Raw genomic sequence first — 54,819 nt, forward strand, 5'->3', positions numbered from 1 at the left:
CGAGTCCTGCAGTGTCAGCAATGGGGCCGGCTCGGTGGACCCGAACGGCGACCCGGTCTCCGACATCTCGGTCACCTGCGTACCGACCGCCACCGTCGGCGGGAACGTGGTCGGCCTGGCCTCGGGCTCCACGGTGAGCGTGACCGACGGAACGACCACACTCAGCATCGCCGCCAATGGCAGCTTCGCATTCGCCGATCCCTTTGCAGCCGGCGCCAGCTACAACGTGTCGATCGCGGCACAGCCCAGCGGCCAGTCCTGCAGCGTGGCCAACGCCGGCGGCACCGTCGATGCGCTGGCCACACCGGTGACGACGCTCACGGTTGTGTGCTCCGCCAACGGCACCGTGGGCGGCACGGTCAGCGGCTTGGCCGCGGGCGGCACGCTGACACTCAGCGACGGCATCACCGTGCTCCCGGTGCAGGCCAACGGCCAGTTCAGCTTTGCCGACACCTACTCGACCGGGGCGGCCTATCAGGTCACGGTGCTCAACCCTCCCGCGGGCCAGAACTGCAGCGTCAGCAACGGCAGCGGCAACGTGGACAGCCTCGGAGACGCAGTCAACAACGTGGTCGTCACCTGCGGGTGAGCCCGGCCACCGCGCGGCCCGGCCTGTTGCAGGCCCGTTTGTCGCGCCGGTTGCGGCGTTGGCGCCGGCACCTCCCGGCCCTCAGCGAACTGCCGCATGCTGGCGCCGCTGCCAGGCATCGACGACATTCACGACCGCATCCCACGCACCGCGGTCGTAGGCCACGGCAGCGAAGAGGTTGTCCTTGCCGGGCAGCTGCCTCACGGCCGTGCTGGCCAGTTGTTCGAGCGGACCGCGCGCGGCCTCGACGCAGCCGTTCAGGTCGGCGAATCCCGCGCTCACGCGGTGGAACAGGATGGCTTGACGGAGTTCCGTGGCCTTGAGTGACGCCGATTCCAGCGCGCGCAGGAAGATGCGCGCCTGGCCTTCTCCCAACAGCTCGACGCAGAACTCGCGGTGCCAGCCTGTCAGGGCCTGTTCGGACGTCAGTGTGGGCGGGTTGTCATGGATCTGAAGTGTCATCACGCGAGTCTGCACCAAGTGCACCGGCTCGATGCTGCCGGTTGTATCCGGGCGCACCGGTTCATCGCTGCGCCGATGGGTGGGCGGCCTGCAGCAAGGCCTTGGCGGCATCGATCCTCAAGGCCAGCGCGACCGTCTCGTCGTTCAGCACCTGCTGCAGAAACCGCCGGGGGTCCACGTCCGGCCCGGCGCCCGCGGCCATCGGCGGCGCGTCGGCCGGCGATGGGCCGGCCGACGCAGGCTGCAGGCCGTGCATCGCCGCCTCGAAAGCCGCCGGCTTGATGCTGGCCAGCCGCGCGAGCAGGTCGGCCTGCCCCTCGACGCCAGGCTCGACGTCCAGCCAGGGCGTGTCGGCAAAGATCGGCGCGAGGTCGGGTGCCACGAACGCCGACCAGTTGCCGGTGGACGCCGATTGCGCGGGCACGCGCGGCACGCCGGGAGAACCATCGGTTGCCGACGGTCGCAACCGGATGCGTGCCGGCGCGATGCACGGCAGATAGTGCACGCGCAGGCGCGCCAGAAAATCCGCCGCGCGCGCCGCCGTCACGGGCATCTGCAGCGAGAACCACAGCTGCAGCCCGTCGCTGCCCGACACGGCGATGGCCGGTGCGGGCAGCTGCAGGTCCACCTGCACGCCGCGCCACATCGGCCCCAGCGCGCCCCAGTCGGCGGGACCGGTCAGCTCGATGACCATCGCGCGCACGCCGTCCGGGTCACCGCCAGCCGGCAGATACAGGCGCTGAAACGCCGATTGCAGTCGATTCACGTCGGTCATGCCACGGGCGCCGCTACGGCAGCGGCCGGCCTTCGGTGTCGCGCAGCTCGGGTTTGCGGCCGATGGCCTCCAGCTGCGGCACGATGCTGGCCTTGTCGCCCACGGCGACGACGATCAACTGCGCCGGGTCGAGGTGCTGCTGCGCCGCCTTCAGCGCGGCGGCCGACGTAACAGCGCCGTACTGCCTGGGCAGGTCGGTGATGGCCGTCAGCGGCAGGCCCCAGGACCAGTTGCCCGCATAGCCGGCCACGACGGCCAGGTTGGTGTCGAACAGGCCCGGCAGCGACAGCAGCTGCGCGTTGCGCACGCGGCCGAGTTCGGCCGCGCCCATGGGCTTGGCGCGCATGCCGGCGATCTCCTGCCACATGTCGGCCAGCGCCGCGCCGGTCACATCGGTGCGCACGCTGCCGCGGATGCCGAACTGGCCGCGCTCGCGGCCCATCGTGAAGCCGGAGTAGATGCCGTAGGTGTAGCCCTTGACCTCGCGCAGCTGGGTGTTGATGCGCGACGTGAACAGGCCGCCCAGCGCGGCGTTCATCAGCTGGGTGGCAGCCGCATCGGGCACCGACGCGAACGGGCCGGGCGCCACGACGGCCAGCGCCGTCTGCGGCGCGCCGGGCTTGTCGACGACCACGGTGCGCGCCGCGATGGGCCGGGCCGCGGGCAGCGGCGGCGCGACCGGTGCTGCGCCGGCGCCCTTCCAGCCGCCGAACAACGGCTCGACGAGCGCGCGCAGCTCGGCCTCGGTCAGGTCACCGGAAACGACCAGCGCCGCGCGCTCGGGGCGGTACCGCGCCTGCCAAAAGGCATGCAGCGCGGCCGCGTCGACGGCCTTGATGCTGGCCTCGGTACCCAGCGGGTTGAGCGCGAGCGGATGGCCTTCGCCGTAGGTCACGCGGTTGCCGACGGCATTGGCCAGCAGCGCGGGCTGCTCACGCGTCTGCGCCAGCGCGGCCAGTCGCTGCGCCTTGACGCGTTCGATCTCGGGCGCCGCGAACGCAGGGTTCAGCGCCAGGTCGGCCAGCAGGCCGAAGCCGTCGCGGGCGCTGGCCTTCAGGCCGGAGAAATCGATGGACGCCTCTTCGCCACCGGCCTGGGCCGTCAGCGTGGCGCCCAACGCCGCGGTGGCTCCGGCGATCTGCTGGGCGCTGCGCGTCGCCGTGCCCTCCGGCAGCATGGCGGCGACAAAGCCCGCCAGGCCGGGCTGGCCGGCCGGGTTGGCGCCATGGCCGGCGCGCACCACGAGGCTGGCGCTGACCAGCGGCAGGCCGGCCTTTTGGGAGTGGATGACCGTGAGGCCGTTGGCGAGCTTGAAGCTCTGCGCGGCCGGCAGCGTCAACGGCTTGGCGCGGGCCGCGCCGGGGGCCTTGTTGCGCCAGGTCTCGGCGGCGTTCAGCGACTCGCGCTCGCCCTTGCCGGCCTGCTTGGGCATCTCGGGCGTGGGCACCTCGGGCGGCAGGATCTGCTGGCCCGGCTGCGCCTGCACGACGACGCGGCGGTCCTTCTTGAGCCACTGCGCCACCACGGCGCTGACCGCCGCCGGCGTGGCCTCGCGGTAGCGCGCCAGGTCCTTGCCGACATAGCCGGGGTCGCCGGCCATCTGGTTGTAGCTGTTCACCAGGTCCGCCAGCGTCGTGACCTTCTCCATGCGCTGCAGCAGCTGCGTCTGGATGGTCGCGCGTGCCTGCGCCATCTCGGCTTCAGAAGGCGGCGTGGTGGCAAGCCGGGCGACCTCGGCGTCCACCAGCGTCTCGATGTCGTCCAGCGACGCGCCGGGGCGGGCCACGATCTCGATGTTGAACAGCGAGCTCAGCGACATCGACTCCTGCGACACCTGCACGCTCTGCGCGAGCTGCTTGTCGCGCACCAGCAGGCCGTAGAGCCGGCTGGCCTTGCCGCCGCCCAGCACGTGCGAGGCGATGTCCAGCTCCGCGTCGCCGGCCGCGAACATCGGCGGCGTGTGCCACGCCAGGTCCAGGCGGCTCAGCTCGATGCGGTCCGTGACGACGAGGCGGCGCTCCGACTTGATCTCGGGCATGGCCACGCGCACCTCGGGCGGCTTGGGGCCGGCTTTGAGCGTGCCGAAGTACTTCTGCACCAGCGCGCGGGCCTGGCGGGGGTCGAAGTCGCCAGCCAGCACCAGCGTCGCGTTGTTGGGGCGGTAGTAGGTGCGGGCGAAGGCCTTCACGTCGGCCAGCTGGATGCTCTGGATGTCGGCGTGCGAGCCGATGACGGCGCCGCGATACGGGTGGCCCTCGGGGTAAAGCGCCTGGTACATCGCCTCCTCGACGATGCCGTAGGGCCGGTTCTCGAAGCTCTGGCGGCGCTCGTTGCGCACCACGTCCTGCTGGTTGGCCAGCGCCACCGAATCGACCTCGTCGATCATCCAGCCCAGCATGTCGGCCTTCAGCCACAGGCCTTTTTCCAGCTGGTTGGACGGCAGCGTGAAGAAGTAGTTGGTGCGGTCGAAGTTGGTCGTGCCGTTGGCATCGGTGCCGCCGGCGGCATCGATGTATTTGTCGAACTCGCCGCGCGGCACGTGGCGGCTGCCGGCGAACATCAGGTGCTCGAACAGGTGGGCAAAACCCGTCTGGCCCTTGACCTCGTTGCGCGGCCCGGCATGCACCCACAGGTTGAAGGCCACCAGCGGCAGGCGGTGGTCTTCCACCAGGATGACCTCGAAGCCGTTGGCCAGCGTGAACTTGTCGTGGCGCACGGCCAGCTGACCGGCCTCGGTGCTGACGGCGGCCACGGGTGCCGACACACCGGGCAGCGCCGCCGACAGGGCGCCGGCCACGGCCAGCAGGGCCACCAGGCGGCGGGGAGCGGGAGCTTTCATGCGGGTCGGTCCTCGAAGAGCGATGCAGGGATTGGGCGGCAGGCGGGCCACCCGGCAGAAGTGCCGGGAGTCACCACGGCCTCACCAGGGCGACAACCATGCCAGCAGCGCCAGCCACGCCGGCGCGGTGGCGACGTAAAGAATGGTGGAGATGACGGTCGCGGCCGTCACCTCGGCCTCCAGTGCGCGGTAGCGCTGCGCGAAGATCAGCGCGTTGGAGCCGGTGGGCAGCGCCGCGATCATGACGATGACGGCCAGTGGCATGCCGTCCAGGCCCAGTCCCCAGTGCGCGATGCCCAGCACGAGGGCCGGCATCAGCACCAGCTTGGCCGCCACCAGCCCGGCCAGGCCATGCCAGGTGCGCGGCCAGCCGTAGTAGGCCAGCGACATGCCGATCAGCGTCAGGCACAGCGGCACGACGGCCGTGCCCAGGCTCTGCAGCACCTCGTCGGCCACGGCCGGCAGCGCCAGGCCCGTGGCGCTCCACGCCAGGCCCGCCAGCACCGGCAGCACCACCGGGTGGATGACGGTGTTGCGCACGGTCTGCAGCAGCGTCGCGGCGAGGTTGCCGGTGCGGCGTTCGCGTGCCAGGTCCAGCTCGACGAGGGCCGTCAGCAGCGTCAGGATGGACAGCGCATGCAGGCTGACGACCGCGATGTGGATGGCCAGGCCCTGCTCGCCGAACACGCCGGCCGCGACCGGCAGGCCGATCTGCAGCGTGTTGCCGAAGCCCGCCGTGATGGCCTTGATGCTGGGCAGCACGACGTTGTCGCCGGGCTGGCGCCGCCAGCGGTACAGCGCGTACATCAGCGCGATCAGCACCAGCACCGGCACGAAGAACGCGCCCAGGAAGGCCCAGGGCAGCGTGGCGGTGTCCAGCCGCGCCGTGGTGCGGAACAGCAGCGCCGGCACGAAGATGTAGAAGGCGGCGTTGGCCAGCACACGGGCGGGGTCACTGTCGCTGCCGGCCGCGCCGCCGCCCAGCCAGCGCATGCGGCCCACCGCCCAGCCGATGGCCACGGCCACCAGGATCGCCAGCAGCTTGAACGCGATCGCCCAGGTCATCGTGCCCCTCGCCCAGCCCCGCCGCGCTGAACGCCGGCAGGGCTGGTCGGTCCCCCGGGGGGACGGCGATGCTTGCCGGATTGACCGGCAAGCACATCGCCAGCGCGGGCCGGCTTGGGAGCGGCCCGGCGCGCGGCCCGCAACGCAGCGGAGCGCGTCATGCCAGGGGTAGTCTCAACTCGAACGCGAAGGTGCTGCCTTGGCCGGCCGTGCTCTGCACGACGATCTGGCTGCCCATCAGCCGCACGAGCTGCTGGCTGATGGACAGGCCCAGGCCCGTGCCGCCGAGGTGGCGGGAGGCATCTGAGACCTGCTCGAACGCCTGGAACAGGCGCGCCTGCTGGGCCGGCGTCATGCCGATGCCGGTGTCGATGATCTCCAGGCTCAGCCGCACCTGCGTGGCGTCCTGCGCCACGACGCGGGCGGCGAGCTGCACGCTGCCCGTGTCGGTGAACTTGACCGCATTGGCCAGCAGGTTGAGCAGCACCTGGCGCAGGCGCTGGCCATCCACGACCACGCGCGCCGGCAGCGTCGCATCCACGGCCAGCGAGAAATCGAGCTCCTTCTGCTCGGCACGCAGGCGCACGCTGTCGCAGGCCATGTCCAGCAGCGCGCGCAGGTCCACCAGCGCGGGCTTCAGGCTGACCTTGCCAGCCTCGATGCTGGCCATGTCCAGCACGTCGTTGATCAGCTCCAGCAGGTGCAGGCCCGAGTCGCGCATCAGCTGCAGCTTGGCCTGCTGGCCGGCGGGAATGGTGGCGTCCATCTGCATCAGCTGCGTGAAGCCGAGGATGGCGTTCAGCGGCGTGCGGAACTCGTGGCTCATGGTCGCGAGGAAGCGGCCCTTGGCGAAGTTGGCGGCCTCGGCGCGCGCCTTGGCCTCCTGCAGCTCGGCCGTGCGCTCGGCGACGAGGTCTTCGAGATGGTCGCGGTGGCGCGTCAGTTCGGCCTCGGCCTGGCGACGCAGCGAGATGTCGCTGACCATGCCCTCGATGCGGCGCTGGCCGCGCCCGCCGTCGGCCCCCTCGGCCTCCACCCAGTGCGCGTTCAGCTCCACCCACAGCGGCCGGCCCCCGGCGCCGCGCAGCTGCAGCTGGGCCTGCTGGATCTTCCCCTGCTCATTCAGGACGGCCGCCACGCGCAGCATCTCGCGCCGGCCGATGCCGGTCAGCTCGCGCAGGCGCCGGCCCACGGGGCTCTGCACACCCGACCCCAGGCCCAGCATCTGCGTGAAGGCGCGGTTCATGCCCAGCATGCGGCCCTGGGCGTCGGCCTGGAAGATGCCCTCGGTCGCGTTCTCGAACAGGCTGCGGTAGCGGGCCTCGCTGGCACGCAGCCCGTCGGAGCTGAGCTGCACCTGGTCGGCCGCGCTGCGCAGCTTCAGGCTCATGGCGTTGAAGCGCTTCGTCAGCTCGCCGATCTCGTCGCCGCGTTCCACCGGTTCCTGCGCGCCCAGGTCGCCCTTGGCCACCCGCTGGGCGAGCGCGCCGAGCCGCGCGACCGGCCGTCGCACCAGGAAGTGCACCAGCAGCGAGCTGGCGATGACGATGCCCGCCATCACGACGGCCAGCAGCTCCACGACGAACAGCCGCGTGCGGCTGATCTGCTCGTCGATGAGCTCGCGCGTGTAGACCAGCACGGCGGTGGCGACCTGCGTGCCGGGCGCATCTGCCGCGGGCTGGTAGGTGATGCCGAACTCGCGCCTGAGCTGTGCGCTGTCCGGCCCGCTGGCCGGTGTGCTGCGCACGCGCTGCGTCTTGCCGCCGTGCAGGCCCAGCCCCTGGAGCTCGATGGCCTGCACCTCGGGGTCGGCCATGACGGCGTCGAGCAGGTTCTCGATGGCGACGTGGTCCAGGTTCCAGATCGGGCCGGCGAAGCTGCGTTCGATGAGGCCGGCCATGCGCGACTCGCGCTGGCGCAGCGACGCCATCAGCTCGTCCTCCTCGTGGCTGGTCCAGTACCAGCCGACCGCCAGCACCAGCAGGCTGGCGACCAGCGCGATGCCGGCGGTCATGCGCGTCTGTATTCCGATGTTGATCGGCGTCAACGCCATCCCCTGCCCTCCCTCAGCGGCCTGCCCAGGCCCGGCGCGGCGAGCATAAGTCCTGCAGCCCGTGCGCCAGGAACGCCGGTCAAGCCTTGGCCGACGTCTTTTTCGCGGCGGCCTTCTTCGCCGGCGGCGCCTTGGCCGCGCGCGGCTCGAACTCGAAGATGACCTTGCCTTCCTTCTTGTCGTAGGCCAGGAAGGCCTTGAACTTGCGGCGGGTCTTGTTGGAGACGAAGTTCTCCAGCAGGTCGGTCTTGCCCGTGCTCAGCAGCTTGTGCACCTGCGCCGGCTCGATGGGCTGGGTCAGGATGACCTTGCCGGTCTTGAAGTCGCAGGTCACCTTGTCGCCCACGGCGTGCTCGCAGACGTAGTTGCTGCCGTGCTCGTAGACATGGCCGGCGCACTTGGGGCAGGCGCCCAGCGAGTTCTGGCCGCTGAAGTCCACCGGCTCGCCGTCGCCTTCGGCCTTCTTGGCGTCCTCGCCGAAGTCGAACTCCAGCTTCCAGTTGTCGATCTCGGGGTCGAACACCAGCGCCAGCTCGGCCGTGAACGGCCAGCCCGCCTTGGAGCGGAAGCCCTCCAGCGGACCGATCTTCTTATTCGCCAGGAAGGTCTCGACCTCGTTCAACTCGAAGCTGCGCCCGCCCGGGATCTTGCCGATGGAGAAGCCGCAGGCGTCGCTGCCGTCGCCATGCTGGCCGGTGCAGGTGAAGCGGCGGTAGTTCTCCTTGACGACGCCGCTGCACTTGGGGCACGGCGTCTTCAGCGTCGCGTAGTCGCCCGGGATGGTGTCGCGGTCATAGCCCTTGGCCTTGGCGACCATCTTCTCGGTCATGGCCGCGATCTCGGCCATGAAGACCTCGCGCTTGAGCTTGCCCTTTTCCATCTGGGCCAGCTTGCTTTCCCAGTCGCCGGTCAGCTCAGGTCTCGTCAGGTCTTCCACCTCCAGGCCGCGCAGCAGCGTCATCAGCTGGAAGGCCTTGGCCGTGGGAATCAGCTCGCGGCCTTCGCGCAGCATGTACTTCTCGCTGATCAGGCCTTCGATGGTCGCCGCGCGCGTGGCCGGCGTGCCCAGGCCCTTCTCGGCCATGGCCTCGCGCAGCTCGTCGTCGTCGATGAGCTTGCCGGCGCCTTCCATTGCGCTCAGCAGCGTCGCCTCGGTGTAGCGCGCCGGCGGCTTGGTCTGCAGCGCCTTCACGTCCACGCTCTCGGTGCGCACGACCTCGCCGGTCTGCACCGGCACGAGGTTGGCGTCCTCGTCGTCCACGTCCTTGCCGTAGACGGCCAGCCAGCCCGGCTTGACGAGCACCTTGCCGTTGGTCTGGAAATGGTGCTTGTCCAGCACTTTGGAGATGCGCGTCGTGACCAGGAACTCGGCCGGCGGAAAGAACACGCCGAGGAAGCGCTTGACCACCATGTCGTACAGCTTGGCCTCGATCTCGGTCAGCGCCTTGGGCGCCTGCAGCGTCGGGATGATGGCGAAGTGGTCCGACACCTTGGCGTTGTCGAACACCTTCTTGGTCGGCTTGATGTAGCCCTCCTTCAGCGCCTTGGCCGCATGCTGCGACAGCGCGCTCAAGGGGCCAGGCAGGTCTTCCGTCGCCAGCATCTTGGCCGTGTCCTTGGCGACGGCCAGGTAGTCCTCGGGCAGGAAGCGCGAGTCCGTCCGCGGGTAGGTCAGCACCTTGTGCTTCTCGTACAGCGCCTGCGCGATGGACAGCGTCGTCTTGGCCGAGAAACCGAAGCGCGAGTTGGCCTCGCGCTGCAGCGTCGTCAGGTCGTACAGCCCGCCGCAGCTGGTCGTGCTGGGCTTGCTCTCCTCAGTCACCGTGGCCGGCTTGCCGAGCACCGCCTTGGCGATGGCCTCGGCGTCGGCCGCGTTCCACATCCGGTCGGCGCGGCGCTCCAGGTCGTCGTTCTTCTTCCAGGCGGGGTCGAACCACTTGCCTTCGTACTGGCCGGCCTGGGCGTCGAAGTTGGCGCGCAGCTCCCAGTAGTCGCGGGCGACGTGCTTGCGGATCTTCTCTTCCCGCTCGACCACGACCGACAGCGTCGGCGTCTGCACGCGGCCCACGGTGGTCAGGAAGAAGCCACCGTCGCGCGAGTTGAACGCGGTCATCGCCCGCGTGCCGTTGATGCCCACCAGCCAGTCGGCCTCGGAGCGGCAGCGCGCGGCGTCGGCCAGCGGCAGCATCTGCTCGTCGCTGCGCAGCTTCTCGAAGCCGTCGCGGATGGCCGCGGGCGTCATGGACTGCAGCCACAGCCGCTGGATGGGCTTGTTCAGCGGCCCCTTGGCCGGCGTCGCGTACTGCTCGATCAAACGGAAGATCAGCTCGCCCTCGCGGCCCGCGTCGCAGGCATTGATCAGTGCTGTCACGTCCTTGCGGCGGATCAGCTTGGTCAGCGCGTTCAGCCGCCCCTTGTTCTTGTCGATGGGGTTGAGGTCGAAGTGCGGCGGGATGACAGGGAGGTTGTTGAAGCTCCACTTGCCGCGCTTGACGTCGAACTCTTCCGGCGCCGCGATCTCGACCAGGTGCCCCACCGCGGAGCTGACGACGTAGGTCTCGTTCTCGAAGTGGTCGTCGTGCTTGTCGAACTTGCCCGCCACGGGGGTCAGCGCGCGGACGATGTCCTGTGCGACGGAAGGCTTCTCGGCAATGATCAGGGTCTTGCTCATCAGGTCGTGTCTCTCGGTCTTCCCTAGGGCGGGGGACTCAAAATCCCCTGCCTACAATCCGGGCCTCGCGCACGCACACACGCACGCGCACCCATGAATTCACCGTACCACAGCGCCGATGACCGCCAAATCCCCGCGCCCTGCCCCACGCCGCAAGATCGAGGTCCGTGACTCCGGCGTGCACGGCCGCGGGGTCTACGCGGTGGCGCCCATCGCCGCCGGCGCGCGCATCATCGAGTACACCGGCGAGCGCATCTCATGGGCGGTGGCCGAGGCGCGCCACCCGCACGACCCCGCGCAGCCCCACCACACCTTCTATTTCCACCTGGACACCGGCGAGGTCATCGACGCGCTGCATGGCGGCAACAACGCGCGCTGGATCAACCACGCCTGCGAGCCCAACTGCGAGGCCGAGGAAGTCGACGGCCGCGTCTTCATCAAGGCGCTGCGCGACCTGGCGCCGGGCGAGGAACTGTTCTACGACTACGGCCTGGTGCTGGACGAGCGCCACACGGCCAAGGTCAAGAAGCAGTTCGCCTGCTGGTGTGGCGCGCTGACCTGCCGCGGCACCATGCTCGCGCCGAAACGCTGAAGACGCTGTGGAACGCCGCCACCTCGCCGAATGCGGCTCGACCAACACCGAGGCGCTGCAACACCTGCGTGACGGCGGCGGCCCGCTGGTGCTGTCGGCCAGCCGCCAGACCGCCGGCCGCGGCCGCCTGGGCCGGGCCTGGCAGTCGGACGATGCAGCGCTGACGTTCTCTGTCGCCTTCGCGCTGCCCGCCGAACTGGACCTGTCCGGCCTTTCGCTGGCCGTGGGCTGCACGGTGGCCGATGTGCTGGACCCGTCGGGCGAGCGCATCCGCCTGAAGTGGCCCAACGACCTGTTCCTGGACGGCGCCAAGCTGGGCGGCATCCTCATCGAGACCGTGCCCTTGCCGGCCGAGCGCCGCGGCGTGGTCATCGGCATCGGCATCAACCTGCTGCCGCTGCCGGCCGACGTGGACCGCAGCGCCTTCGCCAGCGGCCACGCGGCGCTGCAGGCCCTGCACCCGGCCGCCACGGCCGCCGCAACGCTGGACCGCCTCGCGCCCGCGCTGCAGGCGATGCTGGCGGACTTCGGCACGCTGGGCTTTGCACCCTGGCAGCCGGCCTTTGCGCGCCGCGACCTCGCCGCGGATCAGCGCGTGCGCGTGGGCGAGCAGCCGGGCGTCGCGCGCGGCGTGTCGGCGCGTGGTGAGCTGCTGCTGGAGACCGCGGCCGGCCTCGTGCCCGTCAGCGGCGGCGAGTTGAGCCTGCGACTGGAGACCCCCCCGTGATGCGCGTGCTGGTGATCGTGCTGCTGGCCGTCAACGGCCTGTTCTTCGCCTGGTCGCGCGGCTGGCTGGACACGGCGACCGGCCTGCCCGTCGACGGGGGCCGCGAGCCGCAGCGACTGGCGGCCCAGCAGCATCCCGAGCGCATCCAGCCGCTGGCGGCCAGTGCCGTGGCTGCGTTGAGCCAGCGCAGCTGCCTGGAGCTGGGTCCGCTGGACGGCGACGCCGCACTGGCCGCCGCGCTGGCGGCGCTGCGCGCCACGGGCGCCGAGCCGCAGGTGCGCAGCAGCGAGCTGCCGGGCGTGTGGGGGGTGGCGACCATCAAGCTCGCCGACCCGGACTTCCGCGCCCGCAAGGAAGCCACCTATCGGCAGCTCAAGCTCGCCTTCGAGCCACTGGAGGGCCTGCCCGCCGAGCAGCCCGCCTTCGTGCTCAGCCGCCACCCCAGCCAAGCCGAGGCCGCAGCCGCCCTGGCGGCACTGGACAGGCGCGGCCTCAAGGGCCTGCGCGTGCTGGCGCTGAAGGCGCCGCAGTCCCGCCACAGCCTCGTGCTGGCGCAGGCCGACGGCCTGCTGGCGGCCAAGCTCAAGGGCTCCCGGGACCCGGCGCTGGCTGTGGGCTTCAAGACCTGCAGCGCCGCCCCGGCCGCGTCAGCGGCCTCGCACTGAACGAACGGCAACAGGCTCAGGCTTGCGGCGCGGCCGCAGCGCCAGCGCCGCAGTGGCCAGCAGCGCCAGCCACACGGCGCTCATGGCACCACCGCCACCACCGCTGCTGTCGGTGGGCGTCGTCGTGCTGCCGCCGCTCGTCGCGGCCGCCGCGGCTGTGACGATGGCCGTCTGCGTGTAGACCGTACCGAAGTTGTCCGTCGAATCCGCTCGGACTGTGAACGTGCCAGCACCGGAGGGCACGACAGTTGCCGTAGTCGTGTTCGTGGACGCGAAGCTGCTCACGACACCTCCGCCGGACACTACGGTCCATGCAGTCGATGCAATCGTCCGATTGCTAGGCAGTCCGATGGCATTAGCTGTCAACGTCAGCGTCTGTCCAGCCGTCAGGCCTCTGGCGGGAGATTCCGTGATCGTTACGGCCCCGCCACTCAATGCCAGCGCGGCCGCGACTGCAGCGCTCGCGTCCACCATGCCCGCGCCGCAAGTGCTGGTCGTGCAATAGCACTCGTCCTGCACCGTCGAACGCGGCGCCGCGCATTGCAAGGGGTTGGGGTTACTGCCACTGCCCGTGGTTGGAAATGCCCGCGCAGTGCTTCTCAAAATGGATATCGCTTCAGCCGACGTGAGGCCAGGTCGCACCGAGGCCATGAGCCCAACGATGCCGCTGACGATGGGGGCAGAAAAACTCGTGCCAACCGACGACTGGCTACCCGTGTAAGCGTCATCGGCGACCACCGGCGTCGTCGTACCACTATTGGTTACGCTGATCATCGGGTACAGGCAGGGCTGGTTGGTGCCGGTGTTGATGCAGTTACCCCCAGGCGCCGAGATGGTCACCTCCGGGCCCAGGCTGGAGAAGCCGACCTTGGTGCCGACGTGGCGCAGCGCCGCCACCGTGACGACGTTGGGGCAGTTGCCCGGCAGGCCCACGGCCAACCCTTCGGAGTTACCAGCCGCGACGACGATGGTGGCGCCCGTCGCGTTGACCTCTGCAATGACGTCGCGGTACAACTTACCTGTGCCGGTAGTGCCGCAGGTGCCGCTGCCACCGAGGCTCATGTTCAGCACCTTGGCCTTGTTGGCGTTGATCGGCATGCCCGGGATAGAGATGCCCACTGCCCATCTCATGCCCACAATGATGTCGCTGTCGTAGCCGCCGCACTTGCCAAGCACGCGCACCGGCAGGATCTTGAACCGCCCGACACCCGCCATACCCAGCGTGTTATTGGTACTTGCGGCGATCAGGCCCGACACGCGCGTGCCGTGCCAGGAGCTGTTGCTGATGTCGGCGGTCGTGCAGCCGCTGCCCAGCGTGCCGGCCGCGATGTCGGCCTGCGATACCCAGTCACCGGGATCGGACGGGTCGGCGTCCGGGCCGTCGCCGTCGTTGGCGATGGCGACCGCCGTCGCCGACGAAGACGTGCCGTAGCCGATCATGTCGTAGCCGCTGACGAACTGCCCCGCTAGGTCTGGATGGTCCATGCGAACGCCGGTGTCGATTACCGCAATGACAACGCCGGAAGAGCCTGGGGTGATATCCCACGCAGCTGGCGCGTTGATGCTGGACACGACTGCAGTGTTCGTTGCGGTGGCTGGCGCCTTCAGGTACCACTGGTCGATGGTGCGGCTCTGAGCACCGCTGACCGTCGTCTCGGCGTTCACCGTGGCGCCGCCGAACAGCGGGTCGTTGGGCAGCAGCGTGTGCTTGCGGCGCTCGTCCACGGCCACCAGCTCGACCTCGGGGTCGGCCGCCAGGCGCCTGGCGAGCTGCGCGCCGGTCAGGCCGTGGGCGAAGAGCACGTGCGTGCGGTCATCCAGGCTCAGGCCGGCCGCCAGGCGCTGCCCGGTGCGCAGGCCCAGCGCGGTGGCGCGCGTCTGCGCCACGTCGTGCGCCTCGGCGCGGCTGGCCCGCACGCTGAGCGCCTTGGCGCGCACGCTGTCCGCCTGGGGCTTGAAGCGCACGATGACGCGGGCTTCGGTGTCGGCCACGCTCTGGGCCGACACGGGCGCAGACGGCAGCAGGCAGGGCATCGCGACGGCGGCGGCGATCAGCAACGGTCGCAGGGACTTCATGGCGGCGGGCTCGTGCGGTGCAGGGCTGGCCAGTTTAGGGCGGCGTGTGGGCACGGCCATGTCAAACGATGTTGCCCGCAAGTGAAGCGCAAGCCAGCCTTAAAACAAGTTCACACAGCGGCGCCTTGCATGAGTTCGACGCGGGCCTGCTCGCGGGCCTCGGCCAGCCGCGCCGTCACCCAGCCGACCGCGAACCAGGCGGCCGGGTCGCGGGCCACCAGGGCCTGGTAGCCATCGCGGGCGGTGTGCAGATCGTTGACTTCGCCCAGCACCCGCTGGGCCGTGGCCCATGTCTTCATCTGGCGGGCGGTGCGCTTCTTCGGCAGCAGCGGCGCGAAGAACTCGAGGGCGTAGCGCTGGCGTTTCACGTCCTTGCGCAGTTCGTGCAGCGCCGGCAGGTCCAGCTCGTCGAAGGCCTGGCAGCGCTGCACGATGCGCCGGTGCCAGCGGCGCAGGCGGTGGCGCGCGAGGTGCTTCAGCGAGCCTGGCGGCGTTTCGCCCGGTGCCAGGCCGGCGCGCCAGGCGATGCAGGCCAGCAGCAGCCGCTGCGTGGCGTCACCGCGGATCAGCGCCGGCAGGTCGGGCAGGTCAGGCAGATGGGGCACTTCGCTGGTCAGCGGCGGCGCACCGGCCCGCGCCAGCTCGGCCGCCACGCCGCTGTCCAGCACGTCGCGGTCGCGCGCGCGGCCCAGTTCGGCGGACAGCGTGCGCAGCCCCTGCACCAGTTCGGCGGGCGGCTCCGCCACCCAGCCCCGGAAGGCGCGCAGCGCGCTGCGCAGCCGGCGCAGGCCCACGCGCATCTGGTGCACGTGGCCGGGGCGCCGTCCGGCATCGCCCTCGGCCAGCCCGATGGCATTGCGGCTGACGTGGGCCAGGCATTCGTCGAACACCGCGCCGAAGGCGTCCAGCGGCGTGGCGGCGGTGTCGTAGCGCGGCGGCATCGCCTTGCGCAGCGGCGGATGCGGCTCGCCCGCCGCGAGCCGGTGGCCGCGCTCGGCCTTGTTGTGCGGGTCGTAGACCAGGCCGAAACGCTGGCGCCAGCGCGCCACCAGCGCCAGCATCGCGGCGGGCGAGCCGGACACCAGCTCGAACTCGACCTCGCGGATCGGCCGGGCCACGCTGCCCGCCGTGACCCGGCCCTCATCCAGCGCGATGTCGACGACGGCGCCGCGCGTGCGCACGCGCCGCACGAGCCGCCGCACCTCGGTCTGGAAGCGCACGCCCACCGCCTGGCCGTCCTCGTGCGCCTGGCCCAGCAGCTTGAGCAGCTTCTGGCCCGGCGCCGTGGCGGCATGCGCGGCCGGGTCGGGGCTGGCGTCGGGTCGCTCCGCTTCGTGCTCGAAGCGTTCCAGGGCGCCGCCGCCGGCCCCCTTCAGCGCCTGCACCCAGCGCCCGCCTTCGCGGCGCATGCGCCAGGCCAGGCCGGCGCGGGCCAGGCGCTGGTCCGGCGTGTCCAGATAGCTGGCGGTCAGCGCTGCGCGCTGCGCGGTGCCTCGCGCCACCAGCTCGGCTGCGAGCGCCTGCCGCGCCACCGCCGGGACGAGGAACTTCAGCTCGATCTCGGCGTTGTCAGCCATCACGTCCAAGCCAGTTGACCCATGACCCCAGCGGGCCGAGCGCCGGGCCGCTCCCAAGCCGGCCCAGGATAGCGCTGGTGCCCCACCCGTTCAGCGCGTCGCGACGGGGCGAGGGCTTCAATCCCCGAACTGCACCTTCGCCCGCCGGACCGCCCATGCATCGAACTTGGCGCCATAGGCCTCCTCGATGCGGTTGCGCTTGACCTTGAAGGTGGGCGTGATGAAGCCGTTGTCCACCGTCCACGGCGTCTTGATGAGCACCAGCGTGGCCAGCTGCTCGTGCGGGTCCAGCCGCGCGTTGACGGCGTCCAGGTGCTGCGCGAGTTCGGCCTGCAGGCCGGCGGCGTCGCTCGTCGCGCGCTGCAGGCCCTGCGGCGACAGCATCGCGATGCCCAGCGGCTGGCCCATGTTGGCGCCGGCCACGCAGCAGGCCTCGATGGCGGGGTTCATGCCCAGCTTGTCCTCGATGGGTGCGGGCGCGACGTACTTGCCCTTGCTGGTCTTGAACAAGTCCTTCACGCGGCCGGTGATGCGCACGCAGCCATCGGCGTCCTGGCTGGCCTTGTCGCCGGTGCGCAGCCAGCCGTCGGCCGTCAGCGCGTCGGCAGTCAGCGCGGGCTCCTTGTAGTAGCCCAGCATCAGCGCCGGGCTGCGCATCTGCAGCTCACCGCTGGCCGGGTCGATGCGCGTCTGCACGCCGGGGTAGGCCGGGCCCACCGTGCCGAACTGGCGCTTGCCCGGCTCGGTCATGTGCGACAGCGCCAGGTTCTCGGTCATGCCGTAGCCCTCGTTGACGCGCAGGCCCAGCGTCTCGTACCACTCCAGCAGCGCCACCGGCATGGGGGCGGCGCCGCCCACGGCCAGGCGGCACTGGTCCAGCCCCAGCGTCTTCATGATCTTGCGGCGCACCAGGCCGCCGATGAGGGGCAGGCGCAGCAGCCGGTTCAGCTTGGCCGGCGGCATCTTGGCCTGCACGCCCTGCTGGAACTTGACCCACAGCCGCGGCACCGAGAAGAACACCGTCGGGCGCGCGCGCTGCAGATCGGCCGTGAAGGTGTCCAGCGACTCGGCGAAGAAGAGCTGGCAGCCGGTCAGCAGCCAGCCGTGCTCCACCAGCGCGCGCTCGGCCACGTGGGCCAGCGGCAGGTAGGACAGCATGCGGTCCGCGGCGGTCATGTGGAAGCGCTTCATGCCCTCCTCCACCGCCCAGCCGAAGCCGCCGAAGCTGTGCATCACGCCCTTGGGGTTGCCGGTGGTGCCGGAGGTGTAGATCAGCGTGCACAGCTCGTCCGCGCCGCGCAGCGGCTCGCCCTTGAGCGGCTCGGTGCGCGCGCAGATCGCGTCCCAGCCTTCGTAGGCCTGCTTCGCGTCGTCGGGCGACAGCGCGTAGCTCGCACCGGGCAGGGCGGCGGGCACGCCGGGCTTCATGCCCTCCCAGCCGTCGAGCTTGCCGATGAAGACGAAGCGCGCCTCGCTGTGGGCGAGGATCTGCGCGATGGTGCCGGCCGCCAGCGTCGGGTACAGCGGTACCGACACATAACCGGCCATCCAGATGGCCAGGTCGCTCATCAGCCACCAGGCGCAGTTCTTGGACAGGATGGCCACCTTGGCGTCGGCCGGCCAGCCTTCCGCGGCGCCTTTGGCCTTCAGGAACGCGGCCATGCGGCGCACCTGCTCGCCGACCTGGGCCCAGGTGTAGTCCTTGACCTCGGCACCTCCCATGGGCTGCGTCAGCGTGACGCGGTGGGCCGCCGTGCGCTCCCAGTGGTACAGGCGTGGCAGGGCGAGCTGGTCGGCAGCGATGGTGGCCATGGGAGTCTCCTCAACGTTTTTCTAGGGGGGAGCCGCGAAGTTAACCGCGTGTCAAGCGGACACCGCTACGGGAAAACACCTTGCGACGTGACGGGACGCGCGGTATCCGTAGAGAGACTGCTCTAGAACTGACCCGACCAGGACGCGGCGCTGCCCCCCTGGCCCAACTGGGCGCGCAGCGCATCCATCGGATGATGCGGTGCCAGCCACTCGGGCCGCAGAGCATCTGCGCGGGCGAGGGCCTGCGCGGCGTCCGGTGAACGGGCGGCGACCAGGCTGGCCGCGAGGTCCAGCTGGGCGCGCCAATGCGGCAGGCCCTGCGGCGCGGGCAGGCGGTCGAGGTAGGCCACCCGCTCGCGCAGTGCCTGGACACCGTCTTGCGGCCGGCCGCGGGCGCGCTGCAGTTCGCCGTCCAGCTGGCCGACCCGGGTGCGCCAGGCGTCGAAGTTGCGCATCCAGCCCGTGGACTGCATCTGCTGCAGCGGCACCAGGACGTCCTGCGCCAGCGCCAGGTCGTTCAGCACCAGGCCCACGCGCACGATGGCCGTCATGGCGTCCACCCAGGGCGGCCCCGCCGGGATCTTCCCCGAGCGCAGCTCGGCGGCCAGCGTGCGCGCCCGCGGCAGCAACTCCGCCCGCTTCGGCGAGTCCAGCGCTTGGGCCAGCAGGGCCTGCGCTTCGCGTGGCAGGCGCTGGTTGGGGTTGCGCGCCGCGGCCTCTGGCAGGATGGCGGCCAGCTGCGCCTGCGTGCGCACGGCGCCGCTGGCGTCGCCCAGCTCCATCTGGTGCCGGGCCAGATCGTTGTACATGCGCTGGCTGCTCGAATTGCCGCGGCCCAGCAGGGCGTCCATGTCGGCCGCGAGCGCGAGCGCCGCCTCGGTCGTGGCTTGCGGGCGCCCCAGCCTAGCCTGCACCACCCACAACCCCTGGCGCGAGCGCTGCACGAAGCGGGCGCGGTGCGGCGGGGCGTGGGCGCCCGCCTCGACGAGCGGCTGCATCACCGCCTCGGCGTCCAGCCAGCGGCCCTGGTTGGTGCGCAGCACGTAGATGTAGAGGTTGAAGAAGACGTACTCGTAGTCCGTCGGCTTGTAGATCTGCTGCTTCAGCGCCCAGGCCTTCTCGCCCACGGCCTCGGCTTCGTCGAAGCGGCCCAGGTTGGCATAGGCCACGAGCAGCTGATAGAGCAGGTTTTCGTAGTCGCCCTCGCCGGCCTTCGGCGGTAGCTTGGGCAGCACGCGCTCGCCGATCTCCACCACCTCCATCGGCGAGCCGATGGCGGTGAAGGCGCGGGCCAGGCGCAGCTGCGAGGCGATGGTGCGCGGGTCGTCGTCGCCCCACAACCGGCCGTGCACCTCGACGAGGTCACGGTACAGCGGGATGGAGATGTCCTGCCGGTTCATGTCGTCGTAGGTGGAGGCCATGACCTCCAGCACGCGGGCATAGGTCAGGTCGTCGTGCGCGAAGCGCTCCCTGAGCTCGACACGGCTCTTCTCCAGCAGGTCGAAGATGTTGGGAATGCGGCCGCCGTGCCTCTCGGGGTTGGCCGAGGCGAGCAGGTCCGTCAGGTAGTGCGTGACCTCCTCGCTCTGCCGCGCCGCGGCCTGGGCCTCGTCCCGTTGCCACAGGCTCACGCCCAGCCCCAGGCTCAGCGCTGCCAGCACGAGCGCGCCGCCGGCGGCCAGCGCGGCATTGCGCCGCACCCACAGGTGCATGCGGTGGCGCCAGTCCTCGGCGCGCACGCTGACGGGGCGCTGCCGCAACCAGCGTTCCAGGTCCTCCACGAAGCTGCCCACGCTGGCGTAGCGCTCCTCGGGGTTCTTGCGCATGGCCTTGGCGGCCACGGCCTCCAGGTCGCCTGCGGCCTTGCGCGCATCGGGCGGCCGCCCGGGGCCGGCATCGCCATCGCCCAGGTCCGGCGCCTCCAGCGCCTGCGTGATGCGCCGCGCCTCGGTGTGCAGCACGTCGTGCTCCAGCGCCGTGCGCCCGCGCCCCTGGCGGCCGAACGGCAGCTGGCCGCTGGCCAGCTCGTACAGCATGACGCCCAGCGAATAGATGTCCGCCGCGACGCCGATGCCGTCGCCGGTGATCTGCTCCGGCGCGGCATAGGCCGGCGTCAGGCGGCGGCCGGTCACCTGCGTGAGCTGGCTGTCGGCCTGCTGGCCCGAGTCGTCCAGCAGGCCCGCGATGCCGAAATCCAGCAGCTTGGTGCCGCCGCTCTCGTCCAGCATCACGTTGCTGGGCTTGAGGTCGCGGTGCACGATGAGCTGGGCGTGCGCATGCTCCACGGCACGCGCCACCTCGATGAGCAGCCTGACGCGCCCGGCCAGCGGCAGCTTGTGCTCGCGCACATGCTCCGACAGCGTCTTGCCGGCCACGTACTCCAGCACCAGGAAGGCGCGGCCGTGCTGCTCACCGGCGTCCAGCAGCCGGGCGATGTTGGGGTGCGTCAGCCGGCCGAGCAGCGCGCGCTCGCGGGCGAAGCGGGCCGCGAGGCCGGGACTGGTGAGGTCTTCGCGCAGCAGCTTGATCGCCGCCTCGCCCTGGTACAGCCCGTCGGCACGTTCGGCACGCCACACCTGGCCCATGCCGCCCTCGCCCAGCAGCTCGGCCAGGCACCACGCGCCCAGGCGGTCGCCCGGCTGCGGCAGCGGCACGGCCGAGGGCCCAGGGGTGCCCAGCGCAGCGGCCAGGCCGGCGTCGTAGCCGGGCACGTCCAGCACGACGGTGGCATCGTCGTCCGGCAGCGAGGCCAGCATGCGTGCCAGCCGCGCGGCCAGCTCGGGCGGCTGCACGGCGCCCAGGCGCCGCGCGCGTTCGGGTGCCGGCAGGTCGGCCAGCTCGTCGAACAGCGCCGAGAGACGCTGCCAGTCGGCCGCCTGCAAGCCGGCGTCCATCAATACACCGTGTCGGGGCGGTCGCCGAGCAGCTCCTGCAGCAGCGCACGCGCCTTCAGCAGCTCGCGGTTGACGGTGCGCGTGGAGAGCTGGCGCAGCGCCGCGACCTCGGCGATGGACAGGCCGGCGAAGCCGACCATCTCGATCAGCTCGTACAGCCCGGTGTCCAGCTCGCGCATGCGCGCCAGCGCCTGGTCCAGGCCGATCAGGTCCACGGCCTGGCTCTGCACGGCGGCCACGTCGCTGGCGGCGGACAGCGTGACCATCACCGAGTCGCCGCCGCGTTTGTCGCGGCCCTCGGTGCGCAGGTGGTCGATGACGACCGAGCGCAGCACGCGGCCCACGTACGAGAAGAACTGGCCGCGCGTCTCGCCCTGCAGGCCCTGCTGGTCAGCCATGCGCAGGAAGCCCTCGTGCACGAGCGCCGTCGTGTTCAGCCCGGCCGCGTGCCCGGACTGCGCCAGGCGGATGCGGGCGACACGCTTGATCTCGGGGTACAGCAGCGCGTAGAGCTGCTGCAGCGACGCGGCGTCGCCCCGCGACGTGCCGGCGAGCAGCTCGGTGATCGGGGCGCCCACCGTCACCTCAGGCGTCCTGGAAGGCGGCCAGTGCGGCAGCGATGTCGGCGTCACTGCCTTCGCGCAGCACCGGCGCTTCTGCCACCAGGCCGTCCTTCTTCAGGCGGGCCACCCACTGGCCGGCGTCGCGGCCCTGCTCGAAGGCCTCGCTCTGCAGCAGCAGCTCGCCGGCGGCGGACAGCAGCTTGAAGTAGAACTTGCCGTCGGCCTCGCGGTACTGCTTGAACACCGGCAGCGCGGCCTTGTCCGCCTTGGCCACGGCCGTCGTCGCGCCGTCCGTGTAGGGGCGCAGGCCCACGGCGGCACGCAGCGTCTTCAGGAACGGCACAGCGATGGCGCGTGCGCGGGCCGCGCCGGCCTGCAGGATGGCTTCGAGCTCCGCGGGGTTGGCCATCAGCGCCTCGTAGCGCGCGCGCATCGGGCCGATCTGGCCCTCGATGAGCGCCACGAGCTGCTGCTTGGCCTCGCCCCAGCCCAGGCCGGCGCGCAGCGCCGCGCGGAAGGCGGCGCGCTGCTCGGGCGACGCGAAGGCGTCGTAGAGGGTGACCAGCGCCTGGCCATCCGGGTCCTTGGCCTCACCAGGCAGCTTGCTGTCGGTGACGATGCGCGCCACCGCGTCCTTCAGCGCCGCGCTTCCGCCTTCGAAGAGCGGGATGACGTTGTCATAGCTTTTGCTCATCTTGCGGCCGTCCAGCCCGGGCAGCAGGTCCATCTCCGCGTCCACCTGCGCCTCGGGCAGCACGAAGAAGGCCTGCCCCTGGCCGAACAGGTGGTTGAAGCGCTGCGCGATGTCGCGCGTCATCTCGATGTGCTGCACCTGGTCCTTGCCGACCGGCACGCGGTGGGCGTTGAACATCAGGATGTCGGCCGCCATCAGCACCGGGTAGCTGAACAGGCCCATCGTCACGTGGGCGTCCGGCTCCTCACCGGCGGCCGTGGCCGCATCCACCGCGGCCTTGTAGGCGTGGGCGCGGTTCATCTGGCCCTTGGCGGTGACGCAGGTCAGCAGCCAGGTCAGCTCGGGGATCTCGGGGATGTCGCTCTGGCGGTAGAGGACGACGCGGGCCGGGTCCAGGCCGGCGGCCAGCCAGGTGGCGGCGATGGCCCGGCTGGAGCGGGCGATGCGGTCCGGCTCGTCGCACTTGATCAGCGCGTGGAAGTCGGCCATGAAATAGAAGCTCTCCACACCGGGCGCGCGGCTGGCCTCGATGGCCGGGCGGATCGCGCCGACGTAGTTGCCGAGGTGCAGGGTGCCGGTGGTGGTGATGCCGGTCAGGACGCGTTGGGACATGTCGGGGGCGCTGAGCGTGCGGGGATTCAGGAGTGGGTCGAAATTAAAACAGCCCGGATTGTGGCCTCACGGGTTGCGAGCCATACCCATCCGGCGCTTCCTTGAGTTGTTTTACTTGCGCCTGCGGGCCGGCGCCGCGACGGAGGCCCGCCAACTGACGGCGATGTCGAACTGCCGTGCCACCGGCAGCGCCAGTTCGTAGCAGCGGTTCAGCAGCCAGTGCAGCCCGGCCAGCGCGACGTCGTGGCTGGGGATGTGCACGGAGGTCAGCCGCGGCGCGGCGAACTCGGCGCTGGGCGAATCGTCGTAGCCCAGCACCGACACCTCGTGCGGCACCGACACGCCGCGCTCCTGGAAGTGCGACAGCAGCCCGATGGCCATCTCGTCGTTGGCGCAGAACACGGCCGTCGGCAGGCGCTTGCCCGCCAGCAGCACCTCGGCCGCGTCCCAGCCGGCCTGGTTGGAGAAGTCGCCCGGCACGGTCTGCACCTTGGACACGTCCAGCCCGCGCAGCGCCAGCTCGCCCATGAAGCCGGCCAGCCGCGCGACGTTGTCGGGCGACGACGTGGGGCCGGACACGACGGCGATGTCCTTGTGCTTGTGCTGCAGCAGCGCGCGCGCCGCCTGCACGCCGCCCTGCACGTGGTCGGCCGTGAAGCACTGGTCCTTGATGCGGTCGAAGTGGCGGTTCAGCACGACGACCTGGCGCTGCGCGGCGCCCAGCGCCTTGATGTCCTCGTCCTGGATGGCGTTGGACAGCACGATGAGGCCGTCGCAGTCGCGCTCCAGCAGGAAGCGCATGCCGTCGTTGGTCTCGATGCGCTCGTCCTCGATGCCCTCGCCGAACGCCACCACCATGTGCAGGCCCTGGCTGCGCAGCACCAGGTCGATGACGCGCAGGATGGGCGTGTAGTACGTGCCGCGCAGGAAGGGGATGTAGACGCCGATCAGCTTGGAGCTGCCGTTGCCCAGCGAGCGGGCCGCGTGCGAGGGGCGGAACTTCAGCTGCGCGATGACCTTGCGCACGCGCTCCGCCGTGTCCGGCGCGACGGAACCGTTGCCGCTGATGACGCGCGACGCGGTGCCCACGCCCACCCCGGCCAGCCTCGCCACGTCCTTGATCGTTGCCATGCGCCCTCTGCTTTGCTGGGGCGGATTGAATCACAGGGGACAGATGGGCTTGGGGTCGGCGGGCTCGGGCAGCGGCTTCGCGGTCGCCCGGGTTTCCTTGCCGCTCAGGCCGCCGCCGACGGGCCACCACGGCTTGGCTTCATGGCTGCTGAACTGGCAGGGGCCGGCGGGCCAGGGGAACGACAGTCGGCCGGTGAAGCCGGGCCAGGTCTTGCCAGCGGCCGGCGCGACCAGCACGTCGGCCAGGCCCTGGCCCTCGGTGCCCGGCTGCCACGCGGCGATGAACGCGTCGCTCTGGTTGGCCAGGTCGTTGACGTACAGCGGCCGGCCCGAGTACAGCAGCGTGACAACCGGCGCGCCGCGGCTGGCCACGCGCTGCAGCACGGCCGCGTCCTGCGGGTGGCGGGCGCTGTGGCGCAGCGTCTCGGTGACGCGGATGTCGCCCTCGCCCTCCGCGTACGGCGTCTCGGCCAGCACGGCGATGACGGCGTCGAAGCGCGACGGGTCGGCCTGGCTGCCGTCGGCGTCGAACATGACCTGCGCATCGCCCAGCCGCTGGCGCAGCGCGGCCAGCAGCGACGTGCCCTGCGGGTAGTCTGCGTTGCTCGTGTCGCGCCCCTGCCAGGTCACGCTCCAGCCGCCGCTCTGGTGCGCCAGGCTGTCGGCCGCGGCCCCCACGACCAGCACGCGCGCCGTAGGCTTTAGCGGCAGCAGGCCGGGCCGGTGTTTGAGCAGCACCAGCGACTCGCGCACCGCGCGCCGGCCCAGCTCGCGGGCCTGCAGCGCGTCCATCGTGGCCGGCACGGCCGGTGTCATGGCGAGGCTGAACTTGACGCGCAGGATGCGGCGCACCGCGTCGTCGATGCGCGCCATCGGAATACGGCCCTGCTCGACGTCGCGCAGCGTGTTGGCGTAGAACGCTTTCCACTTGAACGGCACCATGACGACGTCGATGCCGGCGTTGATGGCCGCCGGGCAATGCTCGTCGGTGCAGCCCGGCACCTGGCCCACGCCGTCCCAGTCGCTGACGACGAGGCCGTCGAACGCCAGGCGCTCTTTCAGCACGCCGGTCAGCAGCGTGGCGTTGCCATGCATCTTGCCGTGCTCGACGTGGCTGGCCGTGTCGGTCCAGCTGCTGAACGAGGCCATCACCGTCAGCACGCCGGCATCCAGCGCGCCGAGATAGCCGGCACCGTGCACGTTCGCAAGCTCGGCGGGCGTCGTCTGCGCCAGGCCCTGGTCGATGCCGCGGCGCGTGCCGCCGTCGGCGATGTAGTGCTTGGCCGTGGCCAGCACGCCGCGGCCGTCCTTCAGGCCCTCCTGCAGGCCTTCGACGGCCGCTTGGCCCAGTTGGCGAACGAGCGCCGGGTCGGCGCCAAAGCTCTCGTAGGTGCGCCCCCAGCGCACGTCCTGCACCACGGCCAGCGTGGGCGCGAACGCCCAGTGCAGGCCGGAGGCGCGCACGGCGCGTGCGGTGGCGCGGCCGATGTCGCGCACCAGGGCGGCGTCGCGCGTCGCGCCCAGCGCGATGTTGTGCGGGAACAGCGTCGCGCCGCGCACGTTGTTGTGGCCGTGCACGGCGTCGGTGCCCCAGAGCAGCGGAATGCCCGGCGTGGCCTGCAGCGCGGCGGCCTGGAACTGTTCGGACAGCGCGCGCCACTGCGCCGGCGTCGCCGCGCGGTCGTCGCCGGGCCAGCCGCCGCCGCCGTTGAGCACCGTGCCGATGCCGTACTCGCGCACCTCGTCCGCTGTGATGGCGCGGATCTCGGGCTGCGTCATCTGGCCGATCTTCTGGCGCAGCGTCAGCGTCTTCAGCGCCGCGTCCACCCTGGCTTCAAGCGCCGCGTCGCGTTGGGGTTGGCGCGCAGGCCAGGCCTGCACGATGGAACCGGTTTCAGTCGCGCCGGCGGTGGCCGCGCACACGAGCGCCAGCGCGGCGGCGAGGCAAGAGGTCTTGGTGGGCATCGTCATCGTTCCTTCAGGGGCGCGACGGTATGCGGTGACACAAAAAAACGTCAACCCCCGGGCGGACGAGATTGACAAGCCCAAGTGCGCCGAATTAGATTTGCGCCGCGTTTGGAACCGGTTCCATTTTGGCGGAAGAACCCGACAGGGTCGCTGCCCGGCACCCCCAGATCAGCGAACAAGACAGAACCAGGAGACAAAAATGATTCGCCAACCCTTGCGCGCCGAGGGGCGCGTTCCCACAGCCTGCTCTGCGGGGCGTGGCCTGCGTCTGAGCCCGGTCGCCGCCGTCTGCGCGGGCCTGCTGGGCGCGCCTTTGCTGGCGTTTGCACAGGCGGCACCGGCGCCGGCCGCGGCGGCATCGCAGCCCGCCGCACAGAAGCTCGACACCGTGCAGGTCACGGGCTTCCGTGCCAGCCTGGAATCGTCGATCAGCACCAAGCGCAATGCCGACGCCATCGTCGAGTCCGTCTCGGCGGAAGACATCGGCAAGCTGCCGGACGTGTCCATCGCCGATGCGATCTCGCGCCTGCCGGGCCTCACCGCGCAGCGCGTGGCGGGCCGCTCCTCGGTCATCAGCATCCGCGGCATGGCGCCGCGCTTCGGCGTCACACTGCTGAACGGCCGCGAGATCGTCTCCACCGGCGACAACCGCTCGGTGGAGTACGACCAGTTCCCGTCCGAACTCATCAACGCGGCCACCGTCTACAAGACGCCCGACGCGGGCCTGTCGGCGCAGGGCCTGTCGGGCACGATCAACATGAAGACGCTGCGGCCGCTGGACTTCGCGGCACCGCAGGCCGTCGTCAGCGCGCGTGTGGAGCGCAATTCCAACGGCTCGCTGAATCCGGAAATCTCGGCCACCGGCAACCGGCTCAGCGCGTCGTGGGTGACGCAGTCGGCCGACCGCACCTGGGGCGCGGCCATCGGCTTCGCGCACCTGGACTCGCCCAACCAGGAGAAGCATTACAAGAGCTGGTGGTGGGCCAACACCAACGACTGGGGCTCACCGCTGCCGGGCGTGCCGACGGATTCGGTGGCGCTGCAGGGGTTCGAGCTGGGCGCCGCGTCGTCGCGCCAGAAGCGCGACGGCCTGATGGGCGTGCTGGAGTACAAGCCCAATGCCGACTTCCACAGCACGCTGGACCTGTACTACTCCAAGTTCGACCAGACCGAGGCGCGCCGCACGGTGATGTCGGACATGTCGGTCTGGTCCGGTGCGAGCTGGAGCAATGCGCAGACGAGCGTCGTCAACGGCGACAAGATCGTCACGAGCGGCAACGTCAACAACCTGACGCCGGTGGCGCTGACGACGCTCAACAAGCGCCAGGACAACATCCGCGCCATCGGCTGGAACAACGAGCTGAAGCTGGCGGACTGGAAGCTGGTGGGCGACCTGAGCTGGTCCAAGGCCAAGCGCGACGAGCAGAACGCCGAAGTGCAGGCCGGCTCGCTGAGCCGCGTGTCGATGAACAACGCCACCATCGTCACGGGGGACGGCCGCTCCACGTTCTCGCCCAGCTTCGACTTCGCCAACCCGCAGACGGTCTACCTGACCGACCCGGCCAACTGGGGCCGCGACGGCCGCAGCCAGTTCCCCAAGGTGCGCGACCAGATCAAGGCGCTGAAGCTCTCCGCCGGCCGCACGTTCGACAGCTGGATGAACAGCGTCGAGGCCGGCGTGGACTACTCCGAGCGCGACAAGGACATGAACCGCACCGAGGTCTACTACAACCTAAAGAACAGCCGCGCGCCGGTGCTGATCCCGTCGGACCTGCTGCGCACGCCCACCGACCTGACCTTCGCGGGCAGCAACATCCGCATGGTCAATTTCGACGTGCCCAGCGTGCTGAAGCTCTACGACAGCGTGCCGGCCGCCACCAACGAGGCGCCGGGCCGCATCTGGGCCGTGCACGAGAAGGTCACGGCGCTGTACGGCAAGCTGGGCCTGGAGTTCGACTGGGGCGTGCCGGTGCACGGCACGCTGGGCCTGCGCGTCGTGCACGCCAAGCAGTGGAGCAACGGCCTGCTGTGGAACGACAAGACGCAGGCCACCGACCCCACGTCCGGCGGCACCCGCTACACCGACACGCTGCCCAGCCTCAACCTCGCCGCCGACCTGACGGCCAACACCATCCTGCGCTTCGGCCTGGCCAAGGTGCTGGCGCGGCCCAACATGGAAGACATGCGCGCCGGCTTCTCGGGCATCAGCGTCAGCGGCACCGACCGCACCTGGTCGGCCAGCGGCGGCAACGCCAGGCTGGAGCCCTGGCGCGCCGACGCGGTGGACCTGTCGCTGGAGCACTACTTCAGCAAACGCAGCTACGTGGCGGCGGCGGCCTTCCACAAGAACATCAAGAACTTCGTCTACTCGCAGTCCATCCCGTTCGACTTCACCGGCTTCCCCAACCCGACGACCTACACGCCCATCAGCAACATCGGCCTGCTGAGCACCAAGGCCAACGGCCAGGGCGGCATGGTGGCGGGCACGGAGCTGAGCGGTTCCATCGACGGCTCGCTGTTCATGCCGGCGCTGGACGGCATCGGTGTGAGCCTGAGCTACGCCAACACGCGCAGCTCGCTGCACGAGGACAACAACATCAACAACCCGCTGGACGGCCTGTCGGGCATCGCCACCAACTTCACCGTCTACTACGAGCGCGACGGCATCTCGGCACGCATCGGCAGCCGCCACCGCTCGGCCTTCGTGACAACGGTGCGCGGCACCTTCGGCGAGAACGTGCCCAGCATGATCTCGGCCGAGACCATCCTCGACGCGCAGCTGGGCTACGCGTTCGAGAGCGGCACGCTGAAGGGGCTGTCGCTGACACTGCAGGTCAATAACCTGCGCGACCGGCCGTACCGCACGCGCGTCGGCATCTCCACCGGCGCCAAGGACCCGAACTCCACGCTGCCCGAGCGCTACACCTCCTACGGGCGCCAGTTCCTGCTGGGCGGCAGCTACAAGTTCTGATCGTTTCTTTCCGTTCCCGAAACCGCGCCGGCTGCCATGCCGGCGCCCCCACATCCGCAGCATGAGCGCCCACACCGCCCCGAAACGCCAAGACTTCCCCGCCGACTTCCGCTGGGGCGTGTCCACCTCCTCCTTCCAGATCGAAGGCGCCGCCCGCGAGGCCGGCAAGGGCGAGTCCATCTGGGACCGCTTCTGCAGCGAACCCGGCCGCATCCGCGACGGTTCCAACGGCGACGTGGCCTGCGACCACTACCACCGGTTCCCGCAGGACCTGGACCTGGCGAAGTCGCTGGGCGTCAACGCCTACCGCTTCTCCATCGCCTGGCCGCGCATCCTGCCGAACGGGCGTGGTGCGGTGAACGACGCCGGCCTGGCCTTCTACGACCGGCTGGTGGACGCCATGCTGGCGCGCGGCCTGGACCCCTGGGCGACGCTCTACCACTGGGACCTGCCGCAGCCGCTGCAGGACCAGGGCGGCTGGACATCGCGTGACACGGTGAGCGCCTTCCTCGAATACGCCGACGTCGTCACGCGCCGCCTGGGCGACCGCGTCAAGCACTGGATCACGCACAACGAGCCGTGGTGTTCGTGCATGATGGGTTATTGGGAAGGCGTGCATGCGCCGGGCGGCAGGAATCTCGCCGACGCGATGCAGGCCTGCCACCACGTGCTGCTGTCGCATGGCCAGGCCGTGCCGCTGATCCGCACCAACTCGGCGGGTGCGAAGGTCGGCATCACGCTGAGCCTGCACCCCATCTCTGCCGCCTCCGACAGCGCGCAAGACCTCGCCGCCGCGCGCCGCCACGACGGCCTGCGCAACCGCTGGTTCCTCGACCCGCTGTTCGGCCGCGGTTACCCCGAGGACACGCTGGCCCTGCTGGGCGACGCGGCGCCGACGGTGCAGCCGGGTGACCTGAACGACATCGCCGCGCCGACCGACTTCCTCGGCGTCAACTACTACTTCCCCGAGATGGTGGCCGACGACCCCGCCGGCAGCCACGGCCCGATGCGCGCGAAGCTCGTCGAGCGCCATGGCGTGGAGCGCACCGGCTTCGGCTGGGAGGTGTCGCCGCAAGGCCTGGTGGACCTGCTGACCCGTGTGCAGCGCGACTACAGCCCGGCGGTCATCCAGCTGACCGAGAACGGCTCCACGTTCGAGGACGTGCTGACGCCAGACGGCCACGTGCACGACGCCGAGCGCCTGTCCTACCTGCAGCGCCACCTGAGCGCGTTGCGCCGGGCGATGGACGCCGGCGTGCCCGTGAAAGGCTATTTCGCGTGGAGCCTGCTGGACAACTTCGAGTGGGCCGAGGGCTACCTGCGCCGCTTCGGCATCGCCTATGTGGACTACGCCACCCAGCGCCGCATCCTGAAGGACAGCGGCATCTGGTACGGGCAGTTCCTGCGCGACTGAGACACACTGCATCTGACCTATAAAAACGGAGACAAGCCTTGACGTTCGCCCGCCTCGCCCTGGCCGCCGCGCTGACTGCCGCTGCGTGCCCTGCCTTCTCCCAGGCGCCTCAGCCCTTGAGGGCCGAAGTCATCCACTGGTGGACCTCGGGCGGCGAATCCGCCGCGGCCAAGACGCTGGCCGACGCCTACAAGGCGCAAGGCGGCGTGTGGGTGGACACCGCCATCGCGCTGGGCGAGCAGGCCCGCTCGGTCGCCATCAACCGCATCGCCGGTGGCAACCCGCCGACCGCGGCGCAGTTCAACACCACGCAGCAGTTCCGCGACATCGTCGACCAGGGCCTGCTGAACAACGTCGACGCGGTGGCGCAGCGCGACGGCTGGGACAAGTTCCTGCCCGAGGCGGTGCTGCAGGCCATCCGCGTCAAGGGCCATTACTACGCGGCGCCGGTCAACATCCACAACATGACCTGGTTCTGGTACTCCAAGGCCGCGTTCAAGAAGGCCGGCATTGCCGAGGAGCCCAAGACCTTCGACGAGCTGTTCGCCGCGCTGGACAAGCTCAAGGCCGCGGGCCTCGTGCCGCTGGCCCACGGCGGCCAGCCCTGGCAGGACGGCATCGTCTTCACCGCCACGCTGGCTCACTACGGTGGCCGCGACCTGTACCTGAAGGTGTTCCGCGACCGTGACACCAAGGCCATCATGGGCGAGGACTTCAAGAAGGTCTTGCTGGCCTTCAAGAAGCTGCAGGGCTACACCGACAAGGGCTCGCCGGGCCGCAACTGGAACGACGCGACGGCCCTGCTCATCAGCGGCCGTGGCGGCGTGCAGATCATGGGCGACTGGGCCAAGGGCGAGTTCACGCAGGCGAAGCAGGAGGCCGGCAAGGACTACGGCTGCAGCCCCGGCTTCGGCCCGCACGCGCCCTACATCGTGCAGGGCGACGTGATGGTGTTCCCCAAGACCGACAAGCCCGACCAGATCAAGGCGCAGCAATTGCTCGCCAGCGTCATCACGCAGCCGGCCACGCAGGTCGCCTTCAGCATGAAGAAGGGCTCCATCCCCATCCGCACCGACGTGGACGCCAGCAAGATGGACTACTGCGCGCAACTGGGCCTCACCGCAATGAAGGACAAGTCGCGCCAGCTCGCCAACGGCGAGATCTACATCACGCCCGACCAGAACGGCGCGCTGCAGGACGTGCTGACCGGCTACTGGAACCGCAACATCCCGGTTGAAAAGGTCCAGAAGGACATCGTCAACGCACTGAAGTCCTGACATGCGCCGCCGTTCCCTCGCGCCCTGGGGGGCGTTGCTGCCCCTGGCGCTGATCGTCCTGGTCGGCTACGTCGGCACGGTGCTGTGGACGCTGCGCATCTCGATGTCCAGCTCGCGCACCTTCCCGAACAGCGACTTCGTCGGCCTGCAGCAGTTCGAACGGCTGCTGGACAACGAGCGCTGGCAGCTCGCCGTCCACAACCTCGCCGTCTACGGCGTGCTGTACATCGCCGCGGCCATGCTGATCGGCTTCCTGCTGGCCGTCTTCATCGACCAGAAGGTGCGCGGCGAGGGCGCGTTGCGCACGGCCTTCCTCTACCCGTACGCGATGTCCTTCGTCGCGACGGGCCTGGTCTGGCAATGGGTGCTCAACCCCGACAGCGGCCTGCAGCACGCGGTGCAGCAACTGGGTTGGCAGGACTTCAGCTTCGACTGGATCGTGGACCAGGACAGGGTGATCTACACGGTCGTCATCGCCGGCACCTGGCAGGGGGCAGGGCTCGTCATGGCGCTGATGCTGGCCGGCCTGCGTGGCATCGACGAGGAGATCTGGAAGGCCGCGCGGCTGGACGGCGTGCCGACGTGGCGCGTCTACGTGTCCATCGTGCTGCCGATGATGGGACCGACGCTGGCGACCGTCTTCACGCTGCTGGCGGTCAGCGTCGTCAAGGTGTTCGACACGGTGGTGGCGATGACGCAGGGCGGCCCCGGCACGGCGAGCGACGTGCCGGCCAAGTTCATCATGGACCACCTGTTCGGCCGCGCCAATCTGGCGCTGGCGTCGGCCGGTGCGGTCATGCTGCTGATCACGGTGCTGGCCCTCGTCGCGCCGCTCGCGTATGCCCGCAGCCGCCGCCGCGCGCTGGGAGGCCACGCATGAGCCGGCTCACCCCGTCGCGCTGGGCGCGCGTGGGCGTCTACGCCTTCCTGTTGTTTGCGGCCGCATTCTTCCTGCTGCCGCTGTACGTGATGCTGACGACCTCGTTCAAGAGCATGGAGGAGATCCGTCTTGGCCAGATCTTCGCGCTGCCTTCGGCAGTCACGCTCGGCGCCTGGCGCGGCGCCTGGAGCGAGGCCTGCACGGGTGTCAGCTGCGAGGGCATCCGTGGCGGCTTCTGGAACTCGGTCGCGATCACGGTGCCGTCGGTCGTGCTGCCGCTGCTGCTGGGCGCGCTGAACGGCTATGCGCTGAGCTGGTGGAAGCCGCGCGGCGGCGAGTGGCTGTTCGGCCTGCTGATGCTGGGCGCCTTCATCCCCATCCAGGTCATGATCTACCCGCTGGTCAAGCTGGAGGCGGCGCTGGGCCTGTACAGCAGCCTGGCCGGCATCGTCGTCGTGCACATCGTGTTTGCGATGCCCATCATGACGCTGCTGTTCCGCAACTACTACGCCAGCCTGCCGCCCGAGCTGTTCAAGGCCGCGCGCGTGGACGGCGGCGGCTTCTGGCACATCTTCGGCCGGCTCGCGCTGCCCATGTCGGGCCCCATGCTCATCGTCGCGGCCATCATGCAGATCACCGGCGTGTGGAACGACTACATCCTGGGCCTGACCTTCGCCGGCCGCGACAACCTGCCGATGACGGTGCAGCTCAACAACGTCATCAACACGACCACCGGCGAGCGGCTCTACAACCTGAACATGGCCGCCACCATCCTGACGTCGGCCGTGCCGCTGCTCGTCTACCTGATCTCCGGCCGCTGGTTCGTGCGCGGCATCGCGGCCGGCGCCGTGAAGTGATCCGTCTTCCCTCGCACCACCCATGAAGCTCCTGCTCGCTACCCTGACGGCCGCACTGACCGGCCTGGCCCACGGCGCCCCCGTGCAGGCCTTCCTGACGACGGCCGACCAGCAGCGGCTGCTGGCGCCCAGTGCCGTCACGACACCCGCGAAGGCGGACGCCGTCATCCGCGTCGATCCCAAACGCCAGTACCAGCGCATGGCCGGCTTCGGCGCCGCCATCACCGAGGGCTCCGCCTGGCTGATGCGCCACGGCATGAGCGAGGCGCAGCGCGACGCGCTGATGCGCGAGCTGTTCACGCGCGACGGGAACGATGGCAAGGGCCTGGGCTTCGACCTGACGCGCCTGACCATCGGCGCGTCGGACTTCTCGCGCCGCCACTACAGCCTGGACGACATGCCGCCGGGCCAGACCGACCCCGACCTGAAAAACTTCTCGCTGGCGCCCGAGCGCGACGACGTGATCCCGGCCGTGAAGCAGGCGCTGGCGCTGAACCCGAAGCTGCAGGTCATGGCCTCACCGTGGAGCGCGCCCGGTTGGATGAAGACGACCGACAGCCTCGTGCAGGGCCAGCTCAAGCCCGAGTTCTATGGCGCCTTCGCGCAGTACATGGTGCGCTACGTGGAGGCCATGAAGGCCGAAGGCGTGCCCATCTTCGCGCTGACGCTGCAGAACGAGCCGCACTTCGAGCCACCCGACTACCCCGGCATGCGCATGCCGCCGGCCACGCGCGCGGCCGTCGTCGGCCAGCACCTCGGGCCGCTGCTCAGGGCCAAGGGCATGGCCACGCAGATCCTGGAGTGGGACCACAACTGGGACGAGCCCTGGAGCCCCATGGCCATGCTGTCGGACGCCACCGCCCGCAAGTACGTGTCGGGCGTGGCCTGGCATTGCTATGCGGGCGACGTGGCCGCGCAGTCGCAGGTGGCGCAGCACTTCCCCGAGCTGGACGTCTGGTTCACCGAATGCTCCGGCGGCGAATGGAAGCCGCAGTGGGCCGAGACGCTGCCGTGGATCACGCGCCACCTCGTCATCGGCAGCACCCGCCACGGCGCGCGCGGCGTGCTGATGTGGAACCTGGCGCTGGACCCGGTCTACGGGCCGCACCTGGGGGGCTGCAAGGACTGCCGCGGCGTCGTCACCATCGACCCCAGGGACGGCAGCGTCACGCGCAACATCGAGTACTACGCCTTCGGCCACGCCAGCCGCTTCGTGCAGCAGGGCGCGCGGCGCATCGACTCCCACGGCGGCCTCAAGGGCCTGGACCACGTGGCCTTCACCAACCCCGATGGCAGCACCGTGCTGATCGTCTGCAACTCCGCCGCCGAGGCGCGCCGCTTCACGGTGCAGGCACCGGGCCGGCGCTTCGCCTACGCGCTGCCGGCCAGCGGCGTCGTCACGCTGGTGTGGTGATGCGGGCCCTGGGGCTGGCGGCGCTGCTGGCCGCGTCGACCGCCGCGCACGCGCTGGAACTGGCCGGTGTGTTCGCCGACCACATGGTGCTGCAGCGAGATGCGCCGCTGCGCGTCTGGGGGCGGGCCGAGCCGGGCCAGCGCGTGCGCGTGCAGCTGGCCGGCCAAGAGGGCGAGGCGCAGTCCGGCGCCGATGGCCGCTGGCAGGCCACGTTGAAAGCCCTGCCCGCCGGCGGGCCGCACCGGCTGCAGGTCGGCGCCGGCGCGCAGCAGCGCGTGGTATCCGACGTGCTGATCGGCGACGTGTGGATCGCCGCCGGCCAGTCCAACATGGAATGGCTGCTGGCCGACTCGAACGACGGTGCCACCGAGATCGCCGCGGCCGGCCGCCATCCGCTGATCCGCCACGCCAAGATGCCGCACCGCGCCAGCCTGGCGCCGCAGCGCGACGCGCCGCCGCTGCGCTGGGACGTCGCCTCGCCCGCCACGGCCGGGCAGTTCAGCGCCGTGGCCTGGCACTTCGCGCGGCGCGTGCAGGCAGAAACCGGCGTGGCGGTCGGGCTGCTCAACCTGAGCTGGGGCGGCACCCACGTCGAGACCTGGACCAGCCCGCGCGCCGCGGCCACCGACCCCGACCTCGCCGCCACCGTGCGCGCGATGCCGACCGACAACGCCACGTTCGTGCAGCGCCGCCGCGACGCCGTGATGGCGCGCGTGCGCGGCTGGCAGGGCGCGCTGCCGCTGTCGGAGGGCGCCGTGCCGCCCTGGGCCGACCCGGCGCTGGACGACACGGCCTGGCCCACGCTGAATGCACCGCAGGTCTGGGAGACGCAGGGCCTGCCGGGCCTGGACGGGCAGGTCTGGCTGCGTCGCCACGTCGCGCTGACGGCGGCGCAGGCCTCGGGTGCGGCCACGCTGCGCCTGGGGCTGGTGGACGACTGCGACGAGACCTTCGTCAACGGCCAGCGCGTCGGCAAGACCTGCGGCTGGGACGCGCCGCGAGCCTACGCCGTGCCCACGGGCCTGCTGCACGAGGGCGACAACGTCATCGCCGTGCGCGTGACGGACACCGGTGGCGATGGCGGCATGCACGGCCCGGCGGCTGGCCTGCGGCTGGAGACGGCCGCAGGCAGCCAGCCGCTCGCTGGTCGCTGGCAGGCGCGCGTGGAGGCGTTGCAGCCGGTCGTCGAACCCGGCCCCAACGACCTGCCCAGCCTGCTGTTCAACGGCATGGTCCGGCCGTTCACGCCGTTCGCGGTGCGCGGTGTCATCTGGTATCAGGGCGAGACGAACGCCCCGCGCGCGGCGCGTTATGCGCAGGCCTTCCCGCGCCTCATCGGCGACTGGCGCGCGCACTGGCACGACCAGGGGCAGCCCGGGCTGCTGCCGTTCTACTTCGTGCAGATCTCGTCCTTCGGCCCGCGCACGCCGCTGCCCGAGGGCAGCGCGTTCGCCGAGCTGCGCGAGTCGCAACGCGCGGCGCTGAAGCTGCCCGGCACCGGCATGGCCGTCAGCATCGACGTGGGTGATGCCCACGACATCCACCCGCGCGACAAGCGCACCGTGGGCGAGCGCCTGGCCCGCATCGCGCTGGCGCAGAGCTATGGCCGCACGCTGCCGTTCAAGGGCCCGACGCTGCGCGGCAGCCGCGTGCACGACGAGGTCGTCGAACTGCGCTTCGCCGACGTGGCCGGCGGCCTGGCCACACGTGACGGCGGCCCGCTGCTGGGTTTCGAGATCGCCGGCGCGGACCGGCGCTTCGTGCCGGCGCAAGCCGAGATCGTCGGCCGCGACCGTGTGCGCGTGCGCAGCCCCCAGGTCGCCCGGCCGGCCGCCGTGCGCTACGCGTGGGCCGACACGCCGCTGGCGGCCAACCTCGTGGACGGCGCCGGCCTGCCCGCGTCGCCCTGGCGCAGCGACCGCTGGCCGCTGGTCACGCGTGACATTCGTCCGGAGTTCTGACGACGCCGAGCGCGCAGCGGTGGATGCCGCGAGTCTTCCCTCGCTAGGATGGGTCGATGACCGGCATCCTCCTGATCAGCAGCAGCCTGATCACCTTGCTGGGGCTGGCGCTGCTGGTGCTGGCCCGGTTGGAGCCCGGTCATCCGCACATCCGCGACTGGGGCTGGAGCCATGTGCTGCTGGCCGCCGGCCTCACGCTGGGCGTGGCGCTGGTGCCGCCTGACCACGAAACGCTGCGCTACAAGCTGCAGGCCACCGGGGCGACGGCCTGCATCATCGCGTCGCTGGCCCTGCAACTGGCCGGTGCCGCGCATTACAGCGGCCGTGCCTGGCGCTGGCGGCGCGGTGCGCCGGTGTTCGCCGCGCTGCTCGGCGTCGTCCTCGCGCTGGCGCTGGTGCAGCAGCATTTCGCCGTCGTCGCGGCGGCGCTGATCCTGGCGGGCGGCACCTGGCTCGCGGCGGCCTGGCTGTGGCGCGGCGGCGAGCGCGGCGAACGCATCGTAGCCGCCTGCTTCATGGCCTCGGGCCTGGTGCACCTGAGCGGCCCGCTGCTGGACCCCATGGCCCGCTCCATGGTCACGCACATCCTCGGCACCTTCGTGCAGGCGGTGCTCGCGATGGCATTGATCCTGCTGTCGGTGCGCCGCGCCCACCAGGAAAAGGAGCGCTCCAACACGCGGCTGCGGCAGCTCTACGAGCGCTCCATGCAAGGCCTGGCCGTGCTGCGCGACGGCCGTGCCGTCTACGCCAACCCGGCCGCGCTGGCGATGTTCGGCTTCGACCAGGTGGGCGGCGAGCTGGACGTCTACCGCGTGATCGCCCCGGCCGACGTCGAGGCGGCTCGGGCGCGCTACCAGCGCCTGATGCAGGACCGCGTCGGCCACATCGCCTGGGAGGGCGAGCGCTACCGGCGCGACGGCAGCGCCATCTACGTGCGCGGCAGCTCCAGCTACATCGAGTGGGAGGGCGGTCCGGCGTTGCTGGTGCTGATGCTGGACGACACCGAGCGCCAGCGCGCCACCGAGGCGCTGCGCCGCCAGGCCCTGCACGACGAGCTGACCGACCTGCCCAACCGCCACGCGGCACTGGCCCGCCTGGCCGAGATGACCGTGCCGGGCGCAGGCGGCTTTGCGCTGCTGTCGGCCGACCTGGACCGCTTCCAGCTCGTCAACGAAAGCCTGGGCCACGACACCGGCGACGCGCTGCTGCGTGCCATTGCCGACCGGCTGCGACGCGCGCTGCCGCCCGAGGCCCTACTGGCCCGCCTCGGCGAAGACCAGTTCCTGCTGCTGCAGCCCGGCGTGGAAGACGACGCGGCCGCGCTGCTCGCCGGCCAGCAACTGCTGGCGTTGCTGAACGCGCCCTTCGTCGTGGGCCACCGGGCCTTGTACGTGCACATGTCTGTCGGCATCGCGCGCTTCCCCGCGCAGGGGCTCGATGGCGCCGCGCTGCTGCGCGCGGCCGACGTGGCCATGCACCAGGCCAAGCAGCAGGCCGGCGCCGCGGTCGTGGCCTACCGGGCCGGCATGGCGTCCGGTGCGGGGGACCTGCTGGAGATCGAGCAGGCGCTGGCCGCGGCCATCGAGCGCGAGGAGTTCCTGCTGGAGTACCAGCCCAAGTACGCCTGCGGCAGCCGCGCGCTGGCGGGCTTCGAGGCGCTGGTGCGCTGGCAGCGCCCGGGGCGTGGCCGTGTCAGCCCGGCGGAGTTCATCCCCGCCGCCGAGCGCACCGGGCAGATCGTGGCGCTGGGCGCGCTGATCCTGCGCCAGGCCGCCCGGCAGCTGCGCGACTGGCAGCAGCAGGGCCTGGCCGTGCTGCCGGTCGCCGTCAACGTGTCGCCGCTGCAGTTCGAGGACGCCGGCTTCGCCGACGCGCTGCTGGCCCTGGTGCGCGCCCATGGCGTGGACCCCAAGCTCGTGGAGGTCGAGATCACCGAGACGGCCGCCATGACGCACATGGACCGCGTGCTGCCCCAGCTCGCGCGTCTGCGCGAGGCCGGCGTGGGCGTCGCGTTCGACGACTTCGGCACCGGCCAGAGCTCGCTCACGCTGCTGCGCCGCCTGCCCATCACCACGCTCAAGCTGGACCGCAGCATGATCGAACCGCTGCCGGAGCCGTCGGCCGGCGCGGTCGTCCGCGCGGCCTGCGTGCTGGCGCAGGCGCTGGGGCTGGCCGTGGTGGCCGAAGGCGTCGAGACCGACCTGCAGGCCGAGGCCGCCGAACGCCTGGGCTGCACGCACCTGCAGGGCTTCCTGCTGTCGCGGCCGCTCGGCGCCGACCCGGCCGGCGCGCTGCTGGCCGCAGCCGCGCGCGCCATCGCCTGAGTCCGCAGCCTCAGGCGGCCATCAATTCGCCCATCCGCACCGCGCCGCCCGGCTGCCAGGCCGGGTTGAACTGCAGCGCGCCGGGGCGGAACAGCATGACCACCGTGGAGCCCAGCAGGAAGCGGCCCATCTCGTCGCCCTGCACCAGTTGCACCTGGCCCGGCGCATAGCGCCATTCGTGCACGTCGCCCTCGCGCTGGATGCGCCCCTGCCAGACCGTCGCCATGCTGCCGACGATGGTGGCACCCACCAGCACCAGCACCCAGCTGCCGAGCGTGTCGTGCTCGAACACGCACACCAGCCGCTCGTTGCGCGCGAACAGGCCCGGCACGCCGCGCGCCGTCGTCGGGTTCACCGAGAACAGCTCGCCCGGCACGTGGATCATGCGCGTCAGCCGGCCATCGGCCGGCATGTGGATGCGGTGGTAGTCCCTGGGGCTCAAGTACAGGTTGGCGAACAGGCCGTCCTGGAACTGCGCGGCCAACTGCGCGTCGCCGCCGACCAGCGCCGTCGTCGTGAACGCCTGGCCCTTGGCCTGGAAGACCTGGTCGCCCTGGATGTGCCCGACCTGGCTGATCGCGCCGTCCACCGGGCAGACCAGCGGCGCGCTCGCCAGGGGCCGCGCACCGGGCTTCAAGGCGCGCGTGAAGAAGTCGTTGAACGTCGCGTAGGCCGTGATGTCCGGCTCGGCCGCCTCGGCCATGTTGACGCCGTAGTGAGCGACGAAGCGGCGGATGGTGGCGGTCGTCAAGCCGCCCATCGGCTTGGATGCGTAACGCCCGGCCAGCCGGGTCAGCGCCAGCTTGGGCATCAGGTACTGCGGCAGGACGGCGAAGCGGTCGGACATGGCGAGGGGCAAAAAGGGGTCGCGGATTCTAGGAGCGCCCCTGATCGGTGCGCCCTAGGGTGAGCGCGAGGGTGGGCAGCGACAATCCGGGTCGATGTCCTGGGTCCACAGCTCCTTCTACCGCTTCACGCCGATCAGCGATCCCGTCGCGCTGGCCGCCTGGCTGCGCGAGGCCGCCGCGGGCTTGGGCGGCACCGTCGTCGTGGCCGGGGAAGGCGTGAGTGGCGCCGTGGCCGGCCCGGATGACCGGCTGGCGGCCTTCGAGGCCGCACTGCTGGGGCAACCGGGCCTGGCGGGACTGCGCTTCAAGCACAACGACTGCGCCCGCCCGCCGTTCAGCCGGCTCAAGGTGTCGGTCAAGCCGGAGATCGTCGCGTTCGGCATTCCCGGCGTCAGCGGCCGCGAAGGCACCGACACCCACGTCAGCCCGCAGCGCTTTCGCGAGCTGCTGGACGACCCCGACACGGTGGTGCTGGACAACCGCAACACGTTCGAGTTCCAGCTCGGGCGCTTTCGCGGTGCCGTGGACCCGGGCGTGGCGCATTTCCGCGACTTTCCGGCCTATGTCCAGGCGCACCGCGAGGCCTGGCAGGGCAAAACGGTCGCCATGTACTGCACCGGCGGCATCCGCTGCGAGAAGACGGCGGCCTGGATGCAGCAGCAGGGCCTGCACGTCGCGCAGCTCGACGGCGGCATCCTGGGCTTCTTCGAGGCCTTCCCGGACGCCGCGCGGGACTGGCAGGGCGAGTGCTACGTGTTCGACAAGCGCATCGCCATCGACACCGCCGGCCACGAAACCGGCACGACCGCCGAAGCCGTGTTCACCGACCCGGCCGACGCCTGGCGGCTGGCGCGCGCGAAGCGGCTGGACCCCGCTGCGGAGGATTGATTCCCCGGGCGCGGAGCAAAGCTTCCGCGCCGCGCCCCTGGTGCCGCACCGCAAACGCCGACAATCCCTCCCGCGCGCCGCTTGCGCGCACTGCCATCAGCTATCCGATGTCCCACCTGATCGTCCACGGCGGCACGCCCCTGAGCGGCCGCATCGTTCCCTCGGCCAACAAGAACGCCGTCCTGCCCATCCTGTGCGCCACGCTGCTGACCCGGCAGCCCGTGCGCCTGCGCGGCGTGCCCGAGATCACCGACGTGAAGAAGATCGTCGAGGTGTTCCGCAAACTCGGCTCGCAGGTCGAGCTGGACTTCAAGACCGGCATCCTGGACGTGCACCACGCGCACACGCACTTCGACCCGGCCACCGACCGACTGCCCGAGGAGATGCGCTCCTCCATCATGCTGGTGCCGGGCCTGATGGCGCGCTTCGGCGCGGCGCGCATCGAGGACGACGTCAAGGGCTGCACGCTGGGCGCGCGCGAGATCGACCCGCACGTGGAGGTGTTCCAGCGCTTCGGCGCCGACGTGGAGCGCCTGCCCGACGGCCTGGTGCTGCGCGTGCACCGGCCGCTGACGGCCAACGCCCACTGGACGGACTACGCCTCCGTCACGACCACCGAGAACTTCGTGCTGTGCGCCGCGCTGGCCGACGGCGTCTCCACGCTGACCAACGCCGCCAGCGAGCCGCACGTGCAGGAGTTCTGCAACTTCATGTCCATGCTGGGCGCGAAGATCGAAGGCCACGGCACGTCCAAGCTGAAGATCACGGGCGTGGATGAACTGGGCGGCGCGGACTACACCTTCACCGAGGACTTCCACGAGATCGTCACCTTCCTGGCGCTGGGCGCCATCACCGGCGGCGACGTGCGCGTGAAGAACAGCGCGCCGGAGATGTTCCCGCTGCTGGACCGCACCTTTGGCAAGTTCGGCGTGCAGATCCTGCACGAGGACGGCTGGAGCCGCTGCGTGACCAGCGGCCCGCTGAAGGTCAAGGAGCCCTTCACGCGCAACATCCTGCAGAAGGTGGAAGCGGCGCCCTGGCCCTATGTGCCGGTGGACCTGCTGCCCATCTTCGTCGCGCTCGGCGTGAAGGCCGAAGGCAGCGTGATGTTCTGGAACAAGGTCTACGACGGCGCGATGGGCTGGACCAGCGAGCTGGCCAAGTTCGGCGCGCATGCCTTCCTGAGCGACCCGCACCGCATGATCACCTTCGGCGGCAAGCCGCTCTCCCCGGCCGAGGTCGAGAGCCCGTACATCATCCGCGTCGCCATCGCGCTGCTGATGGTGGCGGCCAGCGTGCCGGGCAAGAGCCTCATCAAGAACGCGACGCCCATCCGCCGCGCCCACCCCAACTTCGTCGAGCACATCGGCGAGCTGGGCGCGCGCATGGAATGGGTGGACGGCGACTGACCATGCGCCGGCTCCTGGCGCTGACCGCCCTGCTGGCGGCGGCGTCCGTGCACGCCGCGCCACCCGCGGACACCATCCGCTGGGTGGCGCAGGACATGCCGCCGCATTTCAGCTTCGTGCAGGGGCACCCGCCGCGCAGCATCGGCGAACTGGGCCGGGGCGAGCTGGACGGCTTCCTGCGCGTGCTGCTGGCCCGCATGCCCGAGGTCCGGCACGAGTTCGTCGAGGCCAGCACGGCCCGCTACGAGGCGCTGAGCCGCAGCGGCGAGACGCTGTGCTCGGCGCTGCACGTGCGCACGCCGGCGCGCCTGGAGTGGCTGTACTTCTCGCACCTGTACCCGCCGCTGGCCTCGCGCGAGATCCACGTCATCGTCAGGCGCAGCGTGCTGGACCAGCTGACGCGGGAGACGCCGCAGGACGGCCGCATCGTGCTCGCCGACCTGCTCAAGCGCCCCGACCTGCGCCTGCTGATCGCGCGCGACCGCGCATTTGGCCCACAGATCGACGCGCTGTTGTCCACGCAGGAGGTGCCGCGGCTGGCCGTGGGCGCCAAGCCGAGCACGCAGTTGCTGAACATGCTGCGCGCGGGCCGCATGGACTACACGCTGGAGTACCCGACCGTCGCCAAGGATTACCTGCGGCGCGTCGGCGACCCCGGTGCGCTCTTCGCACTGCCGGTGGCCGAGGGCGTGAGCACGCTGCTGGCGACGGTGTCGTGCAGCCGCACGCCCGAGGGGCGCCGCCACATCGAGGCCATCGACGCTGCAGTACGCGCGCTGGCACGCGAGCCCAACCGCGACGCCTGGATGCGCGAGTGGCGCGGCAGCGCGCTCGACCCGGCGGACGTGAAGCGCCTGAACGCCTACATGGACGAGCGGGCCCGCGGCGGCGCGCGCATCGAGTGACCACCCAGACGCGCCCCCAGCCGGCCATGACCCGCACACCGGCTCGCCTGCGCCCACCGCGGCACCGCGCCCTGCCGGCGGCCCGCCACCCCCGCCCGTCGGGCGCGCTGCGGCGCCGGCGCTAGGGTGGCCCGCCCCGCCAAGCCGACCCTGCCGCTGCGCCACGGCGTCGGCGCCAGCGCGGTGTTCTGCCCGCCCGGCCCGTGGGCCACGCTCACCGCCTTCCTCGGCGAGCGCCTGCCGCGTGTGGGCGACTGGCCGGCGCGGGTCGCGCGCGGCGACGTGGTCGACGACGACGGACGGCCCGTGGCCGATGCGCCCTACCGCGGCAACTGCCGCGTCTATTACTGGCGCCACCTGGACGTCGAGCCCGAGATCGCGTTCACCGAGCGCATCCTGTTCCAGGACGAGCACCTGCTGGTGGCCGACAAGCCGCACTTCCTGCCCGTCACGCCCAGCGGCCTGTACGCGCGCCAGACGCTGATGGCGCGGCTGCGCCATGCGACGGGCCTGGCCGACCTCAACCCCGTGCACCGGCTGGACCGCGAGACGGCCGGCCTCGTCGTCTTCAACGTCCGGCGCGACGAACGCGGGGCGTATCACAACCTGTTCCGTGACCGCGTTGTCGACAAGGTCTACGACGCCATCGCGCCGCTGGGTGCCGGGCCTTGGCCGCGCGTCGTGCGGCACCGGCTGCAGGAGCCCGACACCGAGGCCTTCATGCAGATGCAGGTCGTGGATGGCGAGCCGAACGCGCAGACCTGGATCGATCTCGTCCAGACGCTGCCCGGCGGGCTGGCGCGCTACGAGTTGCGGCCGAAGACCGGCCTGCGCCACCAGCTGCGCGCGCAGATGAACGCGCTGGGCCTGCCGCTGGTGGGCGACCGCATCTACCCGGTGCTGCAGCCGCACGAGAACCCACCGCGCTTCGACGCGCCGCTGCAGCTCGTGGCCCGCGCGATCGCCTTCACGGACCCTGTGACGGGCGAGCGACGGCATTTCGAACGCGGCACCACGACAATCGAGCCGCCATGACCACCGCCGACCATCCCCAAGCCCAGGTGCACGAGCTGCGCCGCCAGTTGCAGTCGCTGCTGGATGCCGCGCATGCGAACGAGCGCAAGCTCGACCGCTTCGATGCACTGGAGCGCCGCCTCATCGCGGTGAGCTCGATGGAGGAGCTGGTCAACCTGCTGCTGGTGGAATGCCGCGACGACTTCGCGCTGGACGCCGCCGAGCTGTGGCTGCTGGACCCCGAGGAGGAGCTGCGCCGCGCGCTGCCGTCGCTGCCCATGGTCCGGTCGCCCAAGCTGCTGGACAACCACGCGCCGCTGAAGGACCTCTTCGGCGCCGCGCGTGTCACCCGCCTCATCGGCCCCGGGCCCGAGGAGCACCTGCTCGCCCAGGCCTTCGGCGAGCAGGCCGGCGTGCGCTCCGCCGCCATGCTGCCGCTGATCCGCCAGGGCCTGCTGATCGGCAGCCTGCACTTCGGCTCGCGCGACCCCGAGCGCTACGACGCGGCCTCGGGCACCAAGTTCCTGGACCGCCTGGCGGCCATCGCCGCCATCGCCATCGAGAGCATGCTCAACCGCGAGCGGCTGCGCCGCGCCGGCATGACCGACGGCCTGACGGGCGTGCACAACCGCCGCTACTTCGACCACCGCAGCCTCATCGAATTCAGCCAGGCCGTGCGCCACTGCTACCCGCTGGCCTGCCTGTTCCTGGACATCGACCACTTCAAGGCCGTCAACGACCGCCACGGCCACCCGGCTGGCGACGAGGTGCTGCGCCAGGTGGGCGGCCTCATACAGCGCTCGCTGCGCACCGGCGACCTGGCCGCGCGCTACGGTGGCGAGGAGTTCGTCGTGCTGCTGCCGCGCACCGACCTGCCCGGCGCACGCGAGGTGGCCGAGCGCATCCGCCTCATGGTGCAGGACGCGCCGTTCGTGACGCCCGAGGGCGGCACCATCGCGGCGACGCTGTCGGTGGGGCTGGCGATGCTGCCCGCCGCCGCGACCAGCTTTGCCGAGCTGCTGTCGAGCGCCGACCGCGCGCTCTACGAGGCCAAAGGCGCCGGGCGCAACCGCACCGTCGCGGCCGGCGGCGAGGGCGTCAGCGCAGCCACTGCAGCTGCATCGTGAACATCTCGCCGCGCCTGCCGTAGACCTTGCCGAACAGGTAGCCCGCGTTCAGTGTCACCGTGTCGGGCCCGGCATCCCACAGCGTGGCCAGCAGCGCCGGCCCGGCGCGGTGGGACTGGCGCTGGCGCGGCGCCCAGTCGTTCCACCGCCCCACCTCGCTGAAACCCTGCAGGCCCACGCGCCAGCCCGGCACCACGCGGTAGACGCCGCGCCATTGCAGCTTCAGGCGCGTGTCGCGCTTGGCGCTGTCGTACTCCCAGAACGCGTTGGCGTTCAGCTTCAGGCGGCCGAGGTCGGTCTGCCACACCGGGCCCAGCTCCAGCGCGTGGCTGCCGTCCTCGTGGTTGTGGACCAGCTGCACGTGGAGAGCGAGGTCGTACGGCTTCTCGCCCTGGGTCAGCAGGACCTCGTTGATCCAGTTCCAGGTCGACAGCGTGGCGCCACGCAGGCTTTCGCCCTCCCAGCTCGCCAGCAGCCGTGTCGTCCAGCGCGTGTTGATGCCGTAACTCAGCCCCAGCTCGGGCCACAGCACCGCGTTCTCGCCCGACGCTTTCGTCGTCCAGTAGCGCAGCTCGGCACCGACGCGGCCGGCCTGGTCGTAGGGCGCCACGACGTAGTAGCCCGGGTCGGCCACGGCCGGGGCCATCAAAAGCGCAAGCCACAGCCCACATCCCATTCGCATCAGCGCACTCTAGGGGCCGGGGTCACCTGGATCCGGCCATGAAAACCCTGGGCATGCCCTCGGCCTGCGGTCCGCCGTGAGGTCTGCACCGGACGGGTTCGCATGTGAATAGTTCCACGGCGTCCCGGGAGGGCCTCGAAACCCTGACAAACCCCGAGGCAACCCCCGTGCACAGAGGCCGGTGCGACCGTGACAATTTGTCTCGACTGCCGCGCCGCCCATGAGCACCGACTCCACCGCCCCCCAGGACCTCTCCGGCCCGCGCCGGACCGGGTCGCTGCGGCTGCGCCTGGCGCTGTGGGTCCCGCTGCTGACGGCCACCGTCGTGGCCCTCTTCGAATGGAGCCTGGGCGGCTTCGAGTCGGTCGGCCAGGGCCTGGCGCGCACGGCCTGGCTGGTGCTGCTGATCAGCGCCGCCCAGTTGCTGCTGGTCGAGGCCGTGCTGCTGCGTCCGTTGCGCCAGCTCGCCTTGGGCTGCGAGGCGATGGAGTCGGCACCGGTGCCGCTGGCGGCGGACGCCGCCGCGCTGGCCCCGAAGTTCGCGGCCGAGCTGGACCGCATCGGCCACGCGATGCGCCGCGCCTGCGGTTCGCTGTGGCAGCAGGACCAGGACACGCGCGAGCTCAAGCGCGAGCTGGCCCGGCAGCGCCAACTGGTGCAGGAGGCGCAGGCCGTGCTGGAAGCCAGCCAGCGCGAACTGGCCAGCCTGGTGCGCAGCGACGCGCTGACCGGCCTGGCCAACCAGCGCGCCTTCGACGAGGCGTTGCGCCGCGAATTCAAGCGCGCCCAGCGCCAGCGCGGCCTGCTCGCGCTCGCCGTGCTGGACCTGGACCAGTTCAAGCAGTTCAACCTCACCCATGGCACGGCGCTCGGCGATGTGGCCTTGCAGCGCGTGGCGGCGCTGCTCAGCGAGCGTTTCAAGCGCGACACCGACGTCGTCGCGCGCCTGGGCGGCGAGGAGTTCGTCGCGCTGCTGCCGGGCTTCGGCATGGCCGAGGCGCAAGGTGTGCTGGAGATGCTGCGAGATGACCTGCGCGCGCTGCGCCTGCCCGATGGCGCCTGCGAAGCGCCGCTGACCATCAGCGTGGGCCTCGCAGCGGTCAGCCCGGCGCACCCTTACCTGACCGCCCAGGCGCTGATGCAGGCGGCCGACGAGGCGCTCTACATCGCCAAGCACGCCGGCAGGGATCGATTGAGCCTGGCGGCTTGATGCGGCCTCGCGCTGCCCCGCAGCGCCGTGCGTCCAGCGTCAGCGGCCGTGCTCCTGGGCGGCCACCAGCTGCTCGTTGACGCGGCGTGCGGCGCGCAGCACCAGTGTGTCGTCGAGCTGCGCCTGCGGTGCGATCTGCGTGGCGACGGCGTCGAGCTGGTCGGGGTGGTTCAGCAGCGCCCAGGCCACCGCCGAGATGGCGGCAACGCTGCGGCGCGCCAGGCTCTCGGGCATCGTCAGCGTTGACTGGATGTCGACATGGTGGCGCACGCTGGCCACGGCGGCCGGCGCCAGCCCCCAGCTCTCGCACAGCGCGGCGCCCAGCGCGTCATGGCTGACGCCGAAGGCCGTGCGCTCCAGCTCCACCAGTTCTGAATCGCGGCTGGTGGCGCGCAGCATGGCCGGGTAATGCGTCGGCGCATGTCGGTACAGCACGGCCTTGCCGCATTCCTCGAAAAGCCCGGCGGAGTGGGCGGCCCAGGGGTCCACGCCCAGCATCTGGCCCATGCGGCCCATCAGCAGGCCGCGCTGCGAGGCGCGCGTCCACACCGATTCCAGCTCGGCCGCGGCCGGGAAGGCGGCGCGCAGGCCCATCTCGAAGGTGATGGCCGCCACTTCGCGCATGCCCAGGTAGGTCAGCGCCTGGTGCACGGTCTGCACGCGGCCGCGCAGCCCGTACAGCGACGAGTTGACGGCCTTCATGACGGCCGCAGCCAGCGCCATGTCGGTCTCGACCAGCGAGGACATGGCCTGCAGGTCGATGTCCTCGGCCGCCATCAGCAGCGACAGCTTGACCAGGACCTCGGGCTGGGTCGGAATCTCGATGTCCAGATTGCGCAGTTGAGGATCGACAGGCATGGTGGGTGGACCGGTAGGGGGAACGTGATCGTAGATCAGCGGAAGAAGGCGTCCCAGGCTGTTTTGAGGATGAGTGCCCCGACGACGACGATGAAGACGCCGCGCACGAAGCCGGCCCCGTGCTTGAGCGCCAGCCGGGTGCCGAGCAGGCTGCCGGCGACGTTGGTCACCGCCATGATGGCGGCGACGTGCCACCAGATGTGGCCCTTGCTGACGAACAGCGCGATGGCGGCCGCGTTCGTCAGCAGGTTCATCAGCTTGGCCGTGGCCGACGCATGCAGGAAGTCGTAGCCCAGCAGCCGCACGAACAGGAACACGAAGAAGCTGCCGGTGCCCGGGCCGAAGAAGCCGTCGTAGAAGCCGACGGCCAGCGCGATGCCGCCGGCCACCGCCGCTTCCGCCCGGCCGGTGAAGCGCGGCGCGTGGTCGCGCCCGAGCTCCTTCTTGGCCAAGGTGTAGATGAAGACCGCCAGCAGCACCAGCGGCAGCGCCTTGCGCAGGCCGTCGGGGCTGGCGAGGGTCAGCGTCCAGGCGCCGATGAAGCTGCCCACGCCAGCCAGCACCGCCGCAGGCATGAGGCGCCGCCAGGGCAGGTTCACGCGCTTGACGAACTGCAGCGTGGCCCAGCCGGTGCCCCAGACGGACGCCCCCTTGTTCGTGCCCAGCAGCGTGGCCGGCGCGGCCGTGGGGAATGTGCTGAACAGCGCCGGCACGAGCACGAGGCCGCCGCCACCCGCCACCGCATCAATGAAACCTGCAAGCAGGGAAGCGGCGGCGACGGTCAGCAGTTCGAGCATGTCTTGGGTTCTATCAGAGCGCGCGAAGCGACTGCCGCGCTCCTGGCGGGGACGCTTTCTGTCCAGCACAAAGAAAACGGCCACCAAGGGGTGCCTTGGTGGCCGGTCTGATTGTCTTCGGGGTTACGAAGCAATCCTGTCGCTTGTCTTGTCTCCTCACAACCCGCCTAGCGGCCCTGGACCGAGGCCCGGAACCGCATCGAGTGACAGGAATGTAATGCCCTGCGACGGTGCGGTCACTGGGGCAATCCCGGGTTCACCGGGCACGAAAGGTGCGCTTATGCCCCATCGCTGTGCATGCCACATGGGGTCGAGCCCTGGGAGAATCGTGGCCCATGCGCTGCACCACTCGCCTGTCGTTGCTGTCTTTGCCGTTGTCACTGGCCCTGGCGCTGGGTGCCTGTGGCGGCGGTGGGGGCGGCAGCAGCAGCGCCGCGAGCGATGGGGGCGGCGTCAACGCGTCGCTGCTGCTGACGCTGCCAGCCAGCGGCCTGGCCCCGGCGGACCTGGCTGTCATCGTGGCCGAGGGCGACGCGGTCAGCGAGGGTGCCGGCGCGGCCTACCTCGCCGCGCGAGGCGTGCCGGCGGCCAACCTGATCCGCGTCAAGGTCAACACCGCCAGCGATGCGATCTCGGCGGCCGACTTCGCGACCCTCAAGGCCGAAATCGACGCGCGGCTGCCGGCGGGCGTGCAGGCCACGCTGCTGGCCTGGGCAGCGCCCAGCCGCGTCACGGGCGCCTGCAGCATGGGCATCACGAGCGCGATGGCACTGGGCTTCGACACGCGCTACTGCAACCCGCAGCCCGTCGCCAACGCCTGCGCCAACACCGCCGCGTCGCCGCTGTACGACAGCGAGTCGCGCCGGCCGCAGGCCGATCTGCAGGTGCGCCCGTCCATGTTGCTGGGCACGCGCACGCTGGCGGCTGCGCAGGCGCTGATCAACCGGGGCGTGGCCGCCGACGCCACCCTGCCCGCCGGTGACGGCTGGCTGGTGCGCACGACCGACAGCGACCGCAGCACCCGCTGGCCGGATTTCGCCGCGTTGCCAGCGGCCTGGGGCAGCGTGCTGAAGCTGAACTATGTCGACAACAGCAGCGGCGCGGCCGGTGCCGATTCGCTATCGGCCCGGAGCGGCGTGCTGTTCTACCTGACGGGGCTGGCGAGCGTCGCCAACCTGCCGACGATGCAGTTCCGCCCCGGTGCGCTGGCCGACACACTGACGTCTTCCGGCGGTCTGCTGCCGCTGGCCAACGGCCAGATGCCCATCACCGCCTGGCTGGACGCTGGCGTCACGGCCACTTATGGCGCGGTGGAGGAGCCTTGCAACTTCCAGCAGAAGTTCTCGCGCGCCTCCGTGCTGATCGACCAGTACTGGCGCGGCGCGACGGCCATCGAGGCCTACTGGAAGGCCGTGCAGTGGCCGGGGCAGGGCCTGTTCGTCGGCGAGCCGCTGGCCCAGCCGTTCCGCGACAGCCCGAGCCTGGCCATCGTCGCCGGCGAATACCAGATCAAGACGCGCAGCCTGCGGCCGGGGAGCCGCTATCAGCTCCAGTACCTGCAAGGCACGACCTGGACGACGCTGGCCAGCTTCACCGGCGCGCGCGGCCAAGTGCTGGACGGCCGCTCGCCGCTGCCGCCGGCCGCGGCCACGCGCATCCGCTGGCAAGGCCCTTGTCCGGACAATGCCGCCAACGCGTGCACGTTGGCGCAATCGCCGTGACCGGGGCGCCGCGCCCGGCCCCCTGAGAATGCAGGTCGGTCAAATCCCGATTGCCGGGCGCCGCCCGGCGATGAACAGTCGCCCTCCTGCTGTACCCTGCTTCGCCATGTCCCGTCATTCCTCTGCCCGCCCCCGCGGCTTCACGCTGCTTGAACTGCTCGTCGTCATGGTCATCATCGGCCTGCTGGCGGGGTATGTGGGGCCGAAGTTCTTCGGGCAGATCGGCAAGAGCGAGGTCAAGGCGGCCCGGGCCCAGATCGATGCGCTGACCAAGGCGCTGGACCAGTACCGCCTGGATGTGGGTCGCTACCCCAGCACCGAGCAGGGCCTGGCGGTGCTGGTGACGCGGCCGGCGGACGAGCCCAAGTGGAGCGGCCCCTACCTGTCCAAGGCGCTGCCCAAGGACCCCTGGGGCAACGACTACCAGTACCGTTCCCCGGGCGAGCACGGCGAGTACGACTTGCTGAGCTTCGGCAAGGACGGCCGCCCCGGCGGCGAGGGTGAGGACGCCGACCTCACCTCCTGGTGATGCCTGCTTTCCAAACCCGCGTCTTGCGCGCGGGCGCTGTCGTCACCGAGCGCGTGGAGGCGCCCGACCGCGCCGCCGTGGCGGCCGTGCTGGGCGTGGCGCCGCAGCATGTGCTGGAGGTGCGCGAACTCGCCATGGCGGGCGGGCCCGCCCGGCCGTGGCGGCGCAACACCCGCTTCCCGCTGCAGCTCTTCAGCCAGGAGCTGGCCGTGCTGCTGGACGCCGGCATCGCGCTGCTGGAGGCGCTGAACACGCTGCGCGAGAAGGAAGGCCAGCCCGGCGTGCGCGCCGCGCTGGATGCCGTCATCGGCCAGATCGAGCAGGGCCAGCCGCTGTCCGTCGCGCTGCGCCAGCAGCCGCAGGCCTTCGACGAGCTGATCTGCGCCATCGTCGCGGCCAATGAGAAGACCGGCCAGCTCTCCACCGCGCTGTCGCAACACGCGCGCTACCTGGCCTGGGTGGATGCGCTGCGTTCGCGCCTGGTGTCGGCCATGGTCTATCCGCTGATGCTGCTGGGCGTGGGCGGCTGCGTCATCCTGTTCCTGCTGCTGTACGTGCTGCCGCGCTTTGCCGGCATCCTGGAGGCCACCAGCGCCGACCTGCCCTGGGCGTCGCGTGTGCTGATCGAGTTCGGCCAGACGGCCGGCGCGCATCCGGGCTGGGTCATCGGCGGCATCGCCGCCGTGGGCTTCGCGATCTTCTCGCTGCTGCGCCAGCCGGCGGTGCGCCAGCGCGCGCAGGCGGCGCTGTGGACGCTGCCCGGCCTGGGCCCGCGGCTGCGCGTGCTGGCGCTGGCGCGGCTGTACCGCTCGCTGGCGATGCTGCTGGCGTCGGGCGTGCCGGCGCTTCCGGCGCTGCGCATCGTCGTCGACGTGGTGGCGGCGCCTTGGCGCAGTGCGGTGCAGGCCGCGGCCGCGCAGATCGAGCGTGGCGAGCGCCTGTCGGCGGCCTTTGATTCACAAGACCTGGCCACACCGGTGGCGCGCCGCATGCTGCGCGTGGGTGAGCGCAGCGGCGAGGTGGCAAGCATGCTGGAGCGCGCGGCGGCCTTCCACGACGAAGAAGCCGCGCGGCTGACCGACCTGCTGTCGCGCCTCGTCAACCCGGCGCTGATGCTCATCATGGGCGTGCTGATCGGCGGGATCATCGTGCTGATGTACTTGCCGATCTTCCAGCTCGTGGAGCAGGTCCAATGAGCGCCACGTTGGCTGATTGGCTGCCGGCCGAGCCGGGCCCCTGGCACCTCGATTTCGAGCAGTGGCCGCAGGCGCAGGCGCAACGCTGGCGTGCAGTGCTGGCCAGCGGCGCCGGTGGCAGGCAGGTGCTGCTGGCCGAGCGCGATGAGGACGCGATGCTGCTGCAGAGCGTCGAGTCGCGGCTGAATGCGCCGGTGGGCTGGCAGCGCGTGTCGGCCGAGGCGATCACGCATTTCCTGGGCGCTGGCGAGGCGGACTTCCGTGCGCTGTCCGACGTGGAGGATGCGCTGGCCGCGGTGGAGGACCACACCGAGGAGCTGTCGGCGCTGGCGCTGTCCGAGCAAGCCAGCCCCGTCGTGCGGCTGCTCAACGCGACGCTGTACGACGCGCTGCAGGACACCGCGTCCGACATCCACATCGAGTGCACGGCCCGCGGCGCGGTGATACGCTTCCGCGTCGACGGCGTCATGGCCGTCGTGCGCCAGGTGGAGGGGCCGCAGGTGGCCGAGCAACTGGTGTCGCGCCTGAAGGTGATGGCCGAGCTGGACATCGGCGAACGCCGCCTGCCGCAGGATGGCCGCTTCAAGCTGCGCGTGCAGGGCCGCGAGATCGACTTCCGCCTGTCCATCATGCCCAGCGTGTTCGGCGAGGACGCGGTCATCCGCATCCTGGACCGCGCGGCCATCGCCCGTGCCGGTTCCTTGACGCTGGACTCGCTGGGTTTCGGCGACGACGAACGCGCCGCCATCCGCCACCAGGCGCGCCAGCCGCACGGCATGCTGCTGGTCACCGGCCCGACCGGCTCCGGCAAGACGACGACGCTGTATGCGACGCTGGCCGAGATCCACACCGGCGCCGACAAGATCATCACCATCGAGGACCCGGTCGAGTACCAGCTCTCGGGCGTCGTGCAGATCCCCGTCAACGAGAAGAAGGGCCTGACCTTCTCGCGCGGCCTGCGCTCCATCCTGCGCCACGACCCGGACCGCGTCATGGTCGGCGAGATCCGTGACGCCGAGACCGCGCAGATCGCCGTGCAGGCGGCGCTGACCGGCCACCTGGTCTTCAGCACGGTGCACGCGAACAACGCGTTCGACGTCATCGGCCGCTTCATGCACATGGGGCTGGACCTCTACAACGTCGTGTCGGCGCTGAACGCGGTGCTCGCGCAACGCCTGGTGCGCCTCACCTGCAAGCACTGCGCGCAGCCGTTCGTGCCGGACGCCGCCACGCTGGCCCGACATGGGGTCATCAATGGCAACTTCATGAAGGGCGAGGGCTGTGGCCATTGCCGCGGCACCGGCTACAAGGGCCGCCGCGCGGTGGCCGAGCTGCTCAAGCTCGACGACGGCCTGCGCGACCTGATCGCGGCGCGGGCGCCGATGTCGGAGATCAAGGCCGCGGCCAAGGCGCGCGGCATGAAGTCGCTGCGCGAGATGGCCCTGGCGGCGGTGTGCCGCGGCGACACCACCTTCGAGGAGCTGGAACGTGTCACCCTCGATGAGTGATCCGCTGCTGCAGCGCCTGCGCCGCCGGCTGAGCGCGCGGCTGGCCAAGCCGCGGCGCTTGTTCGTCACGGCCGCAGGCGGCGAATTCGAGGCCTGGTGCCGCGACCAGCCGGGCACGGCCGTGGAGCTGATCGTCAGCGCCCGGGCCTGGCACGAGCTGGTCTGTGAGCCTGGCCTGCCGCTGCCCGACCTGGACGCGGTGCAGGCCTACGCCGAGCAGCAGTTCGCCCATTACTTCGGCAGCGCCGCGCAGCGGTTCGCGATGGCGCCGTGGCAATTGGGCGTCGGCGCGGGGATGTCGGCCGGCGCGTCCGCGCTGCACGGGCTGGACCTGGCCGCGCTGCGCGCGCAGGCCGAGGCGTCGCAGGTGCGCCTGCATGCCGTGCGCCCGGCCTGGGCCGCCTGGCTGGGGTCGCTGCCGGCGGCGACGCGCGCCGGCTCGGGCCGTGCCGTCTGGCATGAAGAAGGGGTGGCCGTCCTCATCCAGCTGGACCGGGGCCGCGTCACCGGCTTGCAGTCGCGGCGCGTGACTTCGCTGGCCGACCTCGGGGCGGACGCCCCGCTGGCCGTCGGCACGCCCGACACGGATTTCGCGCCCCAGCCCGGCCCGGCCACGCCGCAGCCCGACGTGCTGCCGCGCTCGGGCCGTTCGCCGCTGGCCTGGCCGCTGGCGGCGACCGGCGCGCTGGTGCTGGCCACTGCGGCCTGGAGCGCGGCCGAAAGCCATCGCGCGCTGGAGGCGGCACGCGAAGCGCGCGACCGCGTCGTGGCGCTGCGGTCCAAGCCCTCTGCCAAGGTGGCGGCGCCGTCGGCCCGCCGCCAGGCCGCCGCCCAGCCCGCCGAGAACCGCGCCGCCACCGAGGCGCGTGCGCTGCTGGGCATGCCGTGGGAGCCGCTGCTGACCCGCGTCGAGACCGCCGGTGCCGAGGCCAAACCCATCGCCTGGCTGGGCATGGACGCCAGCGCCGGCCGCGGCGAGTTGCGCCTGGAGGGCCTGACGCCCGACAAGCTGCTGGCGCTGCAGCTGTCCGAGCAGCTCGGCACGACGCCGGGCTGGGGCCAGGTCGTGCTGTCGCGCTTCTCGAACGCCGAGACGGGGCTGGTCGGCCAGCGCTTCGAGATCAATGCGCGTGTGAAGACCGGAGGCGGCTCGTGAAGGCGCGCATCGACCGGCTGATGAAGGTGCTTGGCTGGCCTGGCCTGGCTGGCATCGCCGCGTTCGCCGTGGCCGTCATCGCCATCGTGATGAGCCAGCGCTGGGACG

The 54,819-nt window shown here is 71.0% G+C and carries 41 protein-coding genes (1 of these 41 running past the window's edge); 23 read left to right on the forward strand and 18 right to left on the reverse strand.

The window, feature by feature from the left end; translation table 11 throughout:
• Positions 1-589 carry the 3' portion of a hypothetical protein gene (locus tag ACO07H_RS23375; protein ID WP_422018551.1) on the forward strand. The gene continues 233 nt to the left of window position 1, outside the view, so the window shows 589 of its 822 coding nt (coding positions 234-822); its start codon lies off the left edge, out of view; its stop codon occupies positions 587-589.
• 81 nt (positions 590-670) lie between these two features.
• On the opposite strand, the gene ACO07H_RS23380 is transcribed toward ACO07H_RS23375, so the two are convergent.
• From ACO07H_RS23380 to ACO07H_RS23405, 6 genes are all read right to left on the reverse strand, one after another.
• Positions 671-1,051 (reverse strand): hypothetical protein, encoded by a 381-nt coding sequence (locus ACO07H_RS23380; RefSeq protein ID WP_422018552.1) that lies wholly within the window; start codon positions 1,049-1,051, stop codon positions 671-673.
• Positions 1,052-1,112: 61 nt separating this feature from the next.
• The gene (locus tag ACO07H_RS23385; RefSeq protein WP_422018553.1) at positions 1,113-1,817 is read right to left on the reverse strand and encodes a hypothetical protein; all 705 of its coding nucleotides are present in this window, start codon (positions 1,815-1,817) and stop codon (positions 1,113-1,115) included.
• A 22-nt stretch (positions 1,818-1,839) separates the two neighbouring features.
• Positions 1,840-4,665: a M16 family metallopeptidase gene (locus ACO07H_RS23390; protein ID WP_422018554.1), complete on the reverse strand. Its 2,826-nt coding sequence runs from the start codon at positions 4,663-4,665 to the stop codon at positions 1,840-1,842.
• 81 nt (positions 4,666-4,746) lie between these two features.
• A complete protein-coding gene (locus ACO07H_RS23395; protein WP_422018555.1) occupies positions 4,747-5,730 on the reverse strand; it encodes an AEC family transporter in 984 nt (327 codons plus the stop codon).
• A gap of 157 nt (positions 5,731-5,887) precedes the next feature.
• Positions 5,888-7,783: an ATP-binding protein gene (locus tag ACO07H_RS23400; protein ID WP_422018556.1), complete on the reverse strand. Its 1,896-nt coding sequence runs from the start codon at positions 7,781-7,783 to the stop codon at positions 5,888-5,890.
• A gap of 79 nt (positions 7,784-7,862) precedes the next feature.
• Entirely contained in the window at positions 7,863-10,454 is a 2,592-nt protein-coding gene (locus ACO07H_RS23405) for a DNA topoisomerase III (RefSeq protein WP_422018557.1), read from the reverse strand.
• Positions 10,455-10,572: 118 nt separating this feature from the next.
• Between ACO07H_RS23405 and ACO07H_RS23410 the strand changes: the two genes are divergently transcribed.
• Genes ACO07H_RS23410 through ACO07H_RS23420 form a run of 3 tightly spaced genes read left to right on the forward strand, consistent with a single transcriptional unit; the run spans position 10,573 to position 12,438 of the window.
• The gene (locus tag ACO07H_RS23410) at positions 10,573-11,046 is read left to right on the forward strand and encodes an SET domain-containing protein (protein WP_422018558.1); all 474 of its coding nucleotides are present in this window, start codon (positions 10,573-10,575) and stop codon (positions 11,044-11,046) included.
• A gap of 7 nt (positions 11,047-11,053) precedes the next feature.
• The gene (locus tag ACO07H_RS23415) at positions 11,054-11,773 is read left to right on the forward strand and encodes a biotin--[acetyl-CoA-carboxylase] ligase (protein WP_422018559.1); all 720 of its coding nucleotides are present in this window, start codon (positions 11,054-11,056) and stop codon (positions 11,771-11,773) included.
• Entirely contained in the window at positions 11,773-12,438 is a 666-nt protein-coding gene (locus tag ACO07H_RS23420; RefSeq protein WP_422018560.1) for a hypothetical protein, read from the forward strand. The genes ACO07H_RS23415 and ACO07H_RS23420 overlap by 1 nt, the downstream gene beginning before the upstream one ends.
• Here ACO07H_RS23420 and ACO07H_RS23425 read toward each other — a convergent pair.
• From ACO07H_RS23425 to ACO07H_RS23460, 8 genes are all read right to left on the reverse strand, one after another.
• On the reverse strand, positions 12,421-14,514 hold the full coding sequence (locus ACO07H_RS23425) for a S8 family serine peptidase (RefSeq protein WP_422018561.1): 2,094 nt from the start codon (positions 14,512-14,514) through the stop codon (positions 12,421-12,423). The genes ACO07H_RS23420 and ACO07H_RS23425 overlap by 18 nt on opposite strands.
• A gap of 110 nt (positions 14,515-14,624) precedes the next feature.
• Complete coding sequence (locus tag ACO07H_RS23430; protein WP_422018562.1) at positions 14,625-16,091, reverse strand: CHAD domain-containing protein; 1,467 nt, start codon at positions 16,089-16,091, stop codon at positions 14,625-14,627.
• 117 nt (positions 16,092-16,208) lie between these two features.
• Entirely contained in the window at positions 16,209-17,903 is a 1,695-nt protein-coding gene (locus ACO07H_RS23435; RefSeq protein ID WP_422018563.1) for an AMP-binding protein, read from the reverse strand.
• Positions 17,904-18,025: 122 nt separating this feature from the next.
• Positions 18,026-20,797, reverse strand: a complete 2,772-nt coding sequence (locus tag ACO07H_RS23440; protein ID WP_422018564.1) for a protein kinase domain-containing protein — start codon at positions 20,795-20,797, stop codon at positions 18,026-18,028.
• Positions 20,797-21,381 carry an ECF-type sigma factor gene (locus ACO07H_RS23445; protein ID WP_422018565.1) on the reverse strand — a complete coding sequence of 195 codons (585 nt, stop codon included), beginning with the start codon at positions 21,379-21,381 and terminating at the stop codon, positions 20,797-20,799. Before ACO07H_RS23445 ends, ACO07H_RS23440 begins: the two co-directional genes overlap by 1 nt.
• Before the next feature lies 1 nt (position 21,382).
• On the reverse strand, positions 21,383-22,666 hold the full coding sequence (locus tag ACO07H_RS23450) for a tryptophan--tRNA ligase (protein WP_422018566.1): 1,284 nt from the start codon (positions 22,664-22,666) through the stop codon (positions 21,383-21,385).
• A gap of 111 nt (positions 22,667-22,777) precedes the next feature.
• The gene (locus ACO07H_RS23455; protein WP_422018567.1) at positions 22,778-23,797 is read right to left on the reverse strand and encodes a LacI family DNA-binding transcriptional regulator; all 1,020 of its coding nucleotides are present in this window, start codon (positions 23,795-23,797) and stop codon (positions 22,778-22,780) included.
• A gap of 30 nt (positions 23,798-23,827) precedes the next feature.
• Positions 23,828-25,762, reverse strand: a complete 1,935-nt coding sequence (locus tag ACO07H_RS23460) for a glycoside hydrolase family 3 protein (protein ID WP_422018568.1) — start codon at positions 25,760-25,762, stop codon at positions 23,828-23,830.
• Positions 25,763-25,964: 202 nt separating this feature from the next.
• Between ACO07H_RS23460 and ACO07H_RS23465 the strand changes: the two genes are divergently transcribed.
• The 8 genes from ACO07H_RS23465 to ACO07H_RS23500 all read left to right on the forward strand — a co-directional run bounded on the left by ACO07H_RS23465 (position 25,965) and on the right by ACO07H_RS23500 (position 38,863).
• Complete coding sequence (locus tag ACO07H_RS23465; protein ID WP_422018569.1) at positions 25,965-28,736, forward strand: TonB-dependent receptor; 2,772 nt, start codon at positions 25,965-25,967, stop codon at positions 28,734-28,736.
• 61 nt (positions 28,737-28,797) lie between these two features.
• Positions 28,798-30,150 (forward strand): GH1 family beta-glucosidase, encoded by a 1,353-nt coding sequence (locus tag ACO07H_RS23470; RefSeq protein WP_422018570.1) that lies wholly within the window; start codon positions 28,798-28,800, stop codon positions 30,148-30,150.
• A 38-nt stretch (positions 30,151-30,188) separates the two neighbouring features.
• Complete coding sequence (locus ACO07H_RS23475; RefSeq protein ID WP_422018571.1) at positions 30,189-31,427, forward strand: ABC transporter substrate-binding protein; 1,239 nt, start codon at positions 30,189-30,191, stop codon at positions 31,425-31,427.
• A 1-nt stretch (position 31,428) separates the two neighbouring features.
• Positions 31,429-32,307, forward strand: a complete 879-nt coding sequence (locus ACO07H_RS23480; protein WP_422018572.1) for a carbohydrate ABC transporter permease — start codon at positions 31,429-31,431, stop codon at positions 32,305-32,307.
• The gene (locus ACO07H_RS23485; protein ID WP_422018573.1) at positions 32,304-33,164 is read left to right on the forward strand and encodes a carbohydrate ABC transporter permease; all 861 of its coding nucleotides are present in this window, start codon (positions 32,304-32,306) and stop codon (positions 33,162-33,164) included. Before ACO07H_RS23480 ends, ACO07H_RS23485 begins: the two co-directional genes overlap by 4 nt.
• A 22-nt stretch (positions 33,165-33,186) precedes the next feature.
• On the forward strand, positions 33,187-34,578 hold the full coding sequence (locus ACO07H_RS23490) for a glycoside hydrolase family 30 protein (protein WP_422018574.1): 1,392 nt from the start codon (positions 33,187-33,189) through the stop codon (positions 34,576-34,578).
• Complete coding sequence (locus tag ACO07H_RS23495; RefSeq protein WP_422018679.1) at positions 34,578-36,539, forward strand: sialate O-acetylesterase; 1,962 nt, start codon at positions 34,578-34,580, stop codon at positions 36,537-36,539. The genes ACO07H_RS23490 and ACO07H_RS23495 overlap by 1 nt, the downstream gene beginning before the upstream one ends.
• A gap of 56 nt (positions 36,540-36,595) precedes the next feature.
• Entirely contained in the window at positions 36,596-38,863 is a 2,268-nt protein-coding gene (locus ACO07H_RS23500; RefSeq protein ID WP_422018575.1) for a putative bifunctional diguanylate cyclase/phosphodiesterase, read from the forward strand.
• 10 nt (positions 38,864-38,873) lie between these two features.
• On the opposite strand, the gene asd is transcribed toward ACO07H_RS23500, so the two are convergent.
• Positions 38,874-39,710 carry an archaetidylserine decarboxylase gene (gene asd / locus ACO07H_RS23505; protein WP_422018576.1) on the reverse strand — a complete coding sequence of 279 codons (837 nt, stop codon included), beginning with the start codon at positions 39,708-39,710 and terminating at the stop codon, positions 38,874-38,876.
• A 94-nt stretch (positions 39,711-39,804) separates the two neighbouring features.
• On the opposite strand from asd, the gene ACO07H_RS23510 reads away from it, so the two are divergent.
• The 5 genes from ACO07H_RS23510 to ACO07H_RS23530 all read left to right on the forward strand — a co-directional run bounded on the left by ACO07H_RS23510 (position 39,805) and on the right by ACO07H_RS23530 (position 45,054).
• Positions 39,805-40,599 carry a rhodanese-related sulfurtransferase gene (locus tag ACO07H_RS23510; protein WP_422018577.1) on the forward strand — a complete coding sequence of 265 codons (795 nt, stop codon included), beginning with the start codon at positions 39,805-39,807 and terminating at the stop codon, positions 40,597-40,599.
• Between the two features lie 107 nt (positions 40,600-40,706).
• Positions 40,707-42,008, forward strand: coding sequence for a UDP-N-acetylglucosamine 1-carboxyvinyltransferase (locus ACO07H_RS23515; protein ID WP_422018578.1), 1,302 nt, complete (start codon positions 40,707-40,709; stop codon positions 42,006-42,008).
• Positions 42,009-42,010: 2 nt separating this feature from the next.
• Positions 42,011-42,913: a TIGR02285 family protein gene (locus ACO07H_RS23520; RefSeq protein ID WP_422018579.1), complete on the forward strand. Its 903-nt coding sequence runs from the start codon at positions 42,011-42,013 to the stop codon at positions 42,911-42,913.
• A gap of 126 nt (positions 42,914-43,039) precedes the next feature.
• Complete coding sequence (locus ACO07H_RS23525) at positions 43,040-43,948, forward strand: pseudouridine synthase (RefSeq protein ID WP_422018580.1); 909 nt, start codon at positions 43,040-43,042, stop codon at positions 43,946-43,948.
• Entirely contained in the window at positions 43,945-45,054 is a 1,110-nt protein-coding gene (locus ACO07H_RS23530) for a DUF484 family protein (protein WP_422018581.1), read from the forward strand. The genes ACO07H_RS23525 and ACO07H_RS23530 overlap by 4 nt, the downstream gene beginning before the upstream one ends.
• On the opposite strand, the gene ACO07H_RS23535 is transcribed toward ACO07H_RS23530, so the two are convergent.
• Complete coding sequence (locus ACO07H_RS23535) at positions 45,026-45,700, reverse strand: hypothetical protein (protein WP_422018582.1); 675 nt, start codon at positions 45,698-45,700, stop codon at positions 45,026-45,028. The genes ACO07H_RS23530 and ACO07H_RS23535 overlap by 29 nt on opposite strands.
• A 256-nt stretch (positions 45,701-45,956) precedes the next feature.
• Here ACO07H_RS23535 and ACO07H_RS23540 point away from each other — a divergent pair, with 256 nt between their 5' ends.
• Positions 45,957-46,946 carry a GGDEF domain-containing protein gene (locus ACO07H_RS23540; protein WP_422018583.1) on the forward strand — a complete coding sequence of 330 codons (990 nt, stop codon included), beginning with the start codon at positions 45,957-45,959 and terminating at the stop codon, positions 46,944-46,946.
• Between the two features lie 39 nt (positions 46,947-46,985).
• Here the strand turns inward: ACO07H_RS23540 and ACO07H_RS23545 are convergent, their stop codons facing one another.
• A complete protein-coding gene (locus ACO07H_RS23545) occupies positions 46,986-47,804 on the reverse strand; it encodes an HDOD domain-containing protein (protein ID WP_422018584.1) in 819 nt (272 codons plus the stop codon).
• A gap of 35 nt (positions 47,805-47,839) precedes the next feature.
• Positions 47,840-48,601 carry a sulfite exporter TauE/SafE family protein gene (locus ACO07H_RS23550; protein WP_422018585.1) on the reverse strand — a complete coding sequence of 254 codons (762 nt, stop codon included), beginning with the start codon at positions 48,599-48,601 and terminating at the stop codon, positions 47,840-47,842.
• Positions 48,602-48,936: 335 nt separating this feature from the next.
• Between ACO07H_RS23550 and ACO07H_RS23555 the strand changes: the two genes are divergently transcribed.
• The 5 genes from ACO07H_RS23555 to ACO07H_RS23575 all read left to right on the forward strand — a co-directional run bounded on the left by ACO07H_RS23555 (position 48,937) and on the right by ACO07H_RS23575 (position 54,711).
• Positions 48,937-50,322, forward strand: coding sequence for a TIGR03790 family protein (locus tag ACO07H_RS23555; RefSeq protein ID WP_422018586.1), 1,386 nt, complete (start codon positions 48,937-48,939; stop codon positions 50,320-50,322).
• A gap of 106 nt (positions 50,323-50,428) precedes the next feature.
• On the forward strand, positions 50,429-50,851 hold the full coding sequence (gene gspG / locus ACO07H_RS23560; RefSeq protein ID WP_422018587.1) for a type II secretion system major pseudopilin GspG: 423 nt from the start codon (positions 50,429-50,431) through the stop codon (positions 50,849-50,851).
• Positions 50,851-52,047, forward strand: a complete 1,197-nt coding sequence (locus ACO07H_RS23565) for a type II secretion system F family protein (RefSeq protein WP_422018588.1) — start codon at positions 50,851-50,853, stop codon at positions 52,045-52,047. The genes gspG and ACO07H_RS23565 overlap by 1 nt, the downstream gene beginning before the upstream one ends.
• A complete protein-coding gene (locus tag ACO07H_RS23570; RefSeq protein ID WP_422018589.1) occupies positions 52,044-53,555 on the forward strand; it encodes a GspE/PulE family protein in 1,512 nt (503 codons plus the stop codon). The genes ACO07H_RS23565 and ACO07H_RS23570 overlap by 4 nt, the downstream gene beginning before the upstream one ends.
• Entirely contained in the window at positions 53,548-54,711 is a 1,164-nt protein-coding gene (locus ACO07H_RS23575) for a hypothetical protein (protein ID WP_422018590.1), read from the forward strand. Before ACO07H_RS23570 ends, ACO07H_RS23575 begins: the two co-directional genes overlap by 8 nt.
• Positions 54,712-54,819 lie beyond the last annotated feature (108 nt).

The sequence above is a fragment of the Roseateles sp. genome (assembly GCF_965229315.1).
Classification (GTDB): domain Bacteria; phylum Pseudomonadota; class Gammaproteobacteria; order Burkholderiales; family Burkholderiaceae_C; genus Pelomonas.

Excerpts from the sequence above, each read along its gene's own strand:
- ACO07H_RS23380 (WP_422018552.1), bottom strand. The coding sequence starts at position 1,051 with ATGACACTTCAGATCCATGACAACCCGCCCACACTGACGTCCGAACAG.
- ACO07H_RS23530 (WP_422018581.1), top strand. The coding sequence starts at position 43,945 with ATGACCACCGCCGACCATCCCCAAGCCCAGGTGCACGAGCTGCGCCGC.
- ACO07H_RS23440 (WP_422018564.1), bottom strand. The coding sequence starts at position 20,797 with ATGGACGCCGGCTTGCAGGCGGCCGACTGGCAGCGTCTCTCGGCGCTG.
- ACO07H_RS23435 (WP_422018563.1), bottom strand. The coding sequence starts at position 17,903 with ATGGCCACCATCGCTGCCGACCAGCTCGCCCTGCCACGCCTGTACCAC.
- ACO07H_RS23490 (WP_422018574.1), top strand. The coding sequence starts at position 33,187 with ATGAAGCTCCTGCTCGCTACCCTGACGGCCGCACTGACCGGCCTGGCC.
- ACO07H_RS23420 (WP_422018560.1), top strand. The coding sequence starts at position 11,773 with ATGCGCGTGCTGGTGATCGTGCTGCTGGCCGTCAACGGCCTGTTCTTC.
- ACO07H_RS23510 (WP_422018577.1), top strand. The coding sequence starts at position 39,805 with ATGTCCTGGGTCCACAGCTCCTTCTACCGCTTCACGCCGATCAGCGAT.
- ACO07H_RS23450 (WP_422018566.1), bottom strand. The coding sequence starts at position 22,666 with ATGTCCCAACGCGTCCTGACCGGCATCACCACCACCGGCACCCTGCAC.
- ACO07H_RS23400 (WP_422018556.1), bottom strand. The coding sequence starts at position 7,783 with ATGGCGTTGACGCCGATCAACATCGGAATACAGACGCGCATGACCGCC.
- ACO07H_RS23500 (WP_422018575.1), top strand. The coding sequence starts at position 36,596 with ATGACCGGCATCCTCCTGATCAGCAGCAGCCTGATCACCTTGCTGGGG.
- ACO07H_RS23430 (WP_422018562.1), bottom strand. The coding sequence starts at position 16,091 with ATGGCTGACAACGCCGAGATCGAGCTGAAGTTCCTCGTCCCGGCGGTG.
- ACO07H_RS23460 (WP_422018568.1), bottom strand. The coding sequence starts at position 25,762 with ATGCCCACCAAGACCTCTTGCCTCGCCGCCGCGCTGGCGCTCGTGTGC.
- ACO07H_RS23465 (WP_422018569.1), top strand. The coding sequence starts at position 25,965 with ATGATTCGCCAACCCTTGCGCGCCGAGGGGCGCGTTCCCACAGCCTGC.
- ACO07H_RS23550 (WP_422018585.1), bottom strand. The coding sequence starts at position 48,601 with ATGCTCGAACTGCTGACCGTCGCCGCCGCTTCCCTGCTTGCAGGTTTC.
- ACO07H_RS23455 (WP_422018567.1), bottom strand. The coding sequence starts at position 23,797 with ATGGCAACGATCAAGGACGTGGCGAGGCTGGCCGGGGTGGGCGTGGGC.
- ACO07H_RS23515 (WP_422018578.1), top strand. The coding sequence starts at position 40,707 with ATGTCCCACCTGATCGTCCACGGCGGCACGCCCCTGAGCGGCCGCATC.
- ACO07H_RS23540 (WP_422018583.1), top strand. The coding sequence starts at position 45,957 with ATGAGCACCGACTCCACCGCCCCCCAGGACCTCTCCGGCCCGCGCCGG.
- ACO07H_RS23545 (WP_422018584.1), bottom strand. The coding sequence starts at position 47,804 with ATGCCTGTCGATCCTCAACTGCGCAATCTGGACATCGAGATTCCGACC.
- ACO07H_RS23480 (WP_422018572.1), top strand. The coding sequence starts at position 31,429 with ATGCGCCGCCGTTCCCTCGCGCCCTGGGGGGCGTTGCTGCCCCTGGCG.
- ACO07H_RS23390 (WP_422018554.1), bottom strand. The coding sequence starts at position 4,665 with ATGAAAGCTCCCGCTCCCCGCCGCCTGGTGGCCCTGCTGGCCGTGGCC.
- ACO07H_RS23395 (WP_422018555.1), bottom strand. The coding sequence starts at position 5,730 with ATGACCTGGGCGATCGCGTTCAAGCTGCTGGCGATCCTGGTGGCCGTG.
- ACO07H_RS23570 (WP_422018589.1), top strand. The coding sequence starts at position 52,044 with ATGAGCGCCACGTTGGCTGATTGGCTGCCGGCCGAGCCGGGCCCCTGG.
- gspG (WP_422018587.1), top strand. The coding sequence starts at position 50,429 with ATGTCCCGTCATTCCTCTGCCCGCCCCCGCGGCTTCACGCTGCTTGAA.
- ACO07H_RS23520 (WP_422018579.1), top strand. The coding sequence starts at position 42,011 with ATGCGCCGGCTCCTGGCGCTGACCGCCCTGCTGGCGGCGGCGTCCGTG.
- ACO07H_RS23555 (WP_422018586.1), top strand. The coding sequence starts at position 48,937 with ATGCGCTGCACCACTCGCCTGTCGTTGCTGTCTTTGCCGTTGTCACTG.
- ACO07H_RS23405 (WP_422018557.1), bottom strand. The coding sequence starts at position 10,454 with ATGAGCAAGACCCTGATCATTGCCGAGAAGCCTTCCGTCGCACAGGAC.
- ACO07H_RS23485 (WP_422018573.1), top strand. The coding sequence starts at position 32,304 with ATGAGCCGGCTCACCCCGTCGCGCTGGGCGCGCGTGGGCGTCTACGCC.
- asd (WP_422018576.1), bottom strand. The coding sequence starts at position 39,710 with ATGTCCGACCGCTTCGCCGTCCTGCCGCAGTACCTGATGCCCAAGCTG.
- ACO07H_RS23425 (WP_422018561.1), bottom strand. The coding sequence starts at position 14,514 with ATGAAGTCCCTGCGACCGTTGCTGATCGCCGCCGCCGTCGCGATGCCC.
- ACO07H_RS23410 (WP_422018558.1), top strand. The coding sequence starts at position 10,573 with ATGACCGCCAAATCCCCGCGCCCTGCCCCACGCCGCAAGATCGAGGTC.
- ACO07H_RS23535 (WP_422018582.1), bottom strand. The coding sequence starts at position 45,700 with ATGGCCCCGGCCGTGGCCGACCCGGGCTACTACGTCGTGGCGCCCTAC.
- ACO07H_RS23470 (WP_422018570.1), top strand. The coding sequence starts at position 28,798 with ATGAGCGCCCACACCGCCCCGAAACGCCAAGACTTCCCCGCCGACTTC.
- ACO07H_RS23575 (WP_422018590.1), top strand. The coding sequence starts at position 53,548 with ATGAGTGATCCGCTGCTGCAGCGCCTGCGCCGCCGGCTGAGCGCGCGG.
- ACO07H_RS23495 (WP_422018679.1), top strand. The coding sequence starts at position 34,578 with ATGCGGGCCCTGGGGCTGGCGGCGCTGCTGGCCGCGTCGACCGCCGCG.
- ACO07H_RS23565 (WP_422018588.1), top strand. The coding sequence starts at position 50,851 with ATGCCTGCTTTCCAAACCCGCGTCTTGCGCGCGGGCGCTGTCGTCACC.